The organism is Acinetobacter venetianus RAG-1 = CIP 110063, assembly GCF_000368585.1.
Taxonomy (GTDB): Bacteria; Pseudomonadota; Gammaproteobacteria; order Pseudomonadales; family Moraxellaceae; genus Acinetobacter; species Acinetobacter venetianus.
Genome location: NZ_KB849558.1, coordinates 1,375,030 through 1,431,162, shown reverse-complemented (window position 1 = coordinate 1,431,162; position 56,133 = coordinate 1,375,030). Strand labels below are relative to the sequence as shown.

Genomic DNA, 56,133 nt, shown 5'->3' with positions numbered 1-56,133 from the left:
CTCTTTAATAGGTGGATTTTTTATAATTGAATGTAATTATTATTTTAAAGGTATTGTTCAGTATTTTTATCAAGATTTTCTTGGTTTATTTTAATGGAAGATAAAATAATCTGAATCCTTACAGAATTAAAACCAGTGCTTTTACTAGAGCAATAAATTAAATTTTGACTAACTAATCAGATTAAGTCCTTTAACAATATCGTTAAATTCTGAGCCATTTAACCAAAAAGATTTTTTTAAGAAGAGCGTCGTCATAATACTTTCTGCTGCTTCACTATTTGGACTTTCACAAAATAAACCATAGCTATTACCAAGAACATTGTTGTCTTCGATCAGACGGATAAAGTAAGCATGTTGTTCATCAGCATAGCCAAGAATAGCATCACGTCGATTGTTCATTTTTCATGTCTCCACATCAAAAATATTTGAATAAAACCTAACTGCTGAGAGACCAGATATATTACTTTTTAGATCAATTACTTAGCAGAATTAATGTTGAGTTAAACTCTGTAAGTAATTGATTTTAAAGCATTAATTTTAGTTTGTTTACATCCTTGTTTAAATCAAACAAGCTAAAATCTGATCTATGAAATTTATTCTTATGCAAAAAATATTATTCGTCAACTTGAATTTGTAACTTTTTCAAGTTAAATTATTTTCAAGCAATTAAAACTTGGGTAAGGGGGATTTATGGCTAAAAAAACTGAATCAGAGCATGGTGGTGCCAGAGCAAATGCGGGACGTAAAGCGCAATTCAGTGAACCCACCAAAGTGATTCGTGTTCCTGAGTCTCAAGTTGATTTCATCAAAAGTTGGTTACTGAATAATGTCAAAACAGGTGCACGTAGCGATCTAAGTACTTCGCTAAAAATTCAGAATGTTCAAGCGAAGAATGATCGAATTTACCATATTCCACTGGCAACGGAACGTGTTGCTGCTGGTTTTCCGTCACCAGCACAGGATCATGTTGAACAAGCTTTGGATTTAAATGAATTTTTAATTCGTAATGAAAATTCAACTTTTATCGTAAAAGCAAATTCACTTTCGATGTTGGATGTAGGAATTGATATTGATGATCCACTCGTGGTTGATCGAAGTATCCCTGCTAAGTCAGGTGATATTGTGATTGCCTTGATTGATAATGATTTTACTGTCAAACGTTTAATGATTGATCACCATTTCAGCCCCCCGAAAGTATGGCTCAAAGCCGAAAACCCTGATTATCAAAATATTTATATCACTGAGGGTCAAGAACTGGTGATTTGGGGTGTTGTCACTTATAACCTAAAACCGATGAGGTGAACTAGATGAGTTTGCCACAACGAATTTTTGCTTTGATCGATGTGAATAACTGCTATGTCAGTTGTGAGCGTGTGTTTAATCCAAAGCTAGAACATCGTCCTGTGGTGGTTTTGTCGAATAACGATGGCTGTGTGGTTTCTCGTTCTTATGAAGCGAAAAAGCTCGGCATAAAAATGGCAGTGCCATTTTTTCAGATCGAAGATTTGGTTCGACAGCATCAGGTGCAAGTCTTTTCCAGTAATTATGCGTTGTATGCGGAAATGTCTCGCCGTTTTATGAACATTTTAGGGAGTTTTGTTGATCCATGTGAGCAAGAAGTATATTCGATAGACGAATGCTTTTTAGAGTTCACCGCTTATCACGATCAATATGATTTAACCAGTTATGCGCAGCAGATTTTATCGACTGTGAAGAATTGGTTAGGTTTACCATGTTGTATTGGAATAGGATATTCCAAGACTCAAGCAAAACTTGCGAATCATTTAGCAAAAAATAATTCATGTTTTCAAAGTGTTTGTAACATGGTGGATGAGGATCCTTGTATCATCGAGGATTTATTAACGTATTTGCCTGTAGGTGAGGTTTGGGGCGTTGGACGAAAGATTCGACAGCGTTTAGAAAAAATGAATATCCATTCGGTGATGGATTTGGTCGAAGCTGATCCAAAGATGATCGGACAGCACTTTTCGGTTGTACTGGAAAATACAGTCAAAGAATTAAGAGGAATTGCTTGTTTAGAAATAGAGGATGTAATTCCAGATCGTCGCCAAGTACTGAGTAGCCGATCCTTTGGGCAACCAATTGAAGATAAGAATAGTCTAAGTGGTGCTTTAACTGAATTTACCTTGCGAGCAGTCGAGCGTTTGCGACAACAAAAATTATTGTGCAAAGCTGTTGGGATAAGTATTCGCACCAATCGCTTTAATAAAAATGAATATTATCGTCCTTATACAACCGTTTATTTGTCAGACTATAGTGATGATCGCCTAGACATTATCAAGGCAGTTCAACAAGGACTTGATCGTATTTATCAAGCAGGACATCGTTATAAGAAAGCGGAGGTAATTTTGCTTGATATTATTCCACAACACGCTCATGCCGTTGATTTGTTTCATAACACTGAGGAAATGATCGAACGACAAAATCTTTCAGCGACATTTGATTATATCAATCAAAAATTTGGACGTGATGTGATGACGCTCGGAAGACTGATTACACCGCATGGGCGCACATGGGCGATGACGCAAAGCTTTAAATCTCCAAGTTATCTTACGAAATGGAGTGATATTTTAAAAGTTTCTTAGCATATATGAATTGCTCTCAATAAAAAGACAGGTTTTATCCTGTCTGTTTTATATTTTGGGATATCGTGATTTAGAGCTTTTGAGCATAAGATTCTAATTGATCTACGACAGTACCCCAACCATGAAAGAAACCCATGTCTTCATGTTGTTGTCTTGCCTCAGGAGTACGATGGCGTGCAATCGCCGTATATTTTGTAGATCCATCATCAAGGTCTTCAAAAATAATCATCGCTGTCATAAATGGATTTTCACTCGGTTTCCAATCTTCAGTATAGGCATCGGTGAAAACTAATTTTTCACCCTCAATAATTTCTAAAAATACGCCGTTATTTGGAATAAGATTGCCATCCACATTAAATAAGGTGTTAAATTTTCCACCCACTTTTAAATCAATTTCACATGATTCAATTGAGTGCGGTTTAGGGATAAAGAAATGTTTAATATGTTCTGGAGTCGTCCAACATTCCCAAAGTAATGCGCGGGGTACAGCAACAGTTCTTTCTAGTTTTAGATCTGTTTGGGGATCAAGATTCATTTTTTCTTTTCCTTTGTAAATTGAGTGCATAGTCTTCTAATTGATTTAAGCGCGTTTCCCACATGGCTTGTTGTTCGTGTAACCAGTGTTGCACAGGGTTTAACGCATTGGGGCTAAGTGCATATGTTCTGACTCGGCCATTTTTTAGGGTCGTAATGAGCCCAGCTTCTTCTAGTTTTCTTAAATGTTTAAGAAAAGAAGGAAGGGCCATTGCATGTTCTTCTGCCAATGATGTTGTGGTTGCATCGCCATGCGACAGACGAGTCAATATTGCTCTGCGTGTTGGATCACTTAAAGCATTAAATAACAGATCAAGTTGTGAATCATACTTAGCCATAAGGGTAAGTATTGTGCTAAAAAATATTCAAGTCAAGAAAAACTTATCCTTATGGCTAAGTTTTGTTTGGCATATTTTAGATTAAAAAATTAAAATGCTGATTCTGATCTAAATTGTTTAGATAAATGTTTGACTAAGTGATCAATAGCCAAACGTGTTTTTAACGGCATAAATGATTGTGATGACCAAACTACATGTATAGGAAAGTTGATGGTTGTAACATCAGACAGTGTTTGTATCAGCTTTCCTTGTTGCAGTTCATCTTGAATGAGCCAGTCTGGTAGCCATGCAACACCAGCGCCCAATAAAACTGTATTTTTGATTGCTTGCATGTCATTCAGCATAAATTTGGCTTTCGGTTTAATCGAAATAAGTTGTTTATCCTCTGTCTGCAAATGCCATTTTTGTAAATAACCCGTGTGTGGATAGGTGATGGTAGTGTGATTTTTCAGATCATCTAAATGCTTAATTTCACCATGTTTTGCAAGATAATCTGCGGTAGCACACAGTAGCATACGATGATCACCTAACTTTTTAGCGATCAGTTGGTGTGTATCGGCTAAATGACCGATGCGGATGGCGAGGTCAAAACCATCCTCGATCAAATCAACAGTTCGATCATTGAAAGAAAGTTCAACTTGAAGGTCTGGATGTTGTTGAGCAAATTCAACTATTAACGGCGTAATAAATAGTTGGCCGACTAAAACGGGTGCAGAAATTCGTAATAAACCTGTGGCTGAGATTTTGCCTTGATCCAGTAAATGTTCAGCAGTATGAATTTCAGCGATAGCTATGCGGCTATGTTGATAAAAAAGTGCACCTTCATCAGTCAAGCCAAGTAATCGTGTTGTACGTTTAAATAAGGTCACACCTAACCGTTCTTCTAAACGAGCAATACTTTTGCTAATCGCAGATCGAGTGAGATGCAATTGTTCAGCAGCATTTGTAAAACTACCCGCCTCAACAACAGTGACAAAAATCGCAATAGTATTCAGTTCAGCATGCATAATTGTAGAGTTTTTGGAATCAATTTTAGGAAATAATATCACTTTTGTTGAAAATATTGTGATCGTAATATGGTGCTATCCACTTAATAGGGCATAGATATGACAAAGGTGTTAGTACTTAAATCAAGCATGATGGGTGAGCAATCTCAGACGAATCAGCTCATTGAGCAGCTTTTAAAGCAAAGAGCTGAACATGGCTTTCAAGATGATGTGATTACACATGACTTAACAACGCTGAATTTACCTGTATTAAATGCTGATATTTTTCATGCGCTACGTGGTGTCGAAAATGATTCACAGCAAATCCAAAAGATTGTGCAACTGTCTGATCAATTGATTGCAGAATTAAAGCAGGCTGACTTATTGTTGATCGGTGCGCCGATGTATAACTTGAATGTACCGACGCAATTGAAAAACTGGTTTGATTTGGTTGTACGTGCTCGTCATACCTTCAGATATACCGAAACTTATCCGCAAGGTTTGGTAGACGGCGTAAATGCAATTGTGGTCAGTAGCCGTGGCGGAGTACATTTAGGGCAGGCGACAGATGCTGTAAGTCCTTATTTAACATCAGTGTTAGGTTTGATTGGTATTCATAATGTTGAGTTTGTTTATGCTGAGGGTATGGATATTCCACCATTACGTGAAAATGCTTTAAAAGCCGCACATACGCAGATACTAAAACTCGCAGTCTGATTTTTTGAACAAATATTTCAAGCATTAAAAGAATTAGAGCATTTATCTAATTCTTTAAATGCGAATAAAAGTCTTTCGAATGGATGTTAGAACAAGGTTAGTGAATATTTTTCCACCATTGTTTGAAGTTTTGTTGATCATTATCGAGTTCAACTAATTCCCCAATCATTGGGGTGGCAAGTCGATAATTTCTTCTTTGTGAGTATTGAACGATACGTGTGATTGGCTCTTTCCAAGGATGTTTGGCTAAGCTAAATTTAGAGTGATGTACTGGAATCATATTCCGTGCTTTGAGTTCTTCAGTTGCTTGAGCAACCTCATCGGGATGACAGTGTACTGAGCGCCAAGCAGCATCATATTGACCATTTTCCATTAATGCCCAATCGAAAGGCCCATATTTTTTTCCAATCTCTGTAAAATGTTTGTCATAACCACCATCACCTGTATAGAAAACTTTTCTTTTAGGGGATTGAATAATAAATGAGACCCAAAGATTTTTGCCACCATTGAACGCACGTCGAGAATCATGATGTGTGGTTTCGGTAATAATGGTAATCCCGTCATCAAATTCGATTCGGTCGCCCCAATCTTTTTCAATCAGTTTATCTTTGGGATAACCCCAATATTCAAAATGCTCACCGACTCCCAATCCTGTAATGACATATCGAACTTTGTCTTTGAGCTTGAGTGCTGTTTCATAATCTAAATGGTCGTAGTGATCATGTGAGATGAGTAAGTAATCAATTGCAGGCAAATCCTCAACGCTATAAATATCTGTGCCTTTATATGCTCGAGTTCCCCATGGGAAAGGTGTTGCTTTACCGCTCATGACAGGATCGATTAGAAAGGTTTTGCCATGTAATTGCATAAACACAGAAGAGTGCCCAAACCATACAATCACATCTTGTTTGGGATTTAATGTTTTGAGATTGGTTTGAATAGAGGGGATGGGGTCTTTTGGATTACGGTGTGGGATGGTTTTAATGAAAGTTCTATACAGTTCGATGAAAATACTTGTATCTTCAGCGATACCAGATTTCTCCATTAAATTTCTAAATTGACCTTGGCGATAGTTGGGAGAGTTTTCAATCAATTGTAATCGTTCACCTGTTGGATTTTTACCAAACAATGGGTGCTGTGTGTACAAAATGCTGCTACCTAGTAGCAAGACAACAACGATAGCAAAAAGAATTAGCATAGATAGAATTAACCTTTTCATTTGAGCATTCGATTAACAACATTAATAAAAAGTCAAAGCGACAAAATGATGAAATATTGTCTAAAAATCGACGAATGAAAGATTGCCTATTCTTATTTAATATTTGCCTAATCTAACGAGATATGAGAAATGGCTTTTAGGATTTTTGGTGGGGGTTGTGATTGAACAAAACGAAGCCATTTAGAGGTGATCTGTTTATGTTAGACTATTCGACATTACAGTCATTCAAAATACTGTAAGTTAACGAAATGAGTAGGCGAGATGATTGGGCAGCAAAGAAATGTATTGGCAGCTTTGGGAATAGATGTTTGGATTCCTAGAGATGTAGTGTGCCAAAAAAATACTGCCTCAAGCATTTGGCGAGATCAAGCAGTTGAAGAAACTCCGCAAATACCACAAATGAGTTTTGAGACTGAAACACTCAAACCAGAAATTCAAACAAATGAAGTACAGCCACAAAAAATAAAACAAGCTGAATCTCCTCAAGTTGAAATTACAGAACAAGCATCTGTTCAAAAGGCGATTTCTGAAAAAGAACAGGTTGTCGTTAGTGCATCTGTGCAAGCATTTGAGTTGCAGATGTATGTGCTAGAAAATACTGCCATTTTGGTAGAAAGTAGCCAGTTAAATGATGAACAACGACAACTTTGGCGTAATATTCAAAAAGCAAAACTTGGACAATATGCTGAGCTGAAATGGCCATTTCCATTGGCTGGTTTCCAAGAGAGTAGAGGCTTATCTTCTTACATCCAAGGGTTCTTAGATGCATCGGCAAATAACAAAAAAATACTCTGCCTAGGCCAACTTGATTTTCTACAACATTCAAATCTCTTATATTTAGCGAGTTTAGAAGAAATGATCGCACAACCATTATTGAAAAAACGGTTGTGGCAACTTATGCAATAAGGTTCGGAAATCCAATCATGAAGAAAGTCGTTGTATTTAGCCAAATTGATCGAGAAGTATTAGCAAAACTACAGCAGAACTATCAAGTTGTTGTATTAAATCCCAAGCTTGGTGACATCAATGAACAGATTCGTAACGAAGTCGTGGATGCTGATGCGATGATTGGAGCAGGACGTTTACTCAATGAAAGTAATTTAGCGCCTGCACAAAAACTCAAAATCATTTCAACGGTTTCTGTTGGATATGACAATTATGATGTGAACTATCTAAATCAAAAGAAAATTTGGCTTGCAAATACACCTCATGTTCTTACGGAAACGACTGCTGATTTAGCTTTTAGCTTATTACTCAGCGCTGCGCGTAAAATTCCGCAACTTGATGCTTGGACCAAACAGGGGGAATGGAAACGTACCGTTTCTACTGAGCAATTTGGTGTAGATGTTTTTGGTAAAACCCTTGGGATCATTGGTTTAGGTCATATTGGTGCTGCAATAGCACGACGCGGATTTCATGGGTTCAATATGAACATTTTGTATCATAACCGCCGTGAAAAGATCGAAATTGCGCAGGCATTTAATGCAGAGTACCGAGAGTTAGATCAATTGCTACAACAATCTGATTTTGTCGTGGTTGCCGTTGATTTAAATGCTGAATCAAAAGCCTTGATGGGTGCTGAACAGTTTAACCTTATGCAGAAACATGCGGTATTTATCAACATTGCTCGTGGTTCAGTGGTTGATGAAAATGCTTTGATTGAAGCTTTACAACAACAGAAAATCTTTGCAGCTGGTTTAGATGTTTATGCCAAAGAACCCTTGCAAACATCACCATTATTTGAATTAGAAAATGTTGTCACAGCTCCGCATATTGGCTCAGCGACAGCTGAGACACGCCAGAAAATGGTAAATCTCGCTTATCAAAATTTAGTAGATGCCTTAGAGGATCGAACACCTCGTTACCTAGTGAATCCTCAGTTCTGATAAAACCGATTTAATTGCTGAATTAATCAGCGATGCTATCTATTTAAAAAAATCAATATTGATACACTTGCGCCCTTTGATGACTTTATCTTGGGGCGTCTGTGTTTGAGAAATTAGCTGAACAAAGTTTAGGATTAATGGGATGGAAAATCGACAATCATTGGGATTTAAATATCGACCAATGTGTCATGATCGCAGCTCCTCATACAAGCAATTGGGATGCACTGTATGCACGTTTGGCACTAAAAGCCTTAGGTGTAAATGTTCGATTAACGATTAAAGACAGTTATATGAAGTTGCCATTTGGGCCTTTTGTACGTGCAATGGGCGGAATTGGAATCGATCGAAGCATCAAACAACAAGGCCAAGAACGACCAAGTATGGTTCAGTTGATGAGTGATCTTTTCAAGACTCATCCAAAGCTTGTCATGTTAGTCACACCAGAAGGTACTCGTGCTAAACAGGAACAATGGAAAACAGGTTTTTATCATGTTGCAATGACAGCAGGTGTGCCGATTGCATTGGCTTATATGGATTATGCGAAGAAAAAAACGGGCGTAGGAAAAATCATTTATCCTACAGGGGATTATGAAAAAGACATGACCGAAATTATGGCTTTTTACGCGGAAATCCATGCTAAATTTCCTGAAAAATTCAGCGTAGATCAGCGCTATACTTCGGCTAAATAATTACGTCGATTTCAAAATTCATAAAATAAGGCGGGATTTTCCTGCCTTTTATAACACATTGTTGCAAATTTCTCCTTTTTTCAATGTTATATTGAATTTCTTTATTAAAATCATAGAGAAACCCTTTGAGATCGTTGCTGCTTGCATGTGGCTTATTTGCCACGACTCAACTTAGTCATACTCAGGTCTTTTTGCCAACGGTGACGGCTGCGCAAACAGAAGTACCTGAGATTGGAAGCGGTATAGGTTTACTCGATCAACAAAAAGAAAAATATATCGGTGAAAAAGTTTATCGTGAAGTTCATCGTCAAATGCCAACTGTGCAAGATGCATGGTTGGAAGATCAATTTTTACAAGTATTTTCAGGTATTTTAAGCCAAACGCAATTGGGGCAACCCATTGGTCTCGTCATTATTAAAGACCCTCAAATTAATGCCTTTGCTGTTCCAGGTGGTTTATTTGCATTGAATACAGGTTTAATTACTTCAGCAAAAAATCTTGATGAAATTGCGGGCGTAATGGCACATGAGATCGCACACGTTGCGCAAAGACACTATAGCCGCTCTCAAGAAGCATTTAAGGGGCAAGGTTTACTTGCATTGGCTGGGATTCTTGTCGGCGCTGCTATTGCATCTCAGGCCGATGGTAATGCGGGTGCAGCTGTAATGATGGGAACTCAAGCGGCACTAATGGATAAGCAATTGAGTTATAGCCGTAATCAAGAGCGTGAAGCAGATCGTATCGGGATGCAATTTATGTATGCCGCAGGTTATAACCCTCAGAGTATGGCGGATTATTTTGAAACCATGCATCGTGCCACTAGTCGTGTCAGCTTCTTACCAGACTTTTGGTTTACTCATCCTTTAACGACTGAGCGAATGAGCGAAGCTCGTTTACGCGCTAATCAACTACCTAAAGTCAGATCTAAAATTTATGATCTCGATTTTGAAATCCTAAAACTCTATACCTTGGTGGTTTCAAATCAGGCTACTGAAATCCAATTACAGTCGCTGGCGAATCAGAAAAATACCGCAGCACAATTAGCGCTGAGTAAGTTCTATCTTGAGCAAGGTGACTATACTCAAGCACAAGCGAATTTGGATTTAGTAAAGGTTAAACTTAAGAATCATGTGCTTGTACCTTTGATTCAAACTGATATTTATCTTGGGCAAAATAAATTAAGTCAGGCATTTAATAGTATTAATTCTGTTCAAAAAACAATGCCTGAAAATAGAGCGTTGTCTTATAAGTTGGCTGAGGTTCTGATTAGACAAGGGCAAATTATGGAAGCTCAAACATTAGTGCAGCGCTTTATCCATAAAAATCAAAGAGACATACAAGGTTGGCAGTTGTTGCAACAAGCTGCGAATCTAGATAAAAGTTCATCATTACAAGCTATTAATGTTTTGGGATATCGTGCTGAAGCAGAATATTGGTCTGGTTATGAAGAAAATGCGATTAAGTCGATGCTACATGCACAACGGTTAGCAAAAGGTAATATCGCGATGTCAGCAAAGATTGAATCTCGTTTAAAACAGATGCAAGATGAACGTCGGATGAGACTTTAAATGAAAATATTAAACTGAATTACTTCACTCAGAACATACTTAGGTTAGAGAACAGAACAGCTTTATGAATATCAAATTAGAAAAGTTTCACGCTCAAGATTTTGATGATTATTTTCAACTAGTTGGTAATGAAGAAGTAATGGCTATGATCACTGAAAGAGCGATACCTATAGATGAGGCTGAGCAGGATTTTCAATTACTTCTAGCAAATAATCAGTTACATCCAAACTTTGGTCATTTTAAGATTTTAGATGCTAGTACTAATGAATATATGGGCTTAGCTAAATTAGAAATTAAGAGTTTGTGTGACAGAGAAGCTGAGTTGGGATATATGCTTTTACCAAGTTTTTGGGGAAAAGGTATCGCTCGTAAAGTTAGTCAGCATTTACTTGAAGATGCCAAAAGCCAAAATTTGATTAATAAAATATTTGCGATTATTGATCCTAAAAATATAGCCTCACGTAAAATATTAACTAGTCAGGGCTTTATTCATAAAGAGTTTAAAGATTATGATGGGCTTCCAGGTGAAATACTTGAACTAAAGCAATGCCTTATTTGACTTACATTAAATTATAAAGCTTAAAGATAACTTATCGTTATAAAATTGAGGAGGAAATTATTATGATCAAAGGACAGTGTTTGTGTGGGGCTGTGCAATATCAATATCAGGGTGAGATTGAAAATAGTATTTTGTGTTACTGCACGGATTGCCAACAGGCTCAAGGTGCTATAGGCGGATGGAATAGTCCACTTGATCAAACTCAGTTTGAGTTCATTTCTGGGCAGGAACAGTTGAAAGAATATTTTCATACACCCAATAAAGCACGTGTCTTTTGTCAAAACTGTGCCAGTCCAATTTATTCATATCGTAAGGATTTACCCAATATCATTCGCTTACGTTTAGGTACGGTGACAGCAGGAAATATCCCTGCGCCGACTGAAGAATTTTTTACCGAGCATAAGCCAAATTTTATTGAATTAAGCTAAGATATTTGGCGTAAAGAAAAGCTGAGAAGTTACAATATTTATGAAGAATTTTTTTTGTTTTATTTTCGCATTCAGTGCGGCGGGGATGAGTATTGCAGCATCAGTCGAGCAATACGTAAATTCAGTTGAGAAAATTCGTGGGGTCTACGCACAGGATATTCGTGGTTTTTTACGAAGTTTAAATCCGCAAACAACACAATTTACACCTGAGCAGCAGGCTAAATATTGCCAGATTAATCAGCGTTATATTCAAGATATGTCAGATGCGATTGAGAAAAATCGATCATCATTACCACAACAATACGCGAGTATGACTAAGCAAGATTTAATCAAGCAAGTGGTTGAGTCAAAAGAGATGCAAATGCTTGCGAAATATAATGTTCAGTGTGATTTTAAATAATAAGGAAGCTTTGGGTTTATAAGGAATCGAATCTATTACAGCCCGAAATTAAATTAAGATTTTTGTAGAGGCTGATGGTAATCAGCCCATTGAACCCTACAACAAAATTTATTTGGATTGATATTTTAATAAGAGCATAAAAAATGACAGGATTTGTTGCAGGGACATTGGTGCATACAGATAAAGGTTTAGTACCAATCCAGGAGATTAAAGTTGGGGATCGGGTGTTGTCTCGTCCTGAAAATAGAGGTTGTGATGCGCCTATAGAATATAAAATAGTGGAAAAAGTATTCTGTTCTGGAGAAGATAATATTATTCAACTGCCTTATATATGTGAGTCTGAATTTAAAATTATAAAAGTTATTTACTTAACAGATTATCATGCTATTTGGCATGAAAGAGAAAAAAAGTGGATACCTGCAATAAAACTAGAAAATGGTGACGAACTTTCTTTTATTAAAAATGAAAAGATTTTTTTTGTTTATGGAGTATCTGAAGTTTTGAATTTTAAAGATGATGGAAGTATTGGTTATTGTAATCATTATTTACATAATTCATTAGGTTATAGTGTTGGGCACTCATTTGTCTATAAGGGGAAATATTCTATAAAAACTGATTATTTGCAGAATAATGATTTATCTAATCAATACTCTCGATATATTGATGATTTTGAAAGCTTCGATATAGGAAGCAATGTTTATCCTGAAAATTTTGGTGGTTTAAGTAGATTTAAAATAAAAGTTTATAATTTAGATGTTGAAGATCATCATACTTATTTCGTTGGAGATGCTGGTATATGGGTTCACTGTTAAAATGAATCCAGTTTTTAGTTGGATAGATTGTATAAAGGGGGAGTCAAGCAGCTTAGCTTAATTTTGCTTTAATTTTAGCAGATACTTGTGCAGGATCGGCACGCCCGGCTATGATCGGACGTAGAGAATTCATCACCTTACCCATATCTTTCATGCTAGTAGCTTCTTGAGCAGCAATCGTTTGCTCAATGATAGAATCAAGCTCTTCCTCAGTCATAGCTTCTGGTAGAAATTGAGAAATAACCTCAACTTCGGCTTGTTCTTTACTAGCTAAATCTTCTCGACCAGCACCTTGAAAGGCCTTAATCGATTCTTTACGTTGTTTAATTTGCTTTTCAATGACCGCAAGAACCTGAGCATCGTCAAGCTCAATGCGCTCATCGACTTCGATTTGCTTAATTGCTGCCTGTAGACCGCGAATAACCGTTACTGTTGCCATATCTTTGGCACGCATTGAAGTTTTTAACACGTCAGTAATTTGGTTTTTTAAAGTCGTCATAGTCTTTTCAGCAGTCAATCACAAATTAATTAGTAAAGGCGAGTAGTACGTACAGATTCGCGAGTCAATTTCTTTTGATAACGCTTAACTGCAGCAGCTTTTTTACGCTTACGTTCTTGAGTTGGTTTCTCATAGAATTCGCGCTTACGAACGTCTGCTAAAACACCAGCTTTTTCGCATGAACGCTTGAAACGACGGATAGCTACGTCTACTGGTTCGCCTTCTTTCAACTTAACTTGTGGCATGTAAAATCCTCTAAGATTATGGATAAGATCTAACGCACTATTGCACTAGATCGCAAGTGAAGGTCAGTATTTTACTCATTTACAACTCAGATCACAAGTCTATAATAGCTTCGATATTATTTTTGATCGTTGTAAAGGCAGTTTAATGATTGTTTTGGGCTTAGAAACTTCGTGTGATGAAACTGGGTTAGCACTCTATGATAGCGAGCTCGGCTTACGTGGACAGGTTCTCTATAGCCAGATCAAACTGCATGCGGAATATGGCGGTGTTGTACCTGAATTAGCTTCACGCGACCATGTTCGTAAAATGATTCCATTGATAAATCAATTGCTTGAACAAAGTGGTGTTAAGAAGCAAGAGATTGATGCTGTTGCTTATACGCGTGGCCCTGGACTCATGGGCGCATTGATGACAGGTGCTTTATTTGGTCGCACTTTAGCTTTTGCGTTTAATAAACCTGCGATCGGTGTACATCATATGGAAGGTCATATGCTTGCACCATTACTTTCAGAAACTCCACCGGAATTTCCGTTTGTCGCATTATTGGTTTCAGGCGGCCACACTCAACTCATGGCTGCTTATGGTATTGGTCAATATGAGTTGCTTGGTGAATCTATTGATGATGCAGCAGGTGAAGCTTTTGATAAAGTCGCTAAAATGATGAAGCTACCTTATCCAGGTGGGCCAAATATTGCAAAATTAGCTTTACAAGGTGATGCACAAGCTTTTGAGTTTCCACGTCCGATCTTACACCAGGGCTTAGATTTTTCTTTTAGTGGTTTAAAAACAGCTGTTTCTGTTCAATTGAAAAAATTGGGTGAGGAAAATCGTGATGCTGATGTTGCGGCATCTTTCCAAGAAGCAATTGTGGATACTTTAGTTAAAAAATCTGTCAAAGCGCTTAAGCAAACAGGTCTAAAAAGATTAGTGATTGCGGGTGGTGTGAGTGCCAATGTTTGCTTACGTGAGCAATTAGAAACCTCTTTGAAAAAGGTCAAAGCGCAAGTTTATTATGCTGAACCTGCATTATGCACAGATAATGGGGCAATGATTGCCTTTGCAGGCTATCAGCGTTTGAAAGCTGGTCAGCATGATGGTTTAGCTGTAACAACGACACCAAGATGGCCGATGACTGAGTTAAAGCCAACCTAAGATGGAACTCATAATATTTGTTGGTTGTCAGGCTTCAGGTAAATCCACTTTTTTTAAGCAATACTTTTCAGATACCCATATTCGCTTAAATTTGGACATGTTGAAAACGCGTCACCGTGAAAAGATATTTTTTCAGGCTTGTTTAGAGGCGAAACAAAAGTTTGTTGTTGATAATACCAATCCAAGTAAACTAGATCGGAAAATCTATATTCAACAAGCAAAAAATGCTGATTTTAAAGTGATTGCTTACTATTTTGAGAGTTTTTTAGATGATGCGCTTTTACGTAATGAACAACGTAAGGGTAAAGCAAAAATTCCTCGAGTTGGCGTAATTTCTACTTTCAAAAAACTTGAACAGCCAGAACTCGATGAGGGATTTGATGAAATTTACAGAGTTTCAATTGATCAAGAAAATGACTTTAATGTTCGGTTGATTGGACAAAGAGAATAAAGATGCGCTTTGAAGATTTAGATACAAGATTAAGACAATATGAAACTGCAAATGATTTTTGTGTTCCAGCTGCAAATTATATTGTCGTTCGTTTAGATGGGCGTGGCTTCACTCGTTTAACCAAAGACATTTGGCAATTTGAGGCGCCATTTGATGTGCGCTTTAGAGATTTAATGGTAGAAACAACAAACCATTTATTACAGTGTGGTTTTAATATTGTCTACGGTTATACCCAAAGTGATGAGATTTCTCTTTTATTTCATTACAAAGAAGAAAGTTTTAATCGTAAAGAACGTAAAATTCTTTCTATATTAGCAAGTGAAGCTAGTGCAAAATTCTCTGTTATGCATGGTCAAATTGCTACATTTGATGCCCGAGTTTGTATTTTACCCAATGTACAGTTAGTAGATGACTATTTCCGATGGAGACAAGAGGATGCTCATCGAAATGCATTAAATGCACATTGCTATTGGATGTTAAGAAAGTCAGGTCATGCAGCAGGTGAAGCAACAGAAAAAGTTAAAGGGCTAAATCGTCAAGAAAAGCATGATTTACTCTTTTCACAGCAAATTAATTTTAATGAACTTCCCACTTGGCAAAAGCGTGGTACAGGTGTTTATTGGAAAGAAATTGAAAAATCGGGTCTAAATCCGAAATCTGGTGAAATTACACAAACGACAAGAAGGCAATTAGTTGCTGATTTTGATTTGCCTTTAAATGAATTCTATAGCGAATTTATACGTCAAAATTTTTTTTGAAAATATTTTTATGAACATCCGTTCATAATGGAGTTGTAAGTTGAAAATTTCTTATATTTTTACATGTGGTCGATTAGAGTCTTTATATAAGATTCTATGCCTCACTCAACAAGGTGAGGAGACGGCATCAAAAGAGAAAGTCATTGAACAATATAAAAAAGATCTTTCTGTGGGACGGTCATTTGAGGAAACTGAACTTTATCAATTGATTGAACAAAGTGAAGAAAAAATCGTGATCAATCGTTTGAATAATATTCTTCGAGATAAACCTGTTCAACAGAAGAAAGATTTTGATTTTCAAGAATATAAGACAGGTGCATGGTCTGAATTCAATGATTATAAGTTAGCAGTTCGATTCTCTAATGCAAAAACACTTTTGAGTGAAAAGCATTTTGAGAAAACTGGTGAATATATGACGAGTCGAGGTGTTGCAAAACTGACAGGGTTTAATCCAGCGAATATCAAGAATATGTTGCAACATAAAAGAGCTATCGTGAAAAAAATGCTCATTACATTGGAAAAATTAGCTGAAGATTATTGATATTAGTACGTTAGTACGAATAAAAGTAAGATGCAGAAAATCTGATTTTTCTGCATCAACTATTTGATAGGTGAGCTTGTTTTAAAGAAAGTGGCTGACACAAATTTTAATGTTTTTAAGTGCCAAATTTGAACATCCATAATGAACACATTCTTCTGCTGAGAATCCTTCATGAGCTAAAATTATAAGAAATTGTTTTATCGCTTTCACTTCTGCTTTTGATAATGAATGTTCTTGAGCTTTTAACTTAATACCTAACATAGGGTAAGGACTTTCCGTCGGGGAACATTCAAAATACCACCATTGTTGACACTCTAAACATCGATAATATGTTATGGAATAGTCAAACTTAGGTATAACTTCATCCGTAGGAGCATCTTCTCTGAAGTATTTGGGAAAGTTCTCAACTACATCAAAATTAAAACTAAAAAGGTTATTAAAATCATCTGGGCAAGCAAAAAAAGATTTTATTTTTCGACATTCACACATTTTAATGGCTCTTATCAGGCGGTTAATTACTTTGGCTTGTCTGCTTTAGACAACACGGCTAAACAAACAAAAATCAAAGCCATACCTAACCAACCAATCGGCGCCAGTTGCTCGCCAACCAATAACACAGCAAATAAAGCCGCAATCAGTGGTTCGAATAAAGTAAGTGTAGTTGCTGTGCTAGCAGAAATTGTTTTTAGGGCATAGCCGAAAAGTAAATAGCCTAAGAACATTGGGATCAGCATCATATAACCAACAACATAAAGATTAACTGGCTCATCAAATAAATTTGAGCCTGTAAAAAATAGAGTTGGTAATAAGATTAATGCGCCAAAACCAAAAATAAGGCCCATTGATGCTCTAGAGTCGACTCCACGATCAATCATTTTTTTAGCTGCCCACGAATATAAAGAATAAGTGAGTGCTGCAATTAGCCCAAGAATGATGCCTATGGTTTTCTGATCCGCTGCAATTGTTTGCGTTGCTCCGTGTGAATGAGATTCACCTAGCGATAATAAAAGTACGCCTGCAACGCCAAAGACAAAGCTAATGAACCATTTTCCAGAAAGTGCTTTTTTATCGAAAAATTTTTCTAATAATGCCGTAAATAATGGTGCTGATCCAATCGAAACAACAGTACCAATGGTAATACCTGCCATTCGCATAGACGTATAAAAGGCCAGTGGATAAATCGCAACTGAAATCATTCCAATCAGTAGTAAAGGATAATATGAGCGAATTTGTGGTAAATGATTCAGAATTGTTTTATGGGCTAATAGTGCTTGCAGTAAACCACCGCCACCCATGGCAATTGCCCCAATAGCTAAAGGACTGAGATTGGGAGCATAAGATGCAGCTGTTCCAGTCGTTCCCCATAAAATTGAAGCAACTAAAACAGCAATAAATCCATAATATGAGCTGAGGTTAAGGGAGTTATTCAATTTGAAATCTCTTGTTCTAACATGGTCTGAACCATTTTCTTTGCTGCAAATACTTTAGTACTGGTACTTTCTAAACCAGCACGAGCAATTGAACCTTCTAAGATAAATGAAATAAGCAAAGCCAATTCCTGTACTCGTTGTGGATCAGTAATCATTTGATTTAAATGATTCGCAACGATGCTTTCGATTTCATCTTTATGATTTTTTACGGCTAAGCGCTCAGGGCTGTGTGCTGGAAATTCGGCTGCTGCATTCAATAAACCACAACCACGAAAGCCTTTTTCATAGGCAAATTCGGCATGGTCTTGATAAGCATCAAAAATTGCCAGAACTCCATCAATAGGTGTTTTGATCTGCTGCTTTCTTTGTTCATATAAATCTAGCCACTCTTGATGACGAGCTTCGATATAACAACTAATCAAATCAGCTTTGGTGGGAAAGTTGTTATATAGCGACATTTTTGCCACTTGAGCTTTGTCTGTAATGCTGTTGATACCTGTGTTTGCGATTCCATCGTTATAAAACAATGTTGCTGCTGCATCCAAGATTTTTTGTTTTGCTGATTTCGTGCTCATAATAAAATTTTATTAGGTATACCGATCTACCTAATGTTATGCGAGAGTAAATGAATTAGCAAGATAAAATTCACTTACGGAAGGAAAGGGAATAAAGGTTGATTAAGAAGATGCGTATCTTCTTAATCAACTCAAAAATTTATTTATAATTGTTTTTTACTGTGAATGATTGCTAGCCCATAAATTGGCCATTTCTTTTCAGCTTTGATGTTATTGACCAGCCAAGCGACCAGTACCAAAGCAATTGAACCTAAAAGAACTGGAAAAAATAGAAAACTCCACTGGTACTGAATGGTATGTGCAGTGAGTAATATCACCAGAGGATTTGCACCAGCAGGTGGATGCACGCAGCGAAGAATTTGCATAGCAGAAATTGCGCAACCAACTGATAATGCAATACTTAATGCTGAAACACCAACGGTTTTTAAAAAGAATAAACCAATAAAAGCCGAGACAAAATGCCCCAAAATAACGTTACGTGGTTGAGCTAAGGGCGACTGAGATACTGCATATAAGATGACACAAGTCGCGCCAAACGGTGCCATGATAAATAAGTTATTTGTTAATTTGCTGAGCAGAATTAAGATCAAAATACTTAATGTACCGCCGATTAAACTTCTAATGATATCAATATATTGGGGTAGTGGTGCTAGATGTTCTTTACCTTTGAATAAAGCCAACATGGTTTTCTCACTGATGTCTTGATTTCCAGTGATAATAAAACTAAAATTAAAAATAGTACAGATCTGTACTATTTTTAATTGGGTAAAATTTTATGTCTAAATCAGCAACTAAAATTTTAAATACTGCGGAAAAATTATTTTATGAAAATAATTTCGTCGGGGTTGGTGTTGACTTAATTCGGGATGAATCTGGTTGTTCTAAAACAACGATGTATACCTATTTTAAAAATAAGAATCAGTTGGTGAAATCTGTTCTTGAAGCAAGAGACGAAAAATTTCGACAAAGTTTGCTTAGTTATGTGGCTGATGCAAAAGGACGAGAGGCTTTGAATAAATTAATTGATTGGCATTTGTTGTGGTTTCAAGAGGATAACTTTAAAGGTTGCTTATTTGTTCGAGCAGTAGCAGAGTCACATTATAGTGACCAAGATATTATTGGCGTGTCTAAAGTTCATAAGATTTGGATTCGAAATCTAATTACCAGTTATCTTCAAAGTGATCCAAAAACTGACAGTTTAGTTGAGATGATTTATACCCTAATTGAAGGTTTAATCAGTCGCTTTTTGGTTGAAGGGTATGATGCAAAAATTGCTGAGAATATAAAGAATTCAATTAACCAAATGATTGATATTTATAGTTCTTAATCTGGCGATGCTTTGAATGACCGTCTCGCTTAGGAGGAGACGATCATATTTCAAAATTTGGATGAATTTATTCCTTAAACGCTTTTTGGTTTTCTACATCAACATATTCAATATAGCCGCGACCTTCAATCGGATTGTTGCGGTATTCACCTCTAAAAGTATAAGCACTTGCATAGCCAATACCATGACCATAACGGAATGGACTATCAATTTCTGCGGTAATCTCTAAGACTTTTTCATTTGAAGCATCTTTTACAGACCAACAGAATAGCTGCGGTAGACGCATTTTCTTACCACTCGGCGAAACATAGTCATCCACTTGATGAGCAATGACTTTGAATTCAACATTGGTATATATTTCAGCAGCTTTATCCGTATGACGTACATGTAAACTATAAGCAGCAGGTTGACCTAAAATATCAGCTTTTGTGAGTAGTAGCTGAGTCGTTTCATTTAAGTTAATGATCTGATAAGTAAAGAAATCTAATGGTAGTTTATAAGCTTCAGGTAGCAGCTTTTTCACGACACCGTGCGCACCGGCAGCTCTTGCATACTCATAGGTACATAAGCCTTCAGCTGGAGTCACTTGTCCTTCGTATTCAAGTTGACCTTTGAAATTGGCCAATAAACTAAAGTGATCGTAAATAGGTGTTTTGATAAACCATGAGACGTGTTCACTCACATCGAGCTCAAAATCAAAACTCAAACCATGATATGCACCTTGTAGATGAATATTTGGTAATGTTCCACTGATTGAAACTTCTTCACCGAGTTCAATCAAACTGCCATTTTCTTGAATATTGGTTTGTTCAGGAATGATGTAGGCTTTTAACAGATGCTCATCGACGGCAGCGGTACTGGAAAATAATGTTGCTGTTTGTCTCGGATCTCCAAGCGTGATGTCATCATGATCAAAAGCGAGTGCGCCAGGTGTACCCAATAGGATCATGATATTTAAATAACGATGTGGCTCAGGCAGTAAAGGAAAGAAAATGCCGTAGTGTGTCCAAGTGTAGAATTTTCCTTGAGTTCTTGGACGAATAATATCGGGTTCTGAAAATGGAATAGTAGAGAATTTTACGGCTTGGTCTAAAGCACCCTGTGCCAACAACAGGCTTTTGCCTAAAAATTTGCTGGTCAGGGAAGACGGTGGCAATTGTTTTTTCATCTTTGTTTCCTTAACTCTTTCCTTACTGAAAAAGTAGGTTATGAGAAACAATTGCCTTTGCTAAGCGGAAATAAGGACAACGCTACGGCTTTTCAGGACATTATCCTTTTTGATTGTTAGACAATTTTTCTAACTTTTGCGAACCAATCCAATGCTTTGAAAACTGATAGGCTGCACGACCCGAACGTTGCCCGCGTGCTTGACACCATCTCAAGGCTTCAGCACGAACTTCGTCGTTATATTCCAAATGAGCTTTGTGGATATAATGCTCGACGATGGTGAGGTAAAGCTGTTGATCCATTGGATAGAATGAAAGCCACATCCCAAAACGATCTGAAAGCGAAATTTTCTCTTCAATCGCTTCTTGAGGGTGTAATTCTGTATATTGTGGTACGTCTACTTTACGCACAGGGGTATTTTCATGCATAAATTCAGGCAGTAAGTGACGACGGTTACTGGTCGCATAAATAATAAAATTGCTTGAACCAGATTGTAGCGAACCATCTAATACACTTTTGAGGCTGCGATAGTTTTCATCTTCAGCGTTAAAGGCCAAGTCATCACAATAGACAATAAATTTCTCTGGACGATGTTCAATCAGTTTTTGAATTTTTGGAAGGTCGGATAAATCATCACGCTCGATCTCAATCAAACGTAAACCTTGAGCTGAATATTCGGTCAGCAGGGCGCGAACGATAGAGGATTTTCCTGTTCCACGAGATCCAGTCAATAAAATGTCATTTGCAGGTAAGCCATTTAAGAACTGTAAGGTATTTTGAATAATTTTTTCTTTTTGGCGTTCAATCCCTTTTAAGTCTTCCAAATGCATTTTTTTAGGTTGTTGTACTGCGAGCAATTGCTGATTTTCCCAACGAAATGCAATCGCTGAAAAATCTGTCGCTTGTTTGGGTGCTGGGAGAACTTGCTGTAACTGTGTTAAAACACTGGATAACGATTGGAGAATAGATTCAGGTAATTCCAATATAGCCATAAATACAAACCAAACTCAGTGATCAATGAATATGGATACTATCATTGCTATTACTAAAATAAAGGAAATATCATCAAAAGAATGCAATAAATAGATTTTATACTTGATTGTTGTCCGAGCTTTTTGCATTGTATAGGTGCAAGAATAGAAAAAATATGAAGACAAATTAGGATCAATCATGTTAGTTAAAGTTCAAGAGAAAAAGAATACATATCAAAAACATAGAATTGATGTCCTACATGAAAGTTTAAAGCATGCAAGCAATTATGCAGAATGGAAACAGATTGCACTTAAATTAGATGAAGAGTCAGGTAAAGAAGAATGGAAGTATGATAATCAGTCGCCTTATTTTGATGCAGAAGTGCTTTCAAAACGCTATAACTTATTAAAAAAATACCGTACTCAACGCCGTATATTGGATCTGATTTATGTTCTTCGTGAAGGTTTGTCTTATGATTTTGCTAATATCGGTCATCCAATGTTGTTTGCAGAAACCTATATTGGTACAAAAAAAATCATTGAAAACTATGTAGAAGAAGTCAGTAATTGTCTGCAATACCTCGCATCGAGTGAATGTATTACCTTCCAGTTGAAAGAGAAAATTCAGTTCTTTGATGAATGCCATAAAGCTTATGGTCAGCCAGCGCTGATGTTTTCAGGTGGTGCAACACTTGGTTTGTTCCATACAGGCGTTTGTAAGGCATTACTCGAACAAGATTTGATGCCAAGAGTATTATCTGGTTCAAGTGCTGGGGCAATTATGACGGGTATGTTAGGTGTATCCGCTAGTGATAAAGTCCCAGATTTATTGAATGGAGAGCATTTTTTTAGTGATGCTTTTAAGTTCAGAAAAATCTCAGATTTGATCAAAGGACATGGCGGAATTGCAGATGTGATGTTTCTAAAAAAGTTTTTGATGCAAAACTTGGGTGATCTGACATTTGCTGAAGCTTATGAACAATCTAAACGCCATATTAATATTGTAGTCGCGCCTTATAACACAGCCCAAAACCCACGTATTATGAATGCCTTAACAGCACCGAATGTTTTAGTGTGGAGTGCGGTTTTGGCTTCGTGTGCTGTGCCTGTTTTATTTCCACCAGTGCATCTGACGAGCAAGCGCTATGATGGTCAGCATACACCTTATATGGCAAATACCAAATGGGTAGATGGCAGTATGCGTAGTGATTTCCCTCAGGAAAAAATGGCTCGGTTGTATAATATTAATTATACGATAGCGAGTCAGGTCAATCCGCATATCGTGCCATTTATGCAAAGTGATACAGAGCGATTCCGTCGAGATGTCTTGATCTGGCCTGAAAGAATTATTCGCCATCAAGGTAAAGCAATCGCGATGGATATGATGGATTTAACTCGGAATTATATGGGGAGTTTTTTCCCAATCCGTCGTGTTTTAGATCATGGTTACGGTATCTTAGGACAACGCTATTATGGTGATGTGAATATTATTGCGCGTTATGGTTTACGCCATTATAGCTATATGCTTAAAAATCCTCGCCCGAAACTATTTAAAATATTGCAGCAGGAAGGTGAACGAGCGACATGGCCTAAGATTGCCTCAATCGAAACGCATGCACGTATTGGTAAAACCATTGAACATTGTTTAGCATCACTCCGTAAGCAGGAAGAAAAGCAGCAGAATGAGTATTATTACGTCGATCTTTGATCATAATTTTCAACCCACTGAATTAACTTTAAAAACAAAAAATAAAAGTTATGAATTTGGTCGACGTTTATATACATTTAAAAATGCTGAACAGCGATACTGGCTTAAATATCATCTTGCTGACACTCACTCAGTTTTGGAGCAATCTTTTCAAAATGAATTGAATTTTTACAAACAGTCTGAAAATAGAGAAATATCATTTTTATTGCCACATCAAACAATTCAATTTCAAGAACACATCATTTTTCAGGATTTAATTAAAAAGGGAGAGGGACTGCTATTACCTGATTCCGAGGATTTCTTTGCTGATCTTTCTGCATATCAAGAGATAGATGTGATTCAACAAAAAATTCTTTCTGCTTTGTCTACTTTGCAATCCTTTCACCAGTTGGGATGGGTGCATGGAGATCTAAAAACTGAACATTTTCGATGCTTGGAAAATACCTGCAGACTAATTGATTTAGAGCAAAGCTTTGTTCAGATGAATAATACACAAACAGGGCTGAATGCCACACCACACTATATGGCACCGGAGTTGTTTCATGGAAAAGCTAAGACAGTGCAAAGTGATTTATACGCATTTGGAATCATTCTTTATGAATGGCTGACACAATCACGATTAACTGCCAAGACCTATCAAGATTGGGCAATGTTGCACTGTCAGCAATTCCAAATACAACTACCTGATCGGTTTAAGCAGTTTCTACCTTTGCTCGATGCTCTCTTAAAGAAACAAGTAGCATTGCGTGTTCCATCTGCGCAAGATGCCATAGATACTCTAAAAATCGCTTAACTTGTTGTAAAAATAAACATAAATGCTTGATTTGAATATTATATGTTCATTTAACTCAATTTTTACGGATAAAGGCTTGTCATAAAGTACGTTTCTCACTAATATGCATACCCATCGGGGGCGTGGCGAAATTGGTAGACGCACTGGATTTAGGTTCCAGCGCCGCAAGGTGTAAGAGTTCGAGTCTCTTCGCCCCCACCAAATTTAAAAAGCAAGTATATCTTGCTTTTTTTATGGTTAAGTCAGAAATGGCTCAATCATGTGGTTATAGAGGATTGGTGTAATGGTAGCATGACGGTCTCCAAAACCGTTCGTCAAGGTTCGAGTCCTTGATCCTCTGCCAAATAAATGAAGAAGCCCTTGTAATTACAAGGGCTTTTTTATTGCCAATTTTTTATGAAACTTCCTAATTAAAAACTTTTTAAGTCTTCAGAGGGTGGAGTTCCAAAGAAACGTTTATATTCTCTTGAGAATTGAGAAAGGCTTTCGTATCCAACCTGGATACTTGCCGTTGAAATATCACTATTTGTTGTGATTAACAATCGACGTGCTTCAGTAAGTCGTATACGTTTTTGATACTGCAAAGGGCTCATCGAAGTGATGTCCTTGAAGTGCTGATGAAAACTCGAAGCACTCATTCCCATCTTGGTTGCAAGTTCTTCCACCTGAAATGGTTTTGCAAAATTATTTTTTAACCAGTCAATTGCTTTGACAATACGATGCCCAGCTGTACCTGTTGCCGCGATACGTTTTAGACGATGGCCTTGTGGACTCATCATTAAACGATATAGGATTTCCTTTAGAATCAGTGGTGATAGGATTGGAATATCATCTGGTGATGCCAATAAATCGAGCAAACGAATAAAAGCATTGTTAATCTCTGTCGTGACTTCTCCAATCGCAACACCTTTTCTGTCATTATCGTTCGTTTGAAAAGAAATATGCGCTTCTAACATGAGTTGAGCTAATAAATAAGGATCTAATTTTAGAATAACTCCCAAATAGGGCTGATCTGGAGTTGCTTCAATAATTTGGCTGATGATGGGTAAATCAATTGCAGTAAATAAAAAATGATGAGCATCATAGGTATAGGTTTCTTCGCCTAAGATTACTTGCTTTTTACCTTGAGCGATCATACACAGACTCGCATCTAAGATATAACTCGTTGGTGGTGTAGGAGAGTCCCAACGATGCAGCGTTAAACCTGCAATGGGTGTTTCAAACTTATTTGTCCCTTCAGTCCATTGATTGACAAGTTGGCTCAGCCGCCGCTCACGATTTTGAGTTGTTGTTGTATAGCTCATGTCATATCTCATTTACACATCATCGTTTTATTGTACGACCTCTACTTCTTAAAGTAAGGCTTAATTCTAAAGAATCGGAGAATTAGGCAAATATCGCGTAGGAATGAGACATCCCTTTCTTTGTTTGTTTTTTATACTTGTTCTCAGCATCTAATTTGCAGCTGCTGAGTGTTATTTTAAGTCTGTTTGAATTCTTAATTTTTTAAAAAGATTATTTTACAGTTTCTTATCATCATAGGTTGAATGCTAAAAAATAATAGCCAGCCATTAAATCGCATTTTCAGACTGCAATTACTCAAAGATTAGATCAAATTTTATTATTGATAAATCATTTTTATCAACTGGATAACACAGTTTTTTTGGAGGAATGATCATGATTCGGTCTTTCAAACTTTCGAGTTTAAGCACTCAATTTAAATGGGAGATGACAAGTATTCGTCATTCCTTGAAAAAATCTTTGGGTCTAACTTCTTTAATTATTGGAGCGTTAACTATGAATCAAGCAACTCTCGCAGATCAGCCATTAAAACTCAGTAATACATGGGATAAGACATTTGTCCAAAGTAGTAAAGTTGATCATAAAAAAGTAACGTTTAAAAATCGTTATGGCATTACTTTGGCAGCTGATCTTTATATACCTAAAAATACGAGTGGAAAGCTTGCAGCAATTGTGGTGAGCGGGCCATTTGGTGCTGTTAAAGAACAAGCATCTGGTCTTTATGCACAGACGATGGCAGAAAGAGGCTTTGTAACGCTTGCATTTGATCCATCATATACAGGTGAAAGTGGTGGTGAGCCGAGAAATGTAGCATCACCAGACATCAACACAGAGGATTTTAGTGCTGCTGTAGATTTTATTGGCCTTTTGCCGAATGTTGATCAAAATCGTATTGGTGTGATTGGAATCTGTGGTTGGGGTGGCATGGCATTAAGTGGTACAGCGATTGATAAGCGGATTAAAGCTGTTGTTACTAGCACAATGTACGATATGACGCGTGTTATGTCTAAGGGCTACAATGATAGCGTAACGCTTGAAGAGCGCACAAAAACGCTTGAACAATTGGGTCAGCAACGTTGGCAGGATGCCAAGAATGGAACACCAGCTTATGGTCCAGTATCACTGGAATTAAAAGGAGGTGAACCACAGTTTGTTGTGGAATATGCTGATTATTATAAAACCCCGCGTGGTTTCCATCCTCGTGCAATCAATTCGAATGCTTCTTGGTCATTAACAACACCATTATCATTCATGAATATGCCGATTCTAACTTACATCAAAGAAATTTCACCGCGACCTGTTTTATTCATCCATGGTGAAAAAGCACATTCACGTTATTTCAGTGAAACGGCTTATGAGGCGGCTTTGGAGCCAAAAGAACTGTTAATTATACCGAATGCGAATCACACCGATCTTTATGATCGCGTGGATATTATTCCATTCGATAAAATGACAGATTTCTTCCAGAAAAACCTTAAGTAATTTTAGATAAAAGCTTGAAAACTAAAAAAGTCTACAGCACTTTTGATTTTAGTTTTCAAGCTTGAGGTTGATTCGATTCGTTTGAATTAAGTTATTGATATAAATTTGAAACTATAAAAAATTATAGGAATAGGCAAACATCTTACAGGAATAGATCAGCATATTTTGTGTTTGTTTTTTATACTTATTCATATTGATTGGTTTGAAGTCTTTGATCGCTATTTAACGGCTTCTTTTTCTGAGAAAGAGATATGTTCCCTAAATCATTCGCTTTAGTTACAACACTTTTATTACTCACGACAGGAGTTCAAGCAATGGAAAATCAATTACCAGCATCTCAAACGATTAAAAAATCGAGTGAGCAGCCTGTTATAGAGGGTTCTGATAAAAACTTTACAGGTTCGGTGGCAATTAAGCCGCTTACAAGTGTGACAGACGGAATAAATGCGCCGAGTGCGTATGTGAGTTTCAACGCTAACTCTCGTTCTTTTTGGCATACCCATCCGAAAGGACAATACCTTGTTGTGACTGAAGGTGAAGGCATTGTACAAGAGTGGGGCAAGCCCGCAGAAAAAATTGCTGTAGGTGATGTGATTTATTGTCCTCCTGGAATTAAGCACTGGCATGGTGCAAGTGGACATTCTGCGATGACTCATTTAGCCCTTACTGGTACTGATGAAAATGGTCATAACGTAGATTGGCTTGAGCCTGTAACAGATGAACAGTTTAAAGAGGCGAATCATTGAATATAAAAGGTATTTTTATATTGATTGGCTTGCTTGGGCTATTGGGTAATCAATATTCAATAGCCGCCACCGAGCAAAGGATACGATCTGAAAATGAGGTGAAGTCTGTGGAAAATACTTTATCAACTCAACAACAAGCGATTATTCCTATTGCTGCTTTTGCCGCCACTGGTGATCTTGAAAGTTTAAACCGCGAGCTTAATCAGGGATTAGATGATGGTTTAACCATAAATGAGATCAAAGCAGTTTTAGTCCAAACCTATGCTTATGCTGGCTTTCCTCGTAGTTTGAATGCACTGGCTGAATTTATGCGAGTCATTGAACAAAGAAAATCTCAAGGGATTGATGATCAAGAGGGTAAAAGAAGTCAGCCTTTAGCACAGAATTATAATGCGCGTATTCAAGGAGAGCAGAACCAAACTCAGCTTGTGGGTCAGCCTGTAACTGGCGCTTTATTTGAATTTTCACCAGAAATTGATGAATACCTTAAAACGCATTTGTTCGGTGATATTTTTTCTAGAGACGTATTAAGTTGGCAAGATCGTGAAATTGCGACAGTCAGTATGCTTGCTGCAATGACTGGAACTGAAAGTCAGCTGAAGTCTCATGTGAATATGAGTTTGAATATTCAAGTGAGCGTCCAGCAATTGAATCAAATCCAGCAGATTCTCGCTGAAAAAGTTTCATTAGATGCTAGTCAAAAGCTGCAAAAAATTCTAAACCCTTAATTCTCATATTCTTTATTTAATTTTTAAGCGTGGATCACTACGCTTAGGGCTTTCTTTGTCTAAAAAATACTATGTGAAGCCCAAAGTCGGAGTTTTTTATGAAAGCTACAATGCTCTATGGGCCAAATGATGTCCGTTTCGAAGAATGTCCTGAACCAAAGATTATGAAAGCAACGGATGCCATCATTGAAGTTGTTGCTGCATGTGTTTGTGGTTCAGATTTATGGCCATATCGAGGGATTCAAAAAATTACTGAACCGATGCCGATGGGACATGAATATTGTGGCATCGTCAAAGAAATTGGCGCAGATGTGAAAAATATTCAGGTTGGTCAATTTGTAATCGGATCTTTCTTTGCTTCTGACAATACTTGTTTTGTTTGTGAGCATGGTTATCAATCAGCATGTGAACAAACTGAGTTTGTTGGCGGTGCTCAAGCACCTTTATTACGAGTTCCTTTAGCAGATGGGACGTTGGTTGCAACTCCCGCAGTGCCAGAAGCTGAGATGATTCCTGATCTTTTAGCCGCTTCTGATGTTTTGGGCACTGGTTGGTATGCCGCAGTAGCTGCAAATGTTCAACCGAATAGTACGGTCGTTGTTGTTGGCGATGGGGCGGTTGGCTTACTTGGAATCCTCTCCGCTAAGCAAATGGGTGCAACTAAGATTATTGCGATGAGTCGCCATGAGGCTCGCCAAAAATTAGCTGTTGAGTTTGGTGCGACTGATATTGTCACTGAAAGAGGTGATGAGGGTGTTAAGCGCATTTTGGAATTAACGAATGGTCATGGTGCAGACTCAGTTCTTGAATGTGTAGGCACACAAGAATCTATGATGCAAGCCATTCATGCCGCTCGACAAAGTGGTTATGTCGGATATGTTGGTGTGCCGCATGGTGTTGATTTAAATGGAGAGGAACTGTTCTTTGAGCATGTTCATTTACATGGTGGACCTGCACCAGTTCGCCAATTTTTACCTGAACTGATTGATCTGATTTGGAATAAAAAAATCCAGCCCGGCAAAGTGTTTGACCTAACCTTACCTTTAGAACGGGTTGCCGAGGCTTATCAAGTAATGGATGAGCGTCGAGCAATTAAAGTGTTATTACAGCCTTAAGTTATTAATTTGCATATGGTGTCAATGCCGTATGCATTTACTTTGCTATGTGCCCTGAGAAGGTAACCAATAGAAGGAATAGTCATGGAAATTCAACTGATTTTTGAAGAAACAACTTTATCTGCACGCTTGGATGATACGGTCGCTGCAAGAAGTTTTTATGATTCCTTACCTTTGGAGTTAACACTCACTGATTATGCTTCTACAGAAAAAATTAGTGATTTAGCAAAAGCCTTACCTGTTCACAGCGAACCTAATGGCTATCAGCCGAAAGTTGGAGATATTACTTATTATGCACCTTGGGGAAATTTAGCCATATTTTATAAAAATTTTGGTTATGCCAGTGGACTTGTTCGTTTAGGGGAAATTTCTGACGATATTCAACTGTTAAGAAAATCAGGATTGTTGAATGTACGGATTGAGGCAACTCAGTAATGCAAGCAGGTGAAGGTCATTCAAATACCTATGATTTCGTCGTAGCAAGTATTTCATTTGTAATGATCTTTGTCACAGCGGGTTCTCCGATTCCATTGTTTAATATTTATCAGTCTGAATATGGCATCAGCAATGCTGATCTTGGTCTTGTATCCGTTGCTTATTTTATCGCAGCAGCGGTTGCACTATTGGTCTTAGGTCGTATTTCAGATTTTATTGGACGAAAAAAGGTTGCGATTATTGCTTTAATGGCTGCAATGCTGTCATGTGGATTATTGTTCCTTATACATGGATTTTGGTCATTATTCGCTGCGAGGCTGTTACAAGGTTTGGCATGTGGCTTAAGTGCTGGAGCCTTAACAGCATTTATTGTTGATACATCATCTGAAAAGTTACGTTGGCTTGCTGCTGTGATTACGAGTAGTGCGCCGATGATTGGTATTCCAATTGGGGCAATTAGCTGCGGTTTTCTCATTTTAACGGGTAAGCAGAATTGGTTTTTAATCTATGCTTTGGTCGGAATTGTTCTTGCTGCTTTAATCCTATTGATCTCATTGAGTCGTGAAACAGTTTTATTTCGAAAAGGTGTGATTTATTCCCTCGTACCGCGTTTATATCTACCCAAAGCGGCAAACCAATTTGTTTTGATTGCAAGTATGGTCTTTTTGGCAACGTGGTCTTTAGGTGGCTTTTATCAAGCTTATGGCCCTGCGTTGGTACATCATTATTTGGGTACAGACAATCCTATCTTGGCTGCTTTGGTATTCGCTGCAATCATGATCCTGACTCCGTTGGGTAGTCCTTTAAGTCGTTTTTTCATGGCTAAGAATGCGGTCAAAACAGGAATGTTTATTTATATCTTGTCTTTAATAACCATCCTAACAAGTCTGAAGTTCGGCTTTATGGTTGCATTTATCGTAGCCAGTTTATGCGTTGGACTAGCGCAAGGGCTTGCAGTGACTGGTGCGATGGGCATTTTAATTCAAATAACAGACCAGCAAAATCGAGCTGGTTTGCTTTCGACTATTTATCTGATTGCGTACTGTAGTGCAGCAATTCCAGCCTTAATCTCTAGTCACTTTGCTTATAGTATGGAATTACTTCAGATCGGCTATGGATATGGCGTATTGGGAGGTGTGGCTGCTTTGATCGCTATTGTGGCAAGTCGTAAAAAGGATTAAATAGCAAATACTACAAGTTATAAAAAAGCATTAGGTAAAATTTATCGACCTAATGCTTTATTTTTTATGTACTTATTGGGTGATTAATAAATGAACTTAGAAATTTTTTCCGCCGTTTGAATCACGGTTTCTGCAATTTCATTTTTAAAATAATGCTCATCATACGTGCCTAGAGGACAGCTTACAGATAAAACAGCGGCCATTTTTCCTGTGGATTGTTTAAAAATAGGTGCTGCACATGCGGCCATATCATGATTGTAATGTCCCCAACTGACCATTGAGCGCTGTGTTTTTACAAAGCTTAAGCGTTGAAGTAGCTCTTTCAGGTTCTTCGGGGTCAGTTCAGAAAAGGTTTCCCATTGATTAAAACCTTTATAGCGATCACGAATTTCAGTGTCATTTAGATCAGCAAGCATCATTTGTCCTATCACAGTGGCATGAGCAGGCCAGCGTGTGCCTAAACCGATGTTGCTGGTAAATGTTCCATTTGACTGAACATTATTGATAAAAACAATATGAGTACCTTCTAAGATCGAAAGATGCACTGCAAGTTGTGTCTGATCACGTAGTTCTTTCATCAACGGCGTCGCTAAATCTAGCAGAGATTGCTTCGCTAAACTGTTAAATCCGAGTTCCATGACCTTTGAATCAAGCGCATAAGTTTTTTGTGAAGCTTTTCTTAAAAAACCACAAGATTCTAAGGTGTAAATGAGACGAAACGCACTAGAACGGTTCACATCTAATATTTCAGCTATTTCTGAAATCGTCATTTCTTTGGCTTCTTTATTGAAAGCTTGCAGAATTGCTAATCCACGTACAAGCCCTGGAACAAGATAGCGGTCATCGTTTTTTGTTTCTTCATTTTCTTGCAAATCTTCATCGATGATCATGTTCATTTGGTTGAAATTCCTACAACTAAAAGTGATGAAATTAAATGGTGCATACTGCTTTATTTTGGATCTATTTAATAGATCAAAATACACAATTAAAGATTTATATGCAAAACACATTTTTCTATTAGAAACGTAACAAAATATAATTTTTTAAATAAGCATATGAATTTTATAGTGTTAATAATATTGACATAAAAACTGGATTAATATTATTCTTTTCATATGTTTTGGAAATAAACAAAAGTTTTGCATATAAAACATATTCGAGGACTATAGGAATGAGTTGGATCTCAGTTTGTCAGCAAGACGAAGTAACCGAAGACGAGCCAAAAGCCATTGAAGTTGACGGTAAAAAAATTGGCGTTTTTTTCATCGAAGAAAACTACTTTGCCATTGAAAATGTATGCCCACATGCCTTCGCCTTATTAACAGAAGGCTTTATTGAAGATCAAACCGTTGAATGTCCATTACATGAAGCGATTTTCGATATTCAAACGGGTGAGCTAAAGAGTGGACCAGGATGTCGTGATTTATGCACATATCCTGTACGAGTTGAAGGAACAGATATCCAAATTCAACTATAGGTCTTAACTAGAAGGAAGGAATCGCGTGAAAACATTTAATGAGAAGCTAGCCAACTGGATTCATGCAGTGCCAGCAACGGAAGCAGGGATTAATAATATCCAAGTTCCGGGCCAGCCAGAATTATTGATTTGGCAAACTCGCTATAAAGAACCAACAGTTTACGAGCAAGACTTTGTTCAGCATTTGATTAAAGCCTTTGCAGCAGGTGTCACCGAGCTTGCAGACTTAGTTCAGACTTTAAATCAACAAGGTTTCCGTTGTGAGTCTGGTGAGCTTTGGACTTCTGAAAGCTTTTCAGAAGAAATGCAACGTTTGGGTTATTGATTCAAGGAAGAACGATTATGAACGCAGCAGTGTCAGCTACACCAAGTGTTGAAGAATATTTAGATTTGGGTCTACGTGATCAATGGCATCCAGTTCTTGCGAGCTGGGAAGTTGCAGCAAATCCAGTCGGTATCACTCGTTTGGGTGAAAATATTGTGGTTTGGCGTGATGAACAAGGTCAAGTCCATGCTTTAGAAGATCGTTGTCCGCATCGTGGTGCACGTCTTTCTTTGGGGTGGAATCTAGGAAATCGTGTGGCTTGTTGGTATCACGGTGTTGAAGTTCGTCATGATGGCGTGGTTGAAGATGTACCAGCTGTACATGACTGTCCAATGAAAGGCACTCAATGTATTAAAAGCTATCCAGTAATCGAAGCTCACGGTGCGATTTTCCTTTGGTTTGGTATTGATCCAAATGAAGCACCTAAAGATCTCGATTTTCCTGAACAGCTTGCAAGTGAAGATTGGAGTGCATTCCTTTGCCAAGCCGATTGGAAAGTGAATCATCAATATGCAATTGATAATGTCATGGACCCAATGCATGGAAGTTATTTGCATTGTACTTCGCACTCAATGGCTGAAGGTGATCGCACCGCAGAAATGAAACATCGTTCTACTGAGCATGGTTTTGTTTTTGAAAAGGAAGGTCAAATTGGCGTGAACTTTGACTGGGTTGAATACGCCAATACAGGTGCAAGTTGGTTACGCCTTTCTATTCCTTATCGTAAAGATTTTGGGCCGGGCGGTGAGTTCTGGATTGTGGGTTACGCAACACCGATTGATGCAGACAATACGCGCGTATTCTTCTGGCGCTGCCGTAAAGTGAGTGGTTGGCAACGTAATGTCTGGCGCTTCCTTTACCGAAATCACTTAGAAAAATTGCATTGGGATGTATTAGAGCAAGATCGAATTATCTTGGAAAATCTTGCACCAAATGCACGTCAACAAGAATTCCTCTATCAACATGATGTGGGCTTATCACGCTTACGTCGCTTAATGAAAAAAGAAGCAGAAAAGCAATTAAAGAAAATTGCAGCTTTGAATACTTCAAATCGTATTGAAATGCAGGAAGAAGCACATGGCTAATGTTGCATTGTTACAAGGCAAAAAAGTCCTTGTCACAGGCGCGGCAAGAGGCTTGGGACGAGACTTTGCGCAAGCAATTGCAGAAGCAGGCGCTCAGGTCGTCATGGCGGATATTTTGGATGATCTTGTTCAAAAAGAAGCGGCTGAATTGCAGCAACTAGGTTTAAAGGTCGATGCTGTAAGAATCGATTTGGCTGATGCCGTTTCAATTCAGCAGGCTGTCGAGCAGGCTGCTGAATCCCTAGGCGGAATAGATGGTTTAGTGAATTGCGCTGCGCTAGCAACCAATGTCGGCGGTAAAAGTTTGATGGATTACGATGCTGATCTCTGGGATCGAGTCATGAACATCAATGTGAAAGGGACATGGTTGGTGACTAAAGCATGTGTGCCATATCTGAAACAGGCTGATGCTGGGAAAGTGATTAATGTTGCTTCTGACACAGCTTTGTGGGGCGCACCGAATCTAATGGCTTATGTGGCGAGTAAAGGTGCTTTGGTCGCGATGACACGTTCGATGGCGAGAGAGCTTGGGCAATTCAATATTTGTATCAATACACTTTCACCAGGTTTAACACTTGTAGAAGCAACTGAATATGTCCCGCAAGAACGTCATGATTTATATGTGAATGGTCGTGCGATTCAGCGTCAGCAACTACCACAGGATTTAAACGGCACAGCACTGTATTTACTGTCGGATTTATCTTCATTCGTAACAGGTCAAAATATTCCAGTAAATGGCGGTTTTGTCTTTAATTAAGGAGTTTGTCTCATGATTACAGGGATTGAGATTTTAAAATTTGGTGTTGAGGATAGAGCTGCTTCGAATAAATTTTTGGCAGATTTTGGTCTAAAGAATACAACATCTGACATTGAAGGTACTGATCTTTATCAAACACAAAATGGCAGTAAGATTTATCTATTTGACTGTGATGATGCTCGTTTACCACAAGCGATTGAATCAGGTTCAACCTTACGTCAAGTGACTTGGGGGTTGGACAATCCAGCTCAAGATTTAGCAGATTTGGCTGATCATTTAAAAGATGTTGATGGTTATCAGTCTACAGCAGATATGGTGCAATGCATTGATCCAAATGGAATGACCATTCAATTTCAAAAAAGTTTTGTGCATGAACTACCGCAATTAAAAACCGAAGGCATTAACCAGTACGGCAGCATCAATCGTGTTAATGCAGCAAGTCCTGTCTATGAAAAAGGTCAGCCAGTTGCAATTGGTCATGTGGTGTTTTTTACCCCAGATTTAGAAAAAACTGAAAAGTTCTATATTGAGAAATTAGGTTTCTTCTTATCTGATGCTTATCGTAATCGTGGTGCTTTCTTACGTTGTCGTGGCAAGGGTTATCACCATGATTTGTTCTTATTATCGATTCCAAACAAACCAGCTGGTTTAAACCATGTTGCCTTTGTAGTTCGTGACATTCATGAAGTGATTGGCGGTGGTTTGAATATGAATCGTTCTGAATGGTCAACGTTTATTGGGCCGGGGCGTCATCCTATTTCTTCAGCATACTTTTGGTATGTAAATTCACCGTTGGGTGGTGCTTTTGAGTACTACACCAATGATGATTATTTGACTGAAGAATGGCAGCCTCGAGTTGAGGAACATCGTTTAGAACTATTTACTGAATGGGCAATTGAAGGCGGTTTGGATGACCATACACGTCGTCAAGTGAAACCTGCATAAAGCGTGACGAAGCAGGGGGAAATGCTATGGAAAGAATCGTAATCGTTGGGGCAGGACAGGCTGCTGGTTGGGCAGTCAGTACCTTACGTCAAAATGGATTTTTGGGCGAAATTCATGTGGTTTCTAATGAAGATCGTGTGTTTTACGAGCGTCCACCACTTTCTAAACAAGTGCTGTCTAAAGAAGCGAGTTATGAAAGTTTACATCTGTTTTCTCCAGAGCAGGTGCAGGAGTTCGATATTCAATGGCATAAGCCTGCTTTAGCAACTCAAGTGGATCGTCAACACAAACAAGTCGTCTTGAATGATGGTCAAGTTTTGCCTTATGACAAGCTATTGATTGCAACAGGAAGTCGCGCTCGTGTACCCGTAAATACGTGGCAGTTCATTCCTAATGTTGTCACGCTGCGTAATGTACAAGATTGCGAACGTCTTGCTGAAATTTTGCAGCATGCTCAGAAATTGGCGGTAGTCGGTGGTGGTTGGATTGGTTTGGAAATTGCTGCAACTGCACGCAAGCAAGGTAAAGAAGTTCATATCTTTGAATATGGTGATCGACTTTGTGCGCGTAGCGTGAGTCCTGATGTGTCAGCATTTTTAAAAGATATGCATGAGCAACAAGGCACACAGATTCATTTAAATAGTAAAAACCTACATTTGATTGAAGCAGGTCAGCAAAAAGTTGAAGTTGTAAATCATCCAAGTGCAAGTGAGCTATTTGATTGTGTGGTGGTCGGTGCTGGTGCTGATATTGCTAAAGAGCTTGGTGTAAATGCAGGCTTAGAAGTGAAAGACGGTATCGTCGTAAATTGTTTTGGACAGACTTCTGATCAAGATATTTATGCTGCTGGTGATGTCGCGATTCATCCGAGTTTAGGTTATTGCATTCAGTCATGGGCAAATGCACAAAACCAAGCGATTGCAGCAGCAAAATCGATGTTGGGCATGGAAACAGAATATGCTGACATTCCTTGGCTTTGGTCTGATCAATATCACTTCAATATTCAGATATTGGGAACTTACCAACCTGAAAGAACAGAACAGATTGTGGTGCGCAAAAGTGCGGCAGATCAATGTAGTTACCTCTATTTTGATGATCAAAATCGTTTGATCAACATGATTGCAATCAATGATTCGAAACTGGTCAAACTGGCAAAACGTTGGATGCAATCCAACACCATTTTAGACCCAAAACTATTAGCAGACCCTGAATTTAATGTCATGAAATTAAAACCGTAAACATTGATTCCGGTTCATTACGCAATCGAAGGAATGAAGTATGAGTAATGAAGAGAAAAGTGGATTTAAGCATTGGGTTCCTGCTTTTGTCCTGATGGTGTGTGTTGTTCTCGCGTTTTTCGACAAGATTAGTATTGCTGTGTTATTTGCAGATCCACATTTCCAAGGTGCGATGGGGATTGCTGAAGATAAAGCAAAACTTGGATGGTTAATGACGAGCTTCTTATTGGCTTACGGTTTTTCATCTGTTTTTCTGAGTTTTTTGGGCGATATTTTTAACCCAAAGAAAATGTTGTTTTGGAGTGTGGCATCGTGGGGTGTGCTCATGTTTTGCATGGGGTTTACCACACACTACGAAGGAATGTTAGTGCTTCGAGTTCTGCTTGGTTTAGCTGAAGGTCCATTATTTGCCTTGGCATATACCATCGTGAAGCAAACCTATACCGATCGCCAGCAAGCACGAGCTTCCACCATGTTCCTGTTAGGAACACCAATCGGTGCATTCTTGGGTTTCCCAATTACAGCGGCAGTTTTAGCAAAACATGATTGGCATACCACATTCTTTGTAATGGCTGGCTTAACGGTAATTGCATTAATTGCCATCGTATTTGGTTTACGTAACTTACAGCTCAAGAAAACAATTGAACTTGATTCGACCAGTAAACGCGTCAACTTCAAAGGCCATATTCAAAACACCAAGATTTTATTGCAGAACAGTTCTTTTTGGTTGGTGTGTATCTTCAACATTGCATTGATGACTTACCTCTGGGGATTAAACAGTTGGGTTCCTTCTTATTTAATCCAAGACAAAGGCTTCAACCTAAAAGAGTTCGGCATTTACTCAAGTTTCCCATTCATCGCCATGTTGATTGGTGAAGTGATCGGTGCATTCCTTTCAGACAAGTTAGGTCGCCGAGCAGTGCAAGTTTTCGGTGGTTTATTGGTTGCGGGCATCTTTATGTACGTGATGGTGTTAATGACTGAACCACATTTAGTGATCGCAGCAATGTCTTTAAGTGCAATGGCTTGGGGCTTCGGTGTCGCAGCAGTATTTGCCTTACTTGCCCGTGTGACAACAGCTGATGTCGGTGCAACAGCGGGTGGGATTTTCAATGGATTGGGTAATTTTGCTAGTGCAATTGCGCCAGTTCTGATCGGTTACATCGTGATGCAAACCAACAGTTTTAATTTAGGAATTACCTTCTTAGCAGCAGTCGCCGTTATTGGGTCATTCTTCTTGGTTCCTTTATTGAAACGTTATTAATCAAACTATTCATCAAAAACCTAGGAGTTAAAAATGTCTACTCAACAATTCGAATCATGGACACAGCCTGAAGGCACGAATTTAGAAGATTGGTTAAATACGCGTATCGCTCGTTTTGAAACACGTAAATATGATTTTGATGCGCTGAAGTTCCAAGCTGACTATGACCCTAAATATCGCCGTGCACAAATGCGTTATATGGGTACTGGCGCAACGGGTGTGGTGAATGATGGCAACACCGTTCCAGCTGAAAACTTCACTTTTTCAACCATGGTTTTACCTGCTCAATGTGAAGGGCCACTGCACATTCATCACGATGTGGAAGAAGTGTTTTTCATGTTACGTGGCGAGATTGATCTGTTCATTGAGCATAACGGTGAGAAATTCCAGACCAAATTGAAAGAGCGTGATCTGATTTCAATTCCACCAGGTATTTACCGTGGTTTGTTTAATCCTGGTCAAGAAGATGCCTTGATGTGTGTGATGTTAGGGGCTGGAAAACCAACCATTCCGAACTATCCACCTGAGCATCCATTGTCTCAAATTAAACGTTAATCAACTCGATTAACTCTAAAAGGAATGAAATGATGACTTTGATTGACACATTAGCCAAATACCCAGTGCAAACCATTGAGATCAATGGTCAGCTGCAAGCCTATCGTGAAGCAGGGCAAGGCCAAACACTGATTCTGTTGCATGGTATCAGCTCAGGTTCTGCATCTTGGGTCAATCAGCTCGATGTGCTCAGTCATCATTTTCATGTCATTGCTTGGGATGCGCCGGGTTATGGCTTATCTGAGAACTTAGATACTGAGCAGCCAAATGCAACTGATTATGCTCAGCGTGTGCTGGCGATCATGGATGCATTAGCAATTCCTAAAGCCATTATCGTCGGTCATTCATTAGGCGCATTACAGGCAAGTGCCTTTGCCCATCTTTATCCTGAACGAGTTGAAACTTTAATCATTGCTAACGCTGCACAAGGTTATCAACGATCAGATGAAGCAACCAAAGCAGAAGTTTATCAAAAACGCCCAAATATGTTGAAAAGCTTGGGTAATGCTGGGATGGCGGCAAGTCGTGGACCACATTTAATTTATAAGCAAGACCCACAAGCACTGGCATTGGTCAGTGAGGTGATGGGGCAACTCACTTTAGATGGTTTTACGCGAGCATCGTATTTGTTGGCGTATGACGAGATTAGAAATTATTTAACAGATATCAAAGTTGCATGTGTGGTGATTGCGGGTGACAAGGATGAAATAACACCTGCTCAAGCCATTATGGAACTGGCGATGGAAATGCAATTGAGCCGATGTCATCTCATTACAGATGCAGGTCATCTGAGTTATGTCGATCAACCTGATCAGTTTAACGACATTGTTTTATCGGCAAATTAAGATTTAAACGAGAGATATGGATATGAGCTTCCAAGTTGAAGGAAAAGTAGCAGTTGTAACAGGTGGCTCGTCAGGCATTGGTTTGGCTGCTGTAGAAATTTTAGTTGCAGAAGGTGCAAAGGTGGCATGGTGTGGTCGAGATGAAGCACGGTTAGCATCATCAAAGCTTTATATTTTAGAAAAATATCCACATGCCAATATTTACACCAGCATCTGCAACGTTTTGGACAAAGAAGATGTAAAACGATTTGCGCATGATGTGAAGCAAAATTTGGGCAATGTCGACATGCTGATCAATAACGCAGGTCAGGGTCGTGTGTCGAATTTTGAAAATACTCAAGACGAAGATTGGATGAAAGAAATCGAACTTAAATATTTCAGTGTATTGCATCCAGTTCGTGCATTTTTAAATGATTTAAAAGATTCAGCATGTGGCTCAATCACCAATGTGAACTCATTGTTGGCATTGCAACCTGAGCCTCACATGATCGCAACGTCATCTGCACGTGCGGCGTTATTAAATTTAACACATTCACTGGCCCATGAATTTACTCAATATGGCATCCGTGTGAATTCAATCCTACTTGGTATGGTCGAGTCGGCACAGTGGAAACGCCGTTTTGAAACACGTTCAGACCCAAATCTTTCATGGGAACAATGGACAGGCAATATTGCAAAAAATCGTGGTATTCCGATGCATCGTTTAGGTAAGCCAGAAGAACCAGCTCGTGCTTTGGTCTTTCTCGCATCGCCTTTAGCATCCTATACCACAGGTTCAACCCTAGATGTTTCTGGCGGATTCAATAAGCATTTATAAGGTGTGCACATGAAACAGTTGATGATGATTGGTTTTGGCGCAATGGCAGCAGAAGTGTATGCCCATATGCCGCAAGACTTACAACTTAAATGGATTGTAGTGCCAGCACGGAGTGTTGAAAAAGTTCAGGCACAAGTTGCTCCCGAAGTGCAAGTGATTAGTTCAATTGATGAATGTCAGGGAACACCTGATTACGTGATTGAAGTTGCTGGTCAAGCTGCGGTGAAAGAGCATGCACAAAAGGTATTGGAAAAAGGCTGGACTATTGGGTTGATCTCAGTTGGGACTTTGGCTGATAACGAGTTTTTGATTCAGTTAAAAAATACCGCTGAGCAACATGATGCCCATTTACATCTTTTAGCAGGTGCAATTGCGGGTATTGATGGTATTTCAGCTGCCAAAGAAGGTGGCTTGGAAAAGGTGACTTATAAGGGGTGTAAAAGTCCAAACAGTTGGCGTGGAAGCTATGCAGAGCAGTTGGTTGATCTTGATCTAGTGAGTGAAGCAACGGTGTTCTTTCGTGGAACAGCAAGAGAGGCAGCACTTAAATTTCCAGCAAATGCCAATGTTGCGGCAACGATTGCTTTAGCTGGTTTGGGAATGGATCAAACCTTGGTCGAGCTAACTGTCGATCCAACGATTAATAAGAACAAACACACCATCGTGGCAGAAGGTTTGTTCGGCGAAATGACGATTGAACTGGTGGGTGTACCTTTGGCAAGTAACCCGAAAACCTCGACATTGGCTGCATTGAGTGTAATTCGGGCATGTCGAAATAGTGTTGAAGCAATTCAGATTTAAAGGATTTGATCATGGTAAAGGAAATTTATATCGCTGGTGAATGGCGATTAGGTCGAGGCGACAAGATTCAAAGTGTATTTCCAGCAGATCAATCTGTGAATGCTGAGATTTCAACGGCGAGTTTGGATGATGTCAATGAAGCGGTAGAAAAAGCGGATCTTGCTTGGCGACAGTCTTCATGGCGCAACAGTATGCCACACGAGCGCGCACGTATTTTATATAAAGTGGCTGACATTATTGAAGCGCGAGTAGACGAGCTTTCTCGACTTCAAACGCGTGACAATGGTAAGCCACTGGCTGAGACGCGTGCCTTAACCTTGAGTGCGGCTGCAACAGCGCGTTATGTCGCAGCAGCGTGTGAAACCTTAAATGATGAGTTGACCACACAACGTGCTCCAGATTTTATGACCATGAGTGTGCATGAACCTGTAGGTGTAGTGGCTGCAATTACCCCGTGGAATTCACCGATTGCCAGTGAAGTGCAAAAGTTAGCTCCAGCATTGGCTGGTGGTAATGCAGTCATTCTAAAACCAGCAGAAGTGACGTCTTTGATCGCTTTAGAACTTGCCAAAATTTTTGAAGAAGCAGGTTTACCTAAAGGTTTATTGAGTGTGTTGGTCGGTCGTGGCTCAGTTATTGGTGATGCAATCGTAAAGCATCCATTGGTACGCAAAATTTCATTTACGGGTGGAACGAGTACGGGGCGTCATTTAGCACACATCGCAGCAGATAAGCTAATCACTACATCTTTAGAACTTGGTGGGAAATCGCCAACAATCGTGATGCAAGATGCTGATATTGAGCTTGCAGCAAAAGGTGTGGCTTATGGCATTTTTAGCTCAGCAGGTCAGGCATGTATTGCAGGATCACGCTTATTCGTTCATCACAGCATTTACGATCAATTCTTAAATCGTTTGGTTGAAATAACCAAGGGTTTACGTGTTGGACATCCTGAAACAGCAGGGATGCATTTAGGTTCTTTGATCAATCCTAAACATTTAGCTTCTGTTGATGCTTATGTTCAATTGGCCAAAAAAGAAGGCGGTCAGGTTCTTGTCGGCGGTGAGGCATTGACTGAAGGTGATTTAGCAAAAGGTAGCTTCTATTTACCAACCATTATCACAGGTCTAAATAACTCAGCTCAAACCTGTCAGGAAGAAATTTTTGGCCCTGTGTTGGTGGTCATGAAATATGACGATGAGGCAGATTTAATTGCCCAAGCCAATGATAGTTGTTTCGGCTTGGCCGCGGGGATTTGGACTGAAAACTATCGTAAAGCGTGGCAACTTGCACGGGCTTTAGAAGTCGGAACAGTCTGGATCAATACCTATAAAAAATTCTCTATCTCCGCACCATTTGGCGGTTTCAAAGAAAGTGGAATTGGACGTGAAAAAGGTCGTTTAGGCATCTTGGCGTATATGCAACAGAAAAGCATTTATATGGGATTAAGCGAACAGCCAAATCCTTGGTGCGATTAATAAATTCATGGAAAGAACAAGTTTTTGAGGAATATAGTAATGACAGAACGTGTAAATGTAGGTGAAGCAATCGCTCGTGTTTTAGAGGCGCACCAAGTCGATAGTATTTATGGTGTTATTTCAATTCACAATTTACCAATAGCTGATGCCGTAGGTCGCCGTGAGAAAATTCGCTTTGTTGCGGCGCGTGGCGAAGCTGGTGCGGTGACGATGGCAGATGGTCATTCACGCTTTAAAGGTTTGGGCGTTGCTTTAACCAGCACTGGTGCAGGTGCAGGTAATGCGGTGGGTTCGTTGATTGAAGCGATGAATGCAGGCAGTCCAGTTTTGCATTTAACAGGTCAAGTTGAACGTGAATATTTGGATCGTGATGCAAGTTTCATCCACGAAACTAAAGATCAACTGACTTTCTTACGTGCATCGAGCAAAGCTGCTTTTCGTATTACTAGCCCTGACAATGCGGTCGGCGTAATTCGTGAAGCGATTCGTGTCGCGACTACTGTGCCAATGGGACCAGTCAGTGTTGAACTGCCGATTGATGTTCAAGCCGCTGAAATTGATTTACCGTTGAATTTAGGACCAGTCAAAGCACTTGAATTGCCTCAAGCTGATCAGACCGAAGTTGATTTGATCATTGATGAAATCAAGAAAGCCAAACGTCCAATTTTTTGGATCGGCGGTGGTACGCTCAATAGTGTTGATGAAGTTAAAGCAATTGCTGATCTTGGTATTCCAGTAGTGTCTTCAACCCATGCACGCGGTGTATTGGCAGATGAGCATCCCCGTAGCTTAGGTGCATTTCATAACTCAACAGGCGTTGAGCAACTTTTAAAAGATGCAGATTTATTGGTTGTTGTGGGTTCTCGTTTACGTAGTAATGAAACCAAAACCTATTCAGTGCAGTTCCCTGACAATATTATTCAAATCGATGCCAACCCTGTTGCACAACAACGTAATTACAAAATTCGTAATTTTATTTGTGGTGATGCAAAAGATGTATTGCAACGTATTCTAACAGGCTTAGCGAACGTATCTAAAGTAGATACTGAATATGATGCAGCAGTTGTTGCCGCGAAACAGGCAGCAATCAATGCATTACGTACACAGCTTGATCAATATGCATTGATCTGTGATCACCTCCGTGCAGCTTTGCCACAAGATGGAATTTTTGTTCGTGATATTACGATGTCAGGTAGTACATGGGGCAGTCGATTATTCCCAGTACAAGCACCAAATCAAAATATTCATTCATTGGCAGGCGCAATTGGTCTTGGTTTAGCGACTGCAATTGGTGCCTCAATTGCCAATCCTGATAAAAAAGTGATCGGTTTAGTTGGTGATGGTGGCTTGATGTTGGGGATCGGAGAGATTGCTACCATGGCTCAAGAGAATACCAATATGGTACTCATGATCATGAATGATGGTGGTTATGGGGTAATGAGAGGTATTCAAAACAATTACTTCGGTGGTCGTCAGTATTTCAATGAATTGCATACACCAGATTACAAAGTTTTAGGTGAGGCAATGGGCGTGAAAAGCTGGAAAGTTGGCAGTGCTGATGAATTCAAAACGGCAATTCAAGAGGCAATTGATTTCCAAGGGCCAACAGTGATTGAACTCGATATGAATTCGATTGGGCCACTTAATTTTGCAGGACCACCGCAGAAGAAATTGTATTAACCAGTTTGGGCATTCGGTCATTGGGCGATGAAGCCGAATGTCCATTAAATTACAGCAGGTAAAAATTTTTTGCCTAAAAAACAATAAAAACTATGTTTTATAGGTAAAACAAAAACCAAACCAATAGGATTGTTGGTAAAAAACCGAAGGAATATGAAATGAAAAAGACAGCTATGGTTGTGATGCTAGGCGCAGTTTATTTAGGTGGGATGTCTAATGTATTTGCACAGAGCTCAGCATTACAGTGGAAAAGTGAAGACGGAACAGATTCTGTTCAGTTAGGTGGGGTAGTTCGACTTAACCAGCGTTATGAAAACTGGGAAGGTGAGAATGGTGGTTTTGGGAAACTCCATTTTGATATTTTTAGGGTTGATCTAAAAGGTAAATTTGATGATGCCTATTTCAATGCCAGTTATCTTTTTCAAGATCAAGAAAAACGATCAATTGAAAAAGCCTATGTTGGATATAACCTAAATGAAAACAATAACATTGAAGCAGGTTTTGTCTACAAACCATTTGCAATTTATCCTTATCCGCAAAATGGATGGACTTACCACATTCCATTTTTCCTCGGTTATGGCAACAATATCGCGCCAGGTATAAATTGGAATTTTCACAATAAAGATTGGGATTTAAAGCTAGGCTATTATCCAGAGATGCTTTCAACCAATTTGCGATATTCACCTGAAAGCGCGACTTATGATGATTTATCTGAGAATGCATTTCCAACCCAAAGTGCTTATCAAAATGAAAAGCGTCACCAACTTAACACACGTATTGTTCGAAAATTGGAAACGGATTTTGGTAAGCAAGAGTTTGGTGTTTCAGGTGCAATTGCTCAACTACATAATAAGACGACCGATAAAAACGGCAAATATTATGCAGTTGGATTGCATACCGATAACAACTACAAACGATTTAATTTACAAAGCTCAGTGATTCATTATCAATACGATGCGAAAAACCCTGATGGGGTAAATGATGATATGACACTGATGGGTGCAAATGGTTTAACACCTGCTTATTTCATTGCATCTGAAGGAACAGTTGCCAGTCTGAACCTTGCTTATACCTTACCTGTGCAAGATATGGGTAAATTAAAAGCGATTCGTTTCTATAATGATTATAGTTACTTAGATAAAAAACGCGATGATTGGTCAGATTCACAAATGAATACAACAGGTATGATGTTTATTGCGTCACCATTTATGGTTTGGGCAGATTATACGTGGGGTAAAAACTCCAATATTATTGGCGGAGCTACTAATGCCACTGGATTTACGTCTACGGTATCGCCGAATAGTGATAAATGGTTATATCGAATTAATTTGAATCTTGGCTTTAGCTTTTAAATAGATTGTGATCGATATTTTCCAAGAGGGAGTTGGTCATTACCATGATTCGCTCCTTTTTCAATAAGCCGCTAAGAGCGATGGCTTTTTCGATATTCAGATGGAGACATATTTTCCCATTGTTTAAATGCACGGCTAAAGGCACTTTGTTCTGCGTATCCGAGCAATAATCCGATTTCTGTGAGGGCTAGTTCTGACTGAGTGAGGTAAGTCTTTGCTAGTTCTAAACGAATACTTTTCACTAAATCACTGTACTGTAAGTTATAACTACTGAGTTTGCGATAAAAGCTCCTTAATGAAAGGTTCATCTGTTTGGCAATATTCTCCGCCGAAGGTTCACCAATTTTAAGCATATTAACAATTAGTAGCTGTAAGTCTTTTAAGAAAGTATCTGGATTTGGAATACTTTTAAGTAGGGCTTCTGCTTGTTGATCTAATAGTTTTTTTAAATGTGGGTCACGGCTGGGAATCGGCAAATTTAGGATTTCAAGTGGTAGCCATAATCTCAATACATCTGAATAAAAACTAATGGGACATCCATATACTTCTTCATAGGGAGCAATGTCGATTGGTGCGGTTGCAGAAAATTCAATTTCTAAAGGTTGAATATCGGGTCGATGTAAAATTTTTCTCATGGTACTTAATACACCAGATACTAATACCTCATTGGAAAGCTGAGAGTTTTTATGTATCACAGGCGTCCAACACATACAAAATCGTTCTTCTTTCTGCAAAATAGAGAATGACGCTGAATTTTGTAAAAGGGGTTGGAAATTTTTAAAGCAATTCAAAAAGCTGATCAAACTAGGGCTAGATAAGGCCAAATAACCTAAAATATGAATATGATGGGGTTCAGAGAGTTCACCAATATAATGCCCCAAAACAGGTGTTGGATGCTGTTGATAAATTTGTTCGAGTAAATTCCACCATTTATGTAATGGCATTCTGGCTTGATGGGCATATTGTTTGTTGAGTTCTTCTAACTGCAAGTTCGAAATATTGTTTTGTTGTAGATACTTTACAATGAGTTCTAATAGAACCGATGGAATACTTGGAATTTCAGTCATAATTGCTCTGCTCGTCTCGAAGTCAAATCCTTTAACCCTATTCCGATTAATCAATCTTACTGATTGCGATATCTATCTTAGCGAATTAAGATTCAAGCTTATTTATCATCAAAGGACAGAATAGTCTTGTTCAGCGCGAAAACTGCCGAGTGAATAATCAATCACGTCTTATTTGTTCCATCAGCTTATACATTTGACTTTGATTATTTTAATCTAGCATTGATGGTTAAGTCTTTATAAGATAATCATTTAAATAGTTAGAGGCTCTACTTTTGCTGTTGATGAATATAATCAAAAATTTCAAAATCACTTATTTCCTCTATAAATAAAACTCAAAAAGCTTTAGCTGTCCAAGACCTTTGATTCCATCAAAAAAAGGCACATCATGTGCCTAAAAGAGAAAAGCGTTTAGTTGTAAAAATTAACAAGCACGAAGTTTGGTTAAGGCTTTGACAGCAGGAGAGTGGCTTAACACCTGTAATGCCTTGTTGGTATCACCCTCATGATAAGGGTGATAGCTTGTTTTAACCCAATGTCTTAAGCTGAAAATCATAGAGAAAAAACTTGGTACTTGTTTGCTACGAGCATTTTCAATTGCAGTGTGCCCTAAAGCGCGAATCAATCCGTAGTTTTTATAAGGATGAGCATGCTGGTCTTGTTGTGCAAGTTTCTTAAAGCAATTATAAATGGCAAAGGTGAATAACGGAGCTACAGCCAACATAATTGTTTGGCGTTGCAGATAGGCAAAAGCTTTATTATTTTCACCACATAAATGCATATATAAATCAAAAGCCACGCTGCGATGCTCAACTTCTTCAGCCAAATGCCAAGTCATTAAGTCAGACATCATTGCATCAGCAGTTTTATTTTGCCAAGGTTTATCATCTAAACACCATGTACCTAACATAGTGGTGAAGTGTTCAATTGCAGCGGCAATACCAACACGAATCGTTAACCAACGATATTCCTGATTTTTTGCAAGTGCTAAACCAAAGGGCGCTGTATTGAGTTGTTTGAAGATGAGATCCAACGAAGCAATAAACTCATCAATTTCATAACCATAATATCTTAAATAGTCTTGAGCCACTTTATGTGCAGATGCATGATGAGCTTCTTGGTGTACAAAACCCTTTACATCGGAACGGAGTTTTTCATCTGTGACGTAGGGTAGTGCTTCATTAAAAGAGCGGCACATCCATAATTCACCCACAGGTAAAATAAGATGAACGGCATTGATCAAATGGGTTGCAAATGGATTGTCGTAAATCCAGTGTTCAGGTGTTTGGCTAAAATCAAACTGAACACGACGTTGGTTTAAGGTGTGATTTTCTAAGCGTTGCTGAGGGTGCATTTTCATTCTCCTTAATTGACTGCATTGAGAAAATATTGGCTAAGTTGTTCAGCATTTTGAGTAGGAATCCAGTGTGTCGCATCCATGTGTACTTCCTGATATGGGCCAATAAAGAATTGTTTATTGAGCTGAGCACTTTTCTTTCCAACTGCAATATCTTTATTTCCCCAGATAAACAAGGTCGGAACTTTTACTTTCTTAAAGGTTGAGCTAATCGGTGCAAGTGGCATACTGCGATACCAGTTAATTGCTGTGCCGATACGATTTTCTTGAATGAAATACTGCTGAAAATCCTTGATTTGTTCAGCATTCATCCCTGAGTTTTTCAAGAAAATATGGCTAAGTAATTTGGCTCTTTTAAACAACAGTTCGGGAATAAAAGGTAATTGGAAAAAGCCAATATAGTACGAGGTAAGGATTTGAGTGCTGCTGAGCATGGATTTTAGGAATGCACCGGTATGTGGAACGGAAACTAAAATGAGATGCTTGACTAGATTAGGATATTGCTGGGCCAACTCGCAGGCGACAATTGAACCCCAATCATGACCAATGACATACACAGGTTCTCCAAGAAGATCAATAAAGCTTTTTACATCCGCGACTAACTCTGTAAGAGCATATTGAAAACGACCTTTGGGTGATGCTGTTAAGCTATATCCCCGTTGTTCGATAGCAAAAGTACGGAAATTTTGCTGATTGAGAATAGTACTAGTGGCTTGCCAACTTTGTGCTGTTTCAGGAAAACCATGTAATAAAATGATGGGATTTCCATCAATAGGACCTGAATCAATCACATTAAAAGTCAGATTGTTACGACAATACTGGCTGTATCGTTTCTCTGATTGTTTTGCCATACTGACCTACTTATCAACGATGTCTATTTCAATTGATAGTAGTGGTCAGTAATAGGATTTGTCTTGACAATAAATTAAGGGATTTAACTTCTTGTGCCATTCTGTATTTTGGGCATATACAGCATGTTACTTGGCATTGAATGATGATTGATTCTAAATTTTAACGAGATTATTTCGGCTTAATTATCTAGATTTGATTGGATAAAATCGATGTTATAAGAGGTATTTAATAGAAAATGTTTTTCCAAGTCCCAGTTTTATCTCAAGCATAATTGAAAACAGTGCTTAGCCAATGGATAGATGTTCCTGCACCCGATGGCTCAATAGCAGTGATAAATGGTTATATCGAATTAATTTGAATATTGGTTTTAGCTTTTAATTGAAAATAGGAGATGAAGAGGGGTTTGAGCTGCTTTTTCATCTCTGATTTACTATTCTGCGGTTTGGCTGATATTGTCATAATAAGGCAATGTATTTTTTGCCGTTAATTCTTTATGACAATGCTCACAACTCATCAATGCTTTTGTTTTATGCCCACACTCTTTGTGTATGTATTCTAAAACGGGATATTTATGATCTTCGTTATGCCAGTAATTGCCCCAAGTTGTGACTGCCATGATAATCGGGTATAAAGCCAAGCCTTTTTCAGTTAGCTTATATTCATATCGTTTAGGTGCTTCTTGATACAGCACTTTTTCAAAAATTTTATTATCTACAAGTCTGTTTAAACGTTCAGTGAGTAAGTGACGAGTAATACCCAGTTGTTTCTGAAAATCGTCAAAACGGCGTGTTCTTAAAAAAGCATTACGGATAATCAAAAGTGTCCATCGATCACCAAAAATCGATAAGCTTCTAGCAATTGGACAACTCATTTCACCCAATTCATGCCATTTCATGTTTTACCTCTACTGATATCACCTTAGACAAAAAATATTGCCAAGTTTGTAAAGTCTTACGTGTAAATACATCATCACGTTGACAATTTATCTTAGCATAGTTATGGTATGAATAATAAGTTCTAAAAAAGAACTTAAATATATCTGCTACATTTGTGAGTGTGATCTAAATTGTGCTGAAAGGCTTAGCTCTGACAACGTGACTGCTAAGCATTTGCTGAATGGGGAAATTCTGCCCTAATCTAAGGAATTGAGGAACTATTAATGAATCCATTAGAAATGACTGGTTTGGAAATAATGCAAGCGTTTGCTCAAGGCTTAGTTCCTGAGCCGGGGATCGCAAAAACAATGCCGATGAAGCCACTAGAAGTAGAACATGGACGCATCGTATTTAGCGCAATTGCAGATGAAAGACATACCAATCCTTTAGGTGGCGTGCATGGTGGATTTGCTGCGACGGTCTTGGATTCTGTGACAGGTTGTGCAACACATACCGTTCTTGCTGCTGGGGAGGGGTATGGCACAACAGATCTGAATGTGAAAATGTGTCGTCCGTTGCCATTTAATAAGCAGTTAATTGCAGAAGGAAAGGTGATTAATGCGGGACGTAACTTAGTGATCTCTGAAGGTTATATTCGTGATGAAGAGGGAAAGCTTTATGCACATGCAACGGCAACCAACATGATTATTCGCCGTTAATTTATTTTTAAACATAAAAAAAGCAAAGCCGAAGCTTTGCTTTTTTTATCGAATACTATTTAGATTTTGCTGATCAAATCATTAATTTGTTTTGCTTGTTCAGCAGCATTACCTGTATATGTCGCAGGAGTAAGTTCAGCTAAACGAGCACGTTCCTCAGCAGGAACCTGTAATAATTCATCGCCATTTACGAAGTTCACCATCATGTCGCGTGTCATTGCTTGACCACGAGTGAGTGCTTTTAATTTTTCGTATGGTTTTTCAACGTTATAACGACGCATAACAGTTTGAATTGGTTCAGCAAGAACTTCTTGTGCTTGGTCTAAATCTTCATTTAAACGGTTCGCATTGAGTTCAAGTTTACCGATTCCTTTTAAGCAAGCATCAAAAGCAATCAAGCTTTGTGCAAAACCAACACCCATGTTACGAAGAACAGTTGAGTCAGTTAAGTCACGCTGCCAACGAGAAACTGGAAGTTTTTCACCTAAGTGACCCAATACAGCATTGGCAATACCCAAGTTACCTTCTGAGTTTTCGAAGTCGATAGGGTTTACTTTATGAGGCATCGTTGAAGAACCAACTTCACCGTCTTTTAATTTTTGCTTGAAGTAACCCAGTGAAATATAGCCCCAAACATCACGGTTAAAGTCGATCAAGATCGTGTTATAACGACGCAATGCATCAAACAATTCAGCCATGTAATCGTGTGGCTCAATTTGAGTTGTATATGGGTTGAATGCTAAACCTAAAGATTCAACAAATGCTTGAGCATGTGCAGCCCAATCAATTTCAGGGTAAGCAGAAAGGTGAGCATTATAGTTACCTACAGCACCATTGATTTTACCAAGTAATTCTACATTTTCGAATTGCTTGATTTGGCGCGCTAAACGATAAGCAACGTTAGCCATTTCTTTACCCAACGTAGTTGGGCTAGCAGTTTGACCATGAGTACGAGACAACATTGGTTGTTCAGCATGAGTTGTTGCTAGAGCAGAAATTGCATTCAAAATTTGCTTCATGCTTGTAATTAAAACTTCACGACCATTTTTAAGCATGAGCGCATGAGACAAGTTGTTGATGTCTTCAGACGTACATGCAAAGTGAATGAATTCACCTGCATTTTTTAATTCATCGATGTTGGCAATTTTTTCTTTAAGGAAATACTCAACAGCTTTTACATCATGGTTTGTTGTACGTTCGATTTCTTTAATGCGATTCGCATCTTCTTCTGAGAAGTCTGCTACGATCGCATCTAAAGCAGCATTTGTTTCAGCTGAGAAAGCTGGAACTTCGATGATTTCTGCACGATTTGCAAGTGCTTGTAACCAACGCACTTCAACCGTGACACGAGCGTGGATTAAACCAAACTCAGACAAAAAAGGACGTAGCGCATCACATTTGCTTGCATAACGTCCATCAAGTGGTGAGAGTGCGGTTAAAGCATTCATACAGATTCCTTACTTTTGGAATAAACATAAAAAATAAATTCGTTTTAGCATCGGTTTATACCACCTGATACTGCAAACGAGCGAGAGCTTGAATATCTTGTAAAAGCTTACGTTTACTAAAAATCATACTCCATGAGCTGCCACCAAGTTGTCTCCAAAGATGAGCAAGCTGTAGACCTGTAAATAAGCAGGCACGGATTCGGTTGGTATGATTAATATCTTTGAATGCTTCGGCATTACCACGCACTAAAATTCGTGGATTGATTTGCCCAGCTGTTTCAACGTAAGTTTGCGCCAGATTGGCAATAATACTTGGGTGTAAATAGTTGTTATCGAAAAAGGACAACTGCTTTAAAATTTTTTGTTGTGCTGTTTCGATAATTTTGACGTATTCAGGATTGCTATAGACTTTCTTTTCAAGCTGTAGCAAAGCCATCGCATAAGACATTGGTAGCTTGGCAGTAGATAGTTTGGGTACTCTTGATTTTGGTGCGCTATTAAACGGTTGAGTAATACAACCTTCTAATGTTTTTAGACCAAGTGAAATATCTGCAAGTTGATTAAAGAAGTCTAGCGTCTGAGTAGCATTGTTACTTGCTGGGCGGATATTTAAACTTGCTTTGATCAGCAGTTCACAATAAAAATTACCACTATCACCAATACTTTGCTGACCTGCCATTGCAGTCATATGCGTCAGTTGGGTTGCTTGAAAGACTGCTGCCAATGCCAAAGCACGGTTTTGTCTAACATTCAACGCTTGAGTGTGCTGAAAGGGTAACTCCGCCATGCTTCGCTTCCAATTTCCTTAAATAAAATCTGGTTGAGGTGCATTGGTATGGTGAATAACACCACCACCTAAGCAAACCTCTCCTGAATAAAACACCACGCTTTGCCCAGGAGTAACAGCACGTTGTGGTTCATCGAATTCCACGCGAATTCCAGTTTCACTATGTTCATCACGGTAAATTGTACACGCTTGATCAGGCTGACGATAACGAGTTTTAGCTGTACATCGGAAACCTGTACTTGGAATATCCTGTTCGCCTGCAACCCAATCAATCGACTCGCTCCAAAGTTGCGTACTTTGCATCAATGGATGTTCATGACCTTGACCAATCACCAGTCGATTATTGGCAATATCTTTATGTAATACGAACCATGCACCTTCTTGTACACCTTTCATACCACCAATACCAATACCGCCACGTTGACCGAGCGTATAGTACATTAAGCCGTGATGTTCACCAACTTCTTTACCTGACTCTAAAACAATTTTTCCAGCTTGAGCAGGGAGATATTGTTTAAGAAAATCAGTAAAGCGACGTTCACCAATAAAGCAGATTCCAGTCGAGTCTTTCTTTTTCGCTGTAGCTAAATCAAGTTCTTCTGCAATGCGGCGAACTTCTGGTTTTTCAATTTCACCAACAGGGAATAGGGTCTTGTTAATTTCACGACCATGCACTGCATGTAAGAAATAAGTTTGGTCTTTATTATTATCCACACCACGTAACAATGGTGCGTAGGTTTCACCACGAGAGTTTTGTGTGCTTTCACCGCGACGTGCATAGTGACCTGTTGCAATAAAATCTGCACCTAAAGTCATGGCATGGTCGAGGAACGCACGGAATTTAATTTCTTTATTACAGAGAATATCTGGGTTTGGTGTACGACCTGCTGCGTATTCAGCCAAGAAGTGTTCAAAGACACGATCCCAGTATTCCATGGCAAAGTTGGCGGTATGTAACTTAATGCCGATTTTATCTGCAACGGCTTGAGCATCCGCTAAATCTTCGAGTGCTGTGCAATATTCCGTTCCATCATCTTCTTCCCAGTTTTTCATGAAAAGACCTTCAACTTGATATCCTTGTTGAAGTAATAGCGCTGCAGAAACAGAAGAATCTACACCACCAGACATACCGACGATGACACGTTGTTGCATCTAATTAAGCATCCAAATGAGAAGTGAGTGAGGGAGAGAAAGGGTGCTCATAAATAAGCGATAAAGGATATTTTTTGCCAGCTTGGGCATCTTCAACAGCTTTTAAAACCAATGGGCTGCGCGCACGAGCAGATTCTTGCAGTTCATCCAAATTCATCCAAACCGCACCGATAATGCCTGTATCCAGTTGCGCATTTTCCTCAACGGAAGTGACATGTGCTAAAAAGCAAAAACGATAATAAGTACGATTTGGGAACATTGGTGGGGTATAGGTATAGATTCCAAGCAAATGATCTATTTCAACATGATGACCTGTTTCTTCTAAGGTCTCACGGATTGCTGCTTCAATAATGGTTTCACCACATTCGACATGACCTGCTGGCTGGTTAAACACCGTGTGTACAAAGCCTTCGCTGTGTTCTTCAACAAACAAAAAACGTCCGTCTTTTTCGACAACAGTGGCAACTGTGACATGAGGTGTCCAAGCGGTCATAGAAAGCACCATGGTTTTAAAAAACGTATTCTACAAAATTTGAGAGTTTTTGGCTATGTCGATATTGATTTACAAATTTTCATCTACAATTTGTCAAACCATTCTGTTTTAATTTCAACTTGTTCAATCAATTGAGTTGTGATTCCTAACTTGAGTTCTTTAAGTTTTTCACACAAGAGTTCACCATCTATCAAGTCTATTGGTGGAGCACCATCTCTAGTTGCCTCTTTTAAAGCATCTCTAGTGAAATTACCTGTAGTAATAAACAAGCCTTTATCTGCTCTTCCTTGCATAGCTCCTCTAAAATCTCTTATTTGGCTTGGTGATACAGAACCTTTATATCTTTTGCATTGAAAAATCACATGAAAACTTAAGAGTCCACTGACTCTTACTATACCTTTTCCATCAATTCCACCATCACCGACTTTTCCTGTGACCTCAACTTGCGAAAAGCCACTTTCTCTTAGAATTCGTTGAGCTAACCTTTCAAAAGCTGCAGGAGAGATATTGTATAAAATATTAAGAAGTTGTTCTTTCCACTCTTCGGAATAATCAACTTCATTTTTTGTTTCTTGTATCAAGTCCTCTGATGATTTACTCAATTTTTTATTTTGCTTATTATTTTTATCTTGTTCCCGTACATATTTAACAATTTCAAAAGAGTCCAGAGTCGAAATATCCACTGCTGTATTAATTAATGACCAGATACCACGGGAAGAGTTTTCTAATAACCCAAATTTTTTTAAATAAGTTTTGCTCCATGCTAGTCGATAATCTACTTCACTAACAGTACCATTTTCGCCATGAGGAATATTGATTATCTCATCGCTAATATTATGTAACTCATAAACTTTAGTATTGATTTCTTCATTACTACCAGAACCGCCTAGTTCGACTAGGGCTTTTACCGTAGGAATAATAAGCTCATCAAAGCTAGGTACTTGATTACTCATTCTTTTTCTTGCCATCTATCTAACCCCCATAAAAAACTAACTAGATAAAGTGATAATATATTTTTAAATTTTATTATTTTTGATAATTATCCTTCACTTTTACATAATTCTGCGCCGAATAAGGAAGGAACGCCATTTCTTTTTCAGTCAGTGCACGAACTTGTTGTACTGGACTACCAACATAGAGATAACCACTTTTTAAAACTTTACGCGGCGGTACTAAACTCCCAGCGCCAATCATCACATCATCTTCAATAACTACGTCATCTAAAACAACGGTATTAATACCGATCAAGACACGATTACCAATCGTACAACCATGTAAGGTTACATGATGTCCAACAGTCACATCCTCGCCAATCACTAAAGGTGAACCATTTGGTTTAGATTGATTTTTATGGCTGACATGCAACATACAATGGTCTTGTACATTACTATTTTTGCCAATCTGAATTGAATTCACAT

General features: G+C 38.5%; 63 protein-coding genes, 2 tRNA genes and 1 pseudogene (1 of these 66 only partly in view). 41 read left to right on the top strand and 25 right to left on the bottom strand.

Features of this window, described 5'->3' with window-relative positions:
* Positions 1 to 168: 168 nt before the first annotated feature.
* Entirely contained in the window at positions 169 to 399 is a 231-nt protein-coding gene (locus F959_RS12315; protein WP_004880619.1) for a hypothetical protein, read from the bottom strand.
* A gap of 291 nt (positions 400 to 690) precedes the next feature.
* Here F959_RS12315 and F959_RS12310 point away from each other — a divergent pair, with 291 nt between their 5' ends.
* Together F959_RS12310 and F959_RS12305 are read left to right on the top strand one after the other, a co-directional pair.
* Positions 691 to 1,302, top strand: coding sequence for a LexA family protein (locus F959_RS12310; protein WP_004880618.1), 612 nt, complete (start codon positions 691 to 693; stop codon positions 1,300 to 1,302).
* Positions 1,303 to 1,307: 5 nt separating this feature from the next.
* Complete coding sequence (locus tag F959_RS12305) at positions 1,308 to 2,606, top strand: Y-family DNA polymerase (protein WP_004880617.1); 1,299 nt, start codon at positions 1,308 to 1,310, stop codon at positions 2,604 to 2,606.
* Positions 2,607 to 2,676: 70 nt separating this feature from the next.
* Here F959_RS12305 and F959_RS12300 read toward each other — a convergent pair whose 3' ends face one another.
* The 3 genes from F959_RS12300 to F959_RS12290 all read right to left on the bottom strand — a co-directional run bounded on the left by F959_RS12300 (position 2,677) and on the right by F959_RS12290 (position 4,485).
* Entirely contained in the window at positions 2,677 to 3,141 is a 465-nt protein-coding gene (locus F959_RS12300; protein WP_004880616.1) for an SRPBCC family protein, read from the bottom strand.
* Positions 3,131 to 3,478: an ArsR/SmtB family transcription factor gene (locus F959_RS12295; protein WP_004880614.1), complete on the bottom strand. Its 348-nt coding sequence runs from the start codon at positions 3,476 to 3,478 to the stop codon at positions 3,131 to 3,133. Before F959_RS12295 ends, F959_RS12300 begins: the two co-directional genes overlap by 11 nt.
* Before the next feature lie 89 nt (positions 3,479 to 3,567).
* Positions 3,568 to 4,485 (bottom strand): LysR family transcriptional regulator, encoded by a 918-nt coding sequence (locus tag F959_RS12290; RefSeq protein WP_004880613.1) that lies wholly within the window; start codon positions 4,483 to 4,485, stop codon positions 3,568 to 3,570.
* 99 nt (positions 4,486 to 4,584) lie between these two features.
* On the opposite strand from F959_RS12290, the gene F959_RS12285 reads away from it, so the two are divergent.
* The gene (locus F959_RS12285; RefSeq protein WP_004880612.1) at positions 4,585 to 5,181 is read left to right on the top strand and encodes an FMN-dependent NADH-azoreductase; all 597 of its coding nucleotides are present in this window, start codon (positions 4,585 to 4,587) and stop codon (positions 5,179 to 5,181) included.
* Positions 5,182 to 5,278: 97 nt separating this feature from the next.
* On the opposite strand, the gene F959_RS12280 is transcribed toward F959_RS12285, so the two are convergent.
* Positions 5,279 to 6,379, bottom strand: coding sequence for an MBL fold metallo-hydrolase (locus F959_RS12280; RefSeq protein ID WP_004880611.1), 1,101 nt, complete (start codon positions 6,377 to 6,379; stop codon positions 5,279 to 5,281).
* Positions 6,380 to 6,919: 540 nt separating this feature from the next.
* Between F959_RS12280 and F959_RS17015 the strand changes: the two are divergent.
* From F959_RS17015 to F959_RS12240, 8 genes and pseudogenes are all read left to right on the top strand, one after another.
* Positions 6,920 to 7,306 (top strand): annotated as a pseudogene (locus F959_RS17015) (hypothetical protein); the annotation flags it as partial.
* 17 nt (positions 7,307 to 7,323) lie between these two features.
* Positions 7,324 to 8,286 (top strand): 2-hydroxyacid dehydrogenase, encoded by a 963-nt coding sequence (locus tag F959_RS12270; protein ID WP_004880609.1) that lies wholly within the window; start codon positions 7,324 to 7,326, stop codon positions 8,284 to 8,286.
* Between the two features lie 101 nt (positions 8,287 to 8,387).
* On the top strand, positions 8,388 to 8,975 hold the full coding sequence (locus F959_RS12265) for a 1-acyl-sn-glycerol-3-phosphate acyltransferase (RefSeq protein WP_004880607.1): 588 nt from the start codon (positions 8,388 to 8,390) through the stop codon (positions 8,973 to 8,975).
* 191 nt (positions 8,976 to 9,166) lie between these two features.
* Positions 9,167 to 10,543 (top strand): M48 family metalloprotease, encoded by a 1,377-nt coding sequence (locus F959_RS12260; protein ID WP_373278703.1) that lies wholly within the window; start codon positions 9,167 to 9,169, stop codon positions 10,541 to 10,543.
* Positions 10,544 to 10,607: 64 nt separating this feature from the next.
* Positions 10,608 to 11,102 carry a GNAT family N-acetyltransferase gene (locus F959_RS12255; RefSeq protein ID WP_004880603.1) on the top strand — a complete coding sequence of 165 codons (495 nt, stop codon included), beginning with the start codon at positions 10,608 to 10,610 and terminating at the stop codon, positions 11,100 to 11,102.
* Between the two features lie 62 nt (positions 11,103 to 11,164).
* Entirely contained in the window at positions 11,165 to 11,530 is a 366-nt protein-coding gene (locus F959_RS12250; protein WP_004880601.1) for a GFA family protein, read from the top strand.
* Between the two features lie 40 nt (positions 11,531 to 11,570).
* Positions 11,571 to 11,930 (top strand): hypothetical protein, encoded by a 360-nt coding sequence (locus F959_RS12245; RefSeq protein ID WP_004880600.1) that lies wholly within the window; start codon positions 11,571 to 11,573, stop codon positions 11,928 to 11,930.
* Between the two features lie 143 nt (positions 11,931 to 12,073).
* Entirely contained in the window at positions 12,074 to 12,742 is a 669-nt protein-coding gene (locus F959_RS12240; RefSeq protein ID WP_004880599.1) for a hypothetical protein, read from the top strand.
* Positions 12,743 to 12,794: 52 nt separating this feature from the next.
* On the opposite strand, the gene F959_RS12235 is transcribed toward F959_RS12240, so the two are convergent.
* Positions 12,795 to 13,241 (bottom strand): GatB/YqeY domain-containing protein, encoded by a 447-nt coding sequence (locus F959_RS12235; protein WP_004880597.1) that lies wholly within the window; start codon positions 13,239 to 13,241, stop codon positions 12,795 to 12,797.
* A 29-nt stretch (positions 13,242 to 13,270) separates the two neighbouring features.
* Positions 13,271 to 13,486 (bottom strand): 30S ribosomal protein S21, encoded by a 216-nt coding sequence (gene rpsU / locus F959_RS12230; protein WP_004652785.1) that lies wholly within the window; start codon positions 13,484 to 13,486, stop codon positions 13,271 to 13,273.
* Positions 13,487 to 13,631: 145 nt separating this feature from the next.
* Here rpsU and tsaD point away from each other — a divergent pair, with 145 nt between their 5' ends.
* From tsaD to F959_RS12210, 4 genes are read left to right on the top strand one after another with little or no spacing between them, the layout of a single operon-like run.
* Positions 13,632 to 14,639, top strand: a complete 1,008-nt coding sequence (gene tsaD / locus F959_RS12225) for a tRNA (adenosine(37)-N6)-threonylcarbamoyltransferase complex transferase subunit TsaD (RefSeq protein ID WP_004880595.1) — start codon at positions 13,632 to 13,634, stop codon at positions 14,637 to 14,639.
* Between the two features lies 1 nt (position 14,640).
* The gene (locus tag F959_RS12220) at positions 14,641 to 15,090 is read left to right on the top strand and encodes an AAA family ATPase (protein WP_004880593.1); all 450 of its coding nucleotides are present in this window, start codon (positions 14,641 to 14,643) and stop codon (positions 15,088 to 15,090) included.
* A gap of 2 nt (positions 15,091 to 15,092) precedes the next feature.
* Positions 15,093 to 15,848: a tRNA(His) guanylyltransferase Thg1 family protein gene (locus F959_RS12215; RefSeq protein WP_004880591.1), complete on the top strand. Its 756-nt coding sequence runs from the start codon at positions 15,093 to 15,095 to the stop codon at positions 15,846 to 15,848.
* Between the two features lie 40 nt (positions 15,849 to 15,888).
* Complete coding sequence (locus tag F959_RS12210) at positions 15,889 to 16,389, top strand: hypothetical protein (protein WP_004880589.1); 501 nt, start codon at positions 15,889 to 15,891, stop codon at positions 16,387 to 16,389.
* Positions 16,390 to 16,470: 81 nt separating this feature from the next.
* On the opposite strand, the gene F959_RS12205 is transcribed toward F959_RS12210, so the two are convergent.
* From F959_RS12205 to F959_RS12190, 4 genes are all read right to left on the bottom strand, one after another.
* Positions 16,471 to 16,878 carry a hypothetical protein gene (locus F959_RS12205; RefSeq protein WP_004880586.1) on the bottom strand — a complete coding sequence of 136 codons (408 nt, stop codon included), beginning with the start codon at positions 16,876 to 16,878 and terminating at the stop codon, positions 16,471 to 16,473.
* A 26-nt stretch (positions 16,879 to 16,904) separates the two neighbouring features.
* Positions 16,905 to 17,819, bottom strand: a complete 915-nt coding sequence (locus F959_RS12200) for a DMT family transporter (protein WP_004880585.1) — start codon at positions 17,817 to 17,819, stop codon at positions 16,905 to 16,907.
* Positions 17,816 to 18,394, bottom strand: a complete 579-nt coding sequence (locus F959_RS12195; protein WP_004880584.1) for a TetR/AcrR family transcriptional regulator — start codon at positions 18,392 to 18,394, stop codon at positions 17,816 to 17,818. The genes F959_RS12200 and F959_RS12195 overlap by 4 nt, the downstream gene beginning before the upstream one ends.
* 143 nt (positions 18,395 to 18,537) lie before the next feature.
* Positions 18,538 to 19,077, bottom strand: coding sequence for an HPP family protein (locus F959_RS12190; protein WP_004880583.1), 540 nt, complete (start codon positions 19,075 to 19,077; stop codon positions 18,538 to 18,540).
* Between the two features lie 92 nt (positions 19,078 to 19,169).
* Between F959_RS12190 and F959_RS12185 the strand changes: the two genes are divergently transcribed.
* Entirely contained in the window at positions 19,170 to 19,721 is a 552-nt protein-coding gene (locus tag F959_RS12185) for a TetR/AcrR family transcriptional regulator (protein ID WP_004880582.1), read from the top strand.
* Between the two features lie 67 nt (positions 19,722 to 19,788).
* On the opposite strand, the gene F959_RS12180 is transcribed toward F959_RS12185, so the two are convergent.
* Both F959_RS12180 and F959_RS12175 read right to left on the bottom strand, forming a co-directional pair.
* Positions 19,789 to 20,889 carry a DUF6670 family protein gene (locus F959_RS12180; protein WP_004880581.1) on the bottom strand — a complete coding sequence of 367 codons (1,101 nt, stop codon included), beginning with the start codon at positions 20,887 to 20,889 and terminating at the stop codon, positions 19,789 to 19,791.
* A gap of 100 nt (positions 20,890 to 20,989) precedes the next feature.
* On the bottom strand, positions 20,990 to 21,880 hold the full coding sequence (locus F959_RS12175) for an ATP-binding protein (protein WP_004880580.1): 891 nt from the start codon (positions 21,878 to 21,880) through the stop codon (positions 20,990 to 20,992).
* A 178-nt stretch (positions 21,881 to 22,058) separates the two neighbouring features.
* Between F959_RS12175 and F959_RS12170 the strand changes: the two genes are divergently transcribed.
* The 4 genes from F959_RS12170 to F959_RS12155 all read left to right on the top strand — a co-directional run bounded on the left by F959_RS12170 (position 22,059) and on the right by F959_RS12155 (position 24,703).
* On the top strand, positions 22,059 to 23,567 hold the full coding sequence (locus tag F959_RS12170; RefSeq protein WP_004880577.1) for a DUF3336 domain-containing protein: 1,509 nt from the start codon (positions 22,059 to 22,061) through the stop codon (positions 23,565 to 23,567).
* Complete coding sequence (locus F959_RS12165; protein ID WP_004880576.1) at positions 23,542 to 24,360, top strand: protein kinase domain-containing protein; 819 nt, start codon at positions 23,542 to 23,544, stop codon at positions 24,358 to 24,360. Before F959_RS12170 ends, F959_RS12165 begins: the two co-directional genes overlap by 26 nt.
* 116 nt (positions 24,361 to 24,476) lie before the next feature.
* Positions 24,477 to 24,561, top strand: a tRNA-Leu gene (locus F959_RS12160).
* 68 nt (positions 24,562 to 24,629) lie between these two features.
* Positions 24,630 to 24,703 (top strand) — tRNA-Trp (locus F959_RS12155).
* 67 nt (positions 24,704 to 24,770) lie between these two features.
* On the opposite strand, the gene F959_RS12150 is transcribed toward F959_RS12155, so the two are convergent.
* Positions 24,771 to 25,664, bottom strand: coding sequence for an AraC family transcriptional regulator (locus tag F959_RS12150; RefSeq protein WP_004880574.1), 894 nt, complete (start codon positions 25,662 to 25,664; stop codon positions 24,771 to 24,773).
* Between the two features lie 493 nt (positions 25,665 to 26,157).
* Between F959_RS12150 and F959_RS12145 the strand changes: the two genes are divergently transcribed.
* The 6 genes from F959_RS12145 to F959_RS12120 all read left to right on the top strand — a co-directional run bounded on the left by F959_RS12145 (position 26,158) and on the right by F959_RS12120 (position 31,349).
* Entirely contained in the window at positions 26,158 to 27,144 is a 987-nt protein-coding gene (locus F959_RS12145; RefSeq protein ID WP_228127151.1) for an alpha/beta hydrolase, read from the top strand.
* A 251-nt stretch (positions 27,145 to 27,395) separates the two neighbouring features.
* Complete coding sequence (locus F959_RS12140; RefSeq protein WP_004880570.1) at positions 27,396 to 27,890, top strand: (R)-mandelonitrile lyase; 495 nt, start codon at positions 27,396 to 27,398, stop codon at positions 27,888 to 27,890.
* A 107-nt stretch (positions 27,891 to 27,997) separates the two neighbouring features.
* Positions 27,998 to 28,618: a carboxymuconolactone decarboxylase family protein gene (locus F959_RS12135; protein ID WP_004880569.1), complete on the top strand. Its 621-nt coding sequence runs from the start codon at positions 27,998 to 28,000 to the stop codon at positions 28,616 to 28,618.
* Between the two features lie 98 nt (positions 28,619 to 28,716).
* On the top strand, positions 28,717 to 29,733 hold the full coding sequence (locus F959_RS12130; RefSeq protein WP_004880567.1) for a zinc-dependent alcohol dehydrogenase family protein: 1,017 nt from the start codon (positions 28,717 to 28,719) through the stop codon (positions 29,731 to 29,733).
* Between the two features lie 84 nt (positions 29,734 to 29,817).
* On the top strand, positions 29,818 to 30,168 hold the full coding sequence (locus F959_RS12125) for a cyclophilin-like fold protein (RefSeq protein WP_004880565.1): 351 nt from the start codon (positions 29,818 to 29,820) through the stop codon (positions 30,166 to 30,168).
* Entirely contained in the window at positions 30,168 to 31,349 is a 1,182-nt protein-coding gene (locus tag F959_RS12120; RefSeq protein ID WP_004880563.1) for an MFS transporter, read from the top strand. The genes F959_RS12125 and F959_RS12120 overlap by 1 nt, the downstream gene beginning before the upstream one ends.
* An 83-nt stretch (positions 31,350 to 31,432) precedes the next feature.
* Here the strand turns inward: F959_RS12120 and F959_RS12115 are convergent, their stop codons facing one another.
* Positions 31,433 to 32,245 carry an IclR family transcriptional regulator gene (locus F959_RS12115; protein ID WP_004880561.1) on the bottom strand — a complete coding sequence of 271 codons (813 nt, stop codon included), beginning with the start codon at positions 32,243 to 32,245 and terminating at the stop codon, positions 31,433 to 31,435.
* Positions 32,246 to 32,520: 275 nt separating this feature from the next.
* On the opposite strand from F959_RS12115, the gene F959_RS12110 reads away from it, so the two are divergent.
* From F959_RS12110 to F959_RS12045, 14 genes are all read left to right on the top strand, one after another.
* Positions 32,521 to 32,826: a non-heme iron oxygenase ferredoxin subunit gene (locus F959_RS12110; RefSeq protein WP_004880559.1), complete on the top strand. Its 306-nt coding sequence runs from the start codon at positions 32,521 to 32,523 to the stop codon at positions 32,824 to 32,826.
* 25 nt (positions 32,827 to 32,851) lie between these two features.
* Entirely contained in the window at positions 32,852 to 33,151 is a 300-nt protein-coding gene (locus F959_RS12105) for a recombinase-like helix-turn-helix domain-containing protein (protein ID WP_004880556.1), read from the top strand.
* Positions 33,152 to 33,168: 17 nt separating this feature from the next.
* Positions 33,169 to 34,236, top strand: a complete 1,068-nt coding sequence (locus F959_RS12100) for an aromatic ring-hydroxylating oxygenase subunit alpha (RefSeq protein WP_004880553.1) — start codon at positions 33,169 to 33,171, stop codon at positions 34,234 to 34,236.
* On the top strand, positions 34,229 to 34,993 hold the full coding sequence (locus F959_RS12095; protein WP_004880552.1) for an SDR family oxidoreductase: 765 nt from the start codon (positions 34,229 to 34,231) through the stop codon (positions 34,991 to 34,993). Before F959_RS12100 ends, F959_RS12095 begins: the two co-directional genes overlap by 8 nt.
* Positions 34,994 to 35,005: 12 nt before the next feature.
* Entirely contained in the window at positions 35,006 to 35,938 is a 933-nt protein-coding gene (locus F959_RS12090) for a VOC family protein (RefSeq protein ID WP_004880551.1), read from the top strand.
* A gap of 26 nt (positions 35,939 to 35,964) precedes the next feature.
* Positions 35,965 to 37,176, top strand: a complete 1,212-nt coding sequence (locus F959_RS12085) for an NAD(P)/FAD-dependent oxidoreductase (RefSeq protein ID WP_004880550.1) — start codon at positions 35,965 to 35,967, stop codon at positions 37,174 to 37,176.
* Between the two features lie 40 nt (positions 37,177 to 37,216).
* A complete protein-coding gene (locus tag F959_RS12080; RefSeq protein WP_004880548.1) occupies positions 37,217 to 38,440 on the top strand; it encodes an MFS transporter in 1,224 nt (407 codons plus the stop codon).
* Positions 38,441 to 38,473: 33 nt separating this feature from the next.
* A complete protein-coding gene (locus tag F959_RS12075) occupies positions 38,474 to 38,995 on the top strand; it encodes a cupin domain-containing protein (protein WP_004880546.1) in 522 nt (173 codons plus the stop codon).
* 29 nt (positions 38,996 to 39,024) lie between these two features.
* Positions 39,025 to 39,840, top strand: a complete 816-nt coding sequence (locus F959_RS12070; RefSeq protein ID WP_004880544.1) for an alpha/beta fold hydrolase — start codon at positions 39,025 to 39,027, stop codon at positions 39,838 to 39,840.
* A 22-nt stretch (positions 39,841 to 39,862) separates the two neighbouring features.
* Entirely contained in the window at positions 39,863 to 40,657 is a 795-nt protein-coding gene (locus F959_RS12065; RefSeq protein WP_004880542.1) for an SDR family oxidoreductase, read from the top strand.
* 9 nt (positions 40,658 to 40,666) lie between these two features.
* On the top strand, positions 40,667 to 41,458 hold the full coding sequence (locus tag F959_RS12060) for an aspartate dehydrogenase (protein ID WP_004880540.1): 792 nt from the start codon (positions 40,667 to 40,669) through the stop codon (positions 41,456 to 41,458).
* Between the two features lie 11 nt (positions 41,459 to 41,469).
* The gene (locus F959_RS12055; protein WP_004880538.1) at positions 41,470 to 42,936 is read left to right on the top strand and encodes an aldehyde dehydrogenase; all 1,467 of its coding nucleotides are present in this window, start codon (positions 41,470 to 41,472) and stop codon (positions 42,934 to 42,936) included.
* A gap of 39 nt (positions 42,937 to 42,975) precedes the next feature.
* Positions 42,976 to 44,616 (top strand): thiamine pyrophosphate-binding protein, encoded by a 1,641-nt coding sequence (locus F959_RS12050; protein ID WP_004880536.1) that lies wholly within the window; start codon positions 42,976 to 42,978, stop codon positions 44,614 to 44,616.
* Positions 44,617 to 44,774: 158 nt separating this feature from the next.
* Positions 44,775 to 45,968 carry a hypothetical protein gene (locus F959_RS12045; RefSeq protein WP_004880534.1) on the top strand — a complete coding sequence of 398 codons (1,194 nt, stop codon included), beginning with the start codon at positions 44,775 to 44,777 and terminating at the stop codon, positions 45,966 to 45,968.
* 71 nt (positions 45,969 to 46,039) lie between these two features.
* On the opposite strand, the gene F959_RS12040 is transcribed toward F959_RS12045, so the two are convergent.
* The 4 genes from F959_RS12040 to F959_RS12025 all read right to left on the bottom strand — a co-directional run bounded on the left by F959_RS12040 (position 46,040) and on the right by F959_RS12025 (position 50,136).
* Positions 46,040 to 47,035: an AraC family transcriptional regulator gene (locus tag F959_RS12040; RefSeq protein WP_004880532.1), complete on the bottom strand. Its 996-nt coding sequence runs from the start codon at positions 47,033 to 47,035 to the stop codon at positions 46,040 to 46,042.
* 421 nt (positions 47,036 to 47,456) lie between these two features.
* Entirely contained in the window at positions 47,457 to 48,386 is a 930-nt protein-coding gene (locus F959_RS12035; RefSeq protein WP_004880530.1) for a metal-dependent hydrolase, read from the bottom strand.
* Between the two features lie 11 nt (positions 48,387 to 48,397).
* A complete protein-coding gene (locus F959_RS12030; protein ID WP_004880528.1) occupies positions 48,398 to 49,240 on the bottom strand; it encodes an alpha/beta fold hydrolase in 843 nt (280 codons plus the stop codon).
* A gap of 431 nt (positions 49,241 to 49,671) precedes the next feature.
* Entirely contained in the window at positions 49,672 to 50,136 is a 465-nt protein-coding gene (locus F959_RS12025) for a winged helix-turn-helix transcriptional regulator (RefSeq protein ID WP_004880526.1), read from the bottom strand.
* Positions 50,137 to 50,400: 264 nt separating this feature from the next.
* Between F959_RS12025 and F959_RS12020 the strand changes: the two genes are divergently transcribed.
* Positions 50,401 to 50,835 carry a PaaI family thioesterase gene (locus F959_RS12020; protein WP_004880524.1) on the top strand — a complete coding sequence of 145 codons (435 nt, stop codon included), beginning with the start codon at positions 50,401 to 50,403 and terminating at the stop codon, positions 50,833 to 50,835.
* A gap of 59 nt (positions 50,836 to 50,894) precedes the next feature.
* Here the strand turns inward: F959_RS12020 and purB are convergent, their stop codons facing one another.
* From purB to F959_RS11990, 6 genes are all read right to left on the bottom strand, one after another.
* Positions 50,895 to 52,283, bottom strand: a complete 1,389-nt coding sequence (gene purB / locus F959_RS12015; RefSeq protein ID WP_004880523.1) for an adenylosuccinate lyase — start codon at positions 52,281 to 52,283, stop codon at positions 50,895 to 50,897.
* 55 nt (positions 52,284 to 52,338) lie between these two features.
* Positions 52,339 to 53,070 carry a high frequency lysogenization protein HflD gene (gene hflD, locus F959_RS12010; RefSeq protein WP_004880522.1) on the bottom strand — a complete coding sequence of 244 codons (732 nt, stop codon included), beginning with the start codon at positions 53,068 to 53,070 and terminating at the stop codon, positions 52,339 to 52,341.
* 18 nt (positions 53,071 to 53,088) lie between these two features.
* Positions 53,089 to 54,222 carry a tRNA 2-thiouridine(34) synthase MnmA gene (gene mnmA, locus F959_RS12005; protein WP_004880521.1) on the bottom strand — a complete coding sequence of 378 codons (1,134 nt, stop codon included), beginning with the start codon at positions 54,220 to 54,222 and terminating at the stop codon, positions 53,089 to 53,091.
* A 4-nt stretch (positions 54,223 to 54,226) separates the two neighbouring features.
* Complete coding sequence (locus tag F959_RS12000; protein WP_017196961.1) at positions 54,227 to 54,715, bottom strand: NUDIX hydrolase; 489 nt, start codon at positions 54,713 to 54,715, stop codon at positions 54,227 to 54,229.
* A gap of 83 nt (positions 54,716 to 54,798) precedes the next feature.
* Positions 54,799 to 55,668, bottom strand: coding sequence for a restriction endonuclease (locus tag F959_RS11995; RefSeq protein ID WP_228127150.1), 870 nt, complete (start codon positions 55,666 to 55,668; stop codon positions 54,799 to 54,801).
* A gap of 73 nt (positions 55,669 to 55,741) precedes the next feature.
* A protein-coding gene (locus tag F959_RS11990) for a gamma carbonic anhydrase family protein (protein ID WP_004880518.1) crosses the window boundary here: on the bottom strand, positions 55,742 to 56,133 show its 3' portion. It continues 142 nt past the right edge of the window; 392 of the gene's 534 nt are visible here — the last part of the coding sequence; the start codon falls outside the window, past its right edge; it ends in the stop codon at positions 55,742 to 55,744.

Excerpts from the sequence above, each read along its gene's own strand:
- F959_RS12315 (WP_004880619.1), bottom strand. The coding sequence starts at position 399 with ATGAACAATCGACGTGATGCTATTCTTGGCTATGCTGATGAACAACAT.
- F959_RS12310 (WP_004880618.1), top strand. The coding sequence starts at position 691 with ATGGCTAAAAAAACTGAATCAGAGCATGGTGGTGCCAGAGCAAATGCG.
- F959_RS12305 (WP_004880617.1), top strand. The coding sequence starts at position 1,308 with ATGAGTTTGCCACAACGAATTTTTGCTTTGATCGATGTGAATAACTGC.
- F959_RS12300 (WP_004880616.1), bottom strand. The coding sequence starts at position 3,141 with ATGAATCTTGATCCCCAAACAGATCTAAAACTAGAAAGAACTGTTGCT.
- F959_RS12295 (WP_004880614.1), bottom strand. The coding sequence starts at position 3,478 with ATGGCTAAGTATGATTCACAACTTGATCTGTTATTTAATGCTTTAAGT.
- F959_RS12290 (WP_004880613.1), bottom strand. The coding sequence starts at position 4,485 with ATGCATGCTGAACTGAATACTATTGCGATTTTTGTCACTGTTGTTGAG.
- F959_RS12285 (WP_004880612.1), top strand. The coding sequence starts at position 4,585 with ATGACAAAGGTGTTAGTACTTAAATCAAGCATGATGGGTGAGCAATCT.
- F959_RS12280 (WP_004880611.1), bottom strand. The coding sequence starts at position 6,379 with ATGCTAATTCTTTTTGCTATCGTTGTTGTCTTGCTACTAGGTAGCAGC.
- F959_RS12270 (WP_004880609.1), top strand. The coding sequence starts at position 7,324 with ATGAAGAAAGTCGTTGTATTTAGCCAAATTGATCGAGAAGTATTAGCA.
- F959_RS12255 (WP_004880603.1), top strand. The coding sequence starts at position 10,608 with ATGAATATCAAATTAGAAAAGTTTCACGCTCAAGATTTTGATGATTAT.
- F959_RS12250 (WP_004880601.1), top strand. The coding sequence starts at position 11,165 with ATGATCAAAGGACAGTGTTTGTGTGGGGCTGTGCAATATCAATATCAG.
- F959_RS12245 (WP_004880600.1), top strand. The coding sequence starts at position 11,571 with ATGAAGAATTTTTTTTGTTTTATTTTCGCATTCAGTGCGGCGGGGATG.
- F959_RS12240 (WP_004880599.1), top strand. The coding sequence starts at position 12,074 with ATGACAGGATTTGTTGCAGGGACATTGGTGCATACAGATAAAGGTTTA.
- F959_RS12235 (WP_004880597.1), bottom strand. The coding sequence starts at position 13,241 with ATGACGACTTTAAAAAACCAAATTACTGACGTGTTAAAAACTTCAATG.
- rpsU (WP_004652785.1), bottom strand. The coding sequence starts at position 13,486 with ATGCCACAAGTTAAGTTGAAAGAAGGCGAACCAGTAGACGTAGCTATC.
- tsaD (WP_004880595.1), top strand. The coding sequence starts at position 13,632 with ATGATTGTTTTGGGCTTAGAAACTTCGTGTGATGAAACTGGGTTAGCA.
- F959_RS12220 (WP_004880593.1), top strand. The coding sequence starts at position 14,641 with ATGGAACTCATAATATTTGTTGGTTGTCAGGCTTCAGGTAAATCCACT.
- F959_RS12215 (WP_004880591.1), top strand. The coding sequence starts at position 15,093 with ATGCGCTTTGAAGATTTAGATACAAGATTAAGACAATATGAAACTGCA.
- F959_RS12205 (WP_004880586.1), bottom strand. The coding sequence starts at position 16,878 with ATGTGTGAATGTCGAAAAATAAAATCTTTTTTTGCTTGCCCAGATGAT.
- F959_RS12195 (WP_004880584.1), bottom strand. The coding sequence starts at position 18,394 with ATGAGCACGAAATCAGCAAAACAAAAAATCTTGGATGCAGCAGCAACA.
- F959_RS12190 (WP_004880583.1), bottom strand. The coding sequence starts at position 19,077 with ATGTTGGCTTTATTCAAAGGTAAAGAACATCTAGCACCACTACCCCAA.
- F959_RS12185 (WP_004880582.1), top strand. The coding sequence starts at position 19,170 with ATGTCTAAATCAGCAACTAAAATTTTAAATACTGCGGAAAAATTATTT.
- F959_RS12180 (WP_004880581.1), bottom strand. The coding sequence starts at position 20,889 with ATGAAAAAACAATTGCCACCGTCTTCCCTGACCAGCAAATTTTTAGGC.
- F959_RS12175 (WP_004880580.1), bottom strand. The coding sequence starts at position 21,880 with ATGGCTATATTGGAATTACCTGAATCTATTCTCCAATCGTTATCCAGT.
- F959_RS12170 (WP_004880577.1), top strand. The coding sequence starts at position 22,059 with ATGTTAGTTAAAGTTCAAGAGAAAAAGAATACATATCAAAAACATAGA.
- F959_RS12165 (WP_004880576.1), top strand. The coding sequence starts at position 23,542 with ATGAGTATTATTACGTCGATCTTTGATCATAATTTTCAACCCACTGAA.
- F959_RS12150 (WP_004880574.1), bottom strand. The coding sequence starts at position 25,664 with ATGAGCTATACAACAACAACTCAAAATCGTGAGCGGCGGCTGAGCCAA.
- F959_RS12145 (WP_228127151.1), top strand. The coding sequence starts at position 26,158 with ATGAATCAAGCAACTCTCGCAGATCAGCCATTAAAACTCAGTAATACA.
- F959_RS12140 (WP_004880570.1), top strand. The coding sequence starts at position 27,396 with ATGTTCCCTAAATCATTCGCTTTAGTTACAACACTTTTATTACTCACG.
- F959_RS12130 (WP_004880567.1), top strand. The coding sequence starts at position 28,717 with ATGAAAGCTACAATGCTCTATGGGCCAAATGATGTCCGTTTCGAAGAA.
- F959_RS12125 (WP_004880565.1), top strand. The coding sequence starts at position 29,818 with ATGGAAATTCAACTGATTTTTGAAGAAACAACTTTATCTGCACGCTTG.
- F959_RS12120 (WP_004880563.1), top strand. The coding sequence starts at position 30,168 with ATGCAAGCAGGTGAAGGTCATTCAAATACCTATGATTTCGTCGTAGCA.
- F959_RS12115 (WP_004880561.1), bottom strand. The coding sequence starts at position 32,245 with ATGAACATGATCATCGATGAAGATTTGCAAGAAAATGAAGAAACAAAA.
- F959_RS12110 (WP_004880559.1), top strand. The coding sequence starts at position 32,521 with ATGAGTTGGATCTCAGTTTGTCAGCAAGACGAAGTAACCGAAGACGAG.
- F959_RS12100 (WP_004880553.1), top strand. The coding sequence starts at position 33,169 with ATGAACGCAGCAGTGTCAGCTACACCAAGTGTTGAAGAATATTTAGAT.
- F959_RS12095 (WP_004880552.1), top strand. The coding sequence starts at position 34,229 with ATGGCTAATGTTGCATTGTTACAAGGCAAAAAAGTCCTTGTCACAGGC.
- F959_RS12090 (WP_004880551.1), top strand. The coding sequence starts at position 35,006 with ATGATTACAGGGATTGAGATTTTAAAATTTGGTGTTGAGGATAGAGCT.
- F959_RS12085 (WP_004880550.1), top strand. The coding sequence starts at position 35,965 with ATGGAAAGAATCGTAATCGTTGGGGCAGGACAGGCTGCTGGTTGGGCA.
- F959_RS12080 (WP_004880548.1), top strand. The coding sequence starts at position 37,217 with ATGAGTAATGAAGAGAAAAGTGGATTTAAGCATTGGGTTCCTGCTTTT.
- F959_RS12075 (WP_004880546.1), top strand. The coding sequence starts at position 38,474 with ATGTCTACTCAACAATTCGAATCATGGACACAGCCTGAAGGCACGAAT.
- F959_RS12070 (WP_004880544.1), top strand. The coding sequence starts at position 39,025 with ATGATGACTTTGATTGACACATTAGCCAAATACCCAGTGCAAACCATT.
- F959_RS12065 (WP_004880542.1), top strand. The coding sequence starts at position 39,863 with ATGAGCTTCCAAGTTGAAGGAAAAGTAGCAGTTGTAACAGGTGGCTCG.
- F959_RS12060 (WP_004880540.1), top strand. The coding sequence starts at position 40,667 with ATGAAACAGTTGATGATGATTGGTTTTGGCGCAATGGCAGCAGAAGTG.
- F959_RS12055 (WP_004880538.1), top strand. The coding sequence starts at position 41,470 with ATGGTAAAGGAAATTTATATCGCTGGTGAATGGCGATTAGGTCGAGGC.
- F959_RS12050 (WP_004880536.1), top strand. The coding sequence starts at position 42,976 with ATGACAGAACGTGTAAATGTAGGTGAAGCAATCGCTCGTGTTTTAGAG.
- F959_RS12045 (WP_004880534.1), top strand. The coding sequence starts at position 44,775 with ATGAAAAAGACAGCTATGGTTGTGATGCTAGGCGCAGTTTATTTAGGT.
- F959_RS12040 (WP_004880532.1), bottom strand. The coding sequence starts at position 47,035 with ATGACTGAAATTCCAAGTATTCCATCGGTTCTATTAGAACTCATTGTA.
- F959_RS12035 (WP_004880530.1), bottom strand. The coding sequence starts at position 48,386 with ATGCACCCTCAGCAACGCTTAGAAAATCACACCTTAAACCAACGTCGT.
- F959_RS12030 (WP_004880528.1), bottom strand. The coding sequence starts at position 49,240 with ATGGCAAAACAATCAGAGAAACGATACAGCCAGTATTGTCGTAACAAT.
- F959_RS12025 (WP_004880526.1), bottom strand. The coding sequence starts at position 50,136 with ATGAAATGGCATGAATTGGGTGAAATGAGTTGTCCAATTGCTAGAAGC.
- F959_RS12020 (WP_004880524.1), top strand. The coding sequence starts at position 50,401 with ATGAATCCATTAGAAATGACTGGTTTGGAAATAATGCAAGCGTTTGCT.
- purB (WP_004880523.1), bottom strand. The coding sequence starts at position 52,283 with ATGAATGCTTTAACCGCACTCTCACCACTTGATGGACGTTATGCAAGC.
- hflD (WP_004880522.1), bottom strand. The coding sequence starts at position 53,070 with ATGGCGGAGTTACCCTTTCAGCACACTCAAGCGTTGAATGTTAGACAA.
- mnmA (WP_004880521.1), bottom strand. The coding sequence starts at position 54,222 with ATGCAACAACGTGTCATCGTCGGTATGTCTGGTGGTGTAGATTCTTCT.
- F959_RS12000 (WP_017196961.1), bottom strand. The coding sequence starts at position 54,715 with ATGACCGCTTGGACACCTCATGTCACAGTTGCCACTGTTGTCGAAAAA.
- F959_RS11995 (WP_228127150.1), bottom strand. The coding sequence starts at position 55,668 with ATGAGTAATCAAGTACCTAGCTTTGATGAGCTTATTATTCCTACGGTA.